51 protein-coding genes (1 of these 51 running past the window's edge) are annotated in these 57,671 nt (G+C 72.5%); 42 read left to right on the top strand and 9 right to left on the bottom strand.

All coding sequences use genetic code 11. The features are described 5' to 3' along the window. Positions 1-199: hypothetical protein (locus tag ACFYXS_RS03895; RefSeq protein WP_389243541.1), on the top strand; the 199-nt coding region annotated here is incomplete at its 5' end. A gap of 160 nt (positions 200-359) precedes the next feature. On the opposite strand, the gene ACFYXS_RS03900 is transcribed toward ACFYXS_RS03895, so the two are convergent. After that, on the bottom strand, positions 360-1,244 hold the full coding sequence (locus ACFYXS_RS03900) for an alpha/beta fold hydrolase (protein ID WP_389243543.1): 885 nt from the start codon (positions 1,242-1,244) through the stop codon (positions 360-362). 219 nt (positions 1,245-1,463) lie between these two features. Then, the gene (locus tag ACFYXS_RS03905; protein ID WP_389243545.1) at positions 1,464-1,835 is read right to left on the bottom strand and encodes a MerR family transcriptional regulator; all 372 of its coding nucleotides are present in this window, start codon (positions 1,833-1,835) and stop codon (positions 1,464-1,466) included. A gap of 169 nt (positions 1,836-2,004) precedes the next feature. On the opposite strand from ACFYXS_RS03905, the gene ACFYXS_RS03910 reads away from it, so the two are divergent. The 4 genes from ACFYXS_RS03910 (at position 2,005) to ACFYXS_RS03925 (ending at position 5,109) form a co-directional block, all read left to right on the top strand. After that, positions 2,005-2,901: an alpha/beta fold hydrolase gene (locus ACFYXS_RS03910; RefSeq protein ID WP_389243547.1), complete on the top strand. Its 897-nt coding sequence runs from the start codon at positions 2,005-2,007 to the stop codon at positions 2,899-2,901. A 137-nt stretch (positions 2,902-3,038) separates the two neighbouring features. After that, entirely contained in the window at positions 3,039-4,079 is a 1,041-nt protein-coding gene (locus tag ACFYXS_RS03915; protein ID WP_389243549.1) for a ketopantoate reductase family protein, read from the top strand. A gap of 51 nt (positions 4,080-4,130) precedes the next feature. Continuing rightward, positions 4,131-4,301, top strand: coding sequence for a hypothetical protein (locus ACFYXS_RS03920; RefSeq protein ID WP_389243551.1), 171 nt, complete (start codon positions 4,131-4,133; stop codon positions 4,299-4,301). 115 nt (positions 4,302-4,416) lie between these two features. After that, positions 4,417-5,109: a VOC family protein gene (locus tag ACFYXS_RS03925; RefSeq protein WP_389243553.1), complete on the top strand. Its 693-nt coding sequence runs from the start codon at positions 4,417-4,419 to the stop codon at positions 5,107-5,109. A 60-nt stretch (positions 5,110-5,169) separates the two neighbouring features. On the opposite strand, the gene ACFYXS_RS03930 is transcribed toward ACFYXS_RS03925, so the two are convergent. Together ACFYXS_RS03930 and ACFYXS_RS03935 are read right to left on the bottom strand one after the other, a co-directional pair. Next, the gene (locus ACFYXS_RS03930) at positions 5,170-5,550 is read right to left on the bottom strand and encodes a hypothetical protein (protein ID WP_389243555.1); all 381 of its coding nucleotides are present in this window, start codon (positions 5,548-5,550) and stop codon (positions 5,170-5,172) included. A 223-nt stretch (positions 5,551-5,773) separates the two neighbouring features. After that, positions 5,774-9,226 carry a phosphodiester glycosidase family protein gene (locus ACFYXS_RS03935; RefSeq protein ID WP_389243557.1) on the bottom strand — a complete coding sequence of 1,151 codons (3,453 nt, stop codon included), beginning with the start codon at positions 9,224-9,226 and terminating at the stop codon, positions 5,774-5,776. Positions 9,227-10,172: 946 nt separating this feature from the next. Here ACFYXS_RS03935 and ACFYXS_RS03940 point away from each other — a divergent pair. The 26 genes from ACFYXS_RS03940 to ACFYXS_RS04065 all read left to right on the top strand — a co-directional run bounded on the left by ACFYXS_RS03940 (position 10,173) and on the right by ACFYXS_RS04065 (position 41,414). Further along, entirely contained in the window at positions 10,173-10,796 is a 624-nt protein-coding gene (locus tag ACFYXS_RS03940; RefSeq protein WP_389243559.1) for a LuxR C-terminal-related transcriptional regulator, read from the top strand. Between the two features lie 8 nt (positions 10,797-10,804). After that, the gene (locus tag ACFYXS_RS03945; protein ID WP_389243561.1) at positions 10,805-11,554 is read left to right on the top strand and encodes an enoyl-CoA hydratase/isomerase family protein; all 750 of its coding nucleotides are present in this window, start codon (positions 10,805-10,807) and stop codon (positions 11,552-11,554) included. Between the two features lie 958 nt (positions 11,555-12,512). Continuing rightward, complete coding sequence (locus ACFYXS_RS03950; RefSeq protein ID WP_389243563.1) at positions 12,513-13,805, top strand: beta-ketoacyl-[acyl-carrier-protein] synthase family protein; 1,293 nt, start codon at positions 12,513-12,515, stop codon at positions 13,803-13,805. After that, a complete protein-coding gene (locus ACFYXS_RS03955; RefSeq protein ID WP_389243565.1) occupies positions 13,802-15,565 on the top strand; it encodes a CoA-transferase in 1,764 nt (587 codons plus the stop codon). Before ACFYXS_RS03950 ends, ACFYXS_RS03955 begins: the two co-directional genes overlap by 4 nt. After that, positions 15,562-16,590, top strand: a complete 1,029-nt coding sequence (locus tag ACFYXS_RS03960; RefSeq protein WP_389243568.1) for a ketoacyl-ACP synthase III — start codon at positions 15,562-15,564, stop codon at positions 16,588-16,590. Before ACFYXS_RS03955 ends, ACFYXS_RS03960 begins: the two co-directional genes overlap by 4 nt. A 54-nt stretch (positions 16,591-16,644) precedes the next feature. Further along, positions 16,645-17,625 carry a ketoacyl-ACP synthase III gene (locus ACFYXS_RS03965; protein WP_389243570.1) on the top strand — a complete coding sequence of 327 codons (981 nt, stop codon included), beginning with the start codon at positions 16,645-16,647 and terminating at the stop codon, positions 17,623-17,625. Next, the gene (locus ACFYXS_RS03970; protein WP_389243572.1) at positions 17,618-18,514 is read left to right on the top strand and encodes an SDR family NAD(P)-dependent oxidoreductase; all 897 of its coding nucleotides are present in this window, start codon (positions 17,618-17,620) and stop codon (positions 18,512-18,514) included. The genes ACFYXS_RS03965 and ACFYXS_RS03970 overlap by 8 nt, the downstream gene beginning before the upstream one ends. Next, on the top strand, positions 18,511-19,335 hold the full coding sequence (locus tag ACFYXS_RS03975) for an SDR family NAD(P)-dependent oxidoreductase (protein WP_389243574.1): 825 nt from the start codon (positions 18,511-18,513) through the stop codon (positions 19,333-19,335). The genes ACFYXS_RS03970 and ACFYXS_RS03975 overlap by 4 nt, the downstream gene beginning before the upstream one ends. Then, positions 19,332-20,705 (top strand): beta-ketoacyl synthase N-terminal-like domain-containing protein, encoded by a 1,374-nt coding sequence (locus ACFYXS_RS03980; RefSeq protein ID WP_389243577.1) that lies wholly within the window; start codon positions 19,332-19,334, stop codon positions 20,703-20,705. The genes ACFYXS_RS03975 and ACFYXS_RS03980 overlap by 4 nt, the downstream gene beginning before the upstream one ends. Next, on the top strand, positions 20,695-21,984 hold the full coding sequence (locus ACFYXS_RS03985; RefSeq protein ID WP_389243579.1) for a beta-ketoacyl synthase: 1,290 nt from the start codon (positions 20,695-20,697) through the stop codon (positions 21,982-21,984). Before ACFYXS_RS03980 ends, ACFYXS_RS03985 begins: the two co-directional genes overlap by 11 nt. Next, a complete protein-coding gene (locus tag ACFYXS_RS03990) occupies positions 21,981-23,495 on the top strand; it encodes an SDR family NAD(P)-dependent oxidoreductase (RefSeq protein WP_389243581.1) in 1,515 nt (504 codons plus the stop codon). Before ACFYXS_RS03985 ends, ACFYXS_RS03990 begins: the two co-directional genes overlap by 4 nt. Then, on the top strand, positions 23,492-24,313 hold the full coding sequence (locus tag ACFYXS_RS03995; protein WP_389243583.1) for an SDR family oxidoreductase: 822 nt from the start codon (positions 23,492-23,494) through the stop codon (positions 24,311-24,313). The genes ACFYXS_RS03990 and ACFYXS_RS03995 overlap by 4 nt, the downstream gene beginning before the upstream one ends. Then, positions 24,310-25,191, top strand: a complete 882-nt coding sequence (locus ACFYXS_RS04000; RefSeq protein WP_389243585.1) for an enoyl-CoA hydratase-related protein — start codon at positions 24,310-24,312, stop codon at positions 25,189-25,191. The genes ACFYXS_RS03995 and ACFYXS_RS04000 overlap by 4 nt, the downstream gene beginning before the upstream one ends. A gap of 53 nt (positions 25,192-25,244) precedes the next feature. Beyond that, the gene (locus ACFYXS_RS04005; RefSeq protein ID WP_389243587.1) at positions 25,245-26,249 is read left to right on the top strand and encodes an amidohydrolase family protein; all 1,005 of its coding nucleotides are present in this window, start codon (positions 25,245-25,247) and stop codon (positions 26,247-26,249) included. Positions 26,250-26,689: 440 nt separating this feature from the next. Beyond that, a complete protein-coding gene (locus ACFYXS_RS04010; RefSeq protein WP_389243589.1) occupies positions 26,690-27,142 on the top strand; it encodes a MarR family winged helix-turn-helix transcriptional regulator in 453 nt (150 codons plus the stop codon). Positions 27,143-27,225: 83 nt separating this feature from the next. Beyond that, the gene (locus ACFYXS_RS04015) at positions 27,226-28,611 is read left to right on the top strand and encodes an MFS transporter (protein ID WP_389244676.1); all 1,386 of its coding nucleotides are present in this window, start codon (positions 27,226-27,228) and stop codon (positions 28,609-28,611) included. Positions 28,612-28,618: 7 nt separating this feature from the next. Then, on the top strand, positions 28,619-29,203 hold the full coding sequence (locus tag ACFYXS_RS04020; RefSeq protein ID WP_389243591.1) for a hydrolase: 585 nt from the start codon (positions 28,619-28,621) through the stop codon (positions 29,201-29,203). A 154-nt stretch (positions 29,204-29,357) separates the two neighbouring features. After that, complete coding sequence (locus tag ACFYXS_RS04025; RefSeq protein WP_319659350.1) at positions 29,358-29,558, top strand: cold shock domain-containing protein; 201 nt, start codon at positions 29,358-29,360, stop codon at positions 29,556-29,558. A gap of 206 nt (positions 29,559-29,764) precedes the next feature. Further along, positions 29,765-32,719, top strand: a complete 2,955-nt coding sequence (locus ACFYXS_RS04030) for a M14 family zinc carboxypeptidase (RefSeq protein WP_389243594.1) — start codon at positions 29,765-29,767, stop codon at positions 32,717-32,719. A gap of 468 nt (positions 32,720-33,187) precedes the next feature. After that, positions 33,188-34,219, top strand: coding sequence for a LacI family DNA-binding transcriptional regulator (locus ACFYXS_RS04035; protein WP_389243597.1), 1,032 nt, complete (start codon positions 33,188-33,190; stop codon positions 34,217-34,219). Positions 34,220-34,335: 116 nt separating this feature from the next. Next, complete coding sequence (locus ACFYXS_RS04040; protein ID WP_389243599.1) at positions 34,336-35,607, top strand: extracellular solute-binding protein; 1,272 nt, start codon at positions 34,336-34,338, stop codon at positions 35,605-35,607. Positions 35,608-35,616: 9 nt separating this feature from the next. Then, on the top strand, positions 35,617-36,579 hold the full coding sequence (locus ACFYXS_RS04045) for a carbohydrate ABC transporter permease (RefSeq protein WP_389243601.1): 963 nt from the start codon (positions 35,617-35,619) through the stop codon (positions 36,577-36,579). A 1-nt stretch (position 36,580) separates the two neighbouring features. Further along, entirely contained in the window at positions 36,581-37,486 is a 906-nt protein-coding gene (locus tag ACFYXS_RS04050) for a carbohydrate ABC transporter permease (protein WP_389243603.1), read from the top strand. A 78-nt stretch (positions 37,487-37,564) separates the two neighbouring features. Continuing rightward, positions 37,565-38,581, top strand: coding sequence for a glycosidase (locus ACFYXS_RS04055; protein ID WP_389244678.1), 1,017 nt, complete (start codon positions 37,565-37,567; stop codon positions 38,579-38,581). Beyond that, on the top strand, positions 38,578-39,786 hold the full coding sequence (locus ACFYXS_RS04060; protein ID WP_389243605.1) for a Gfo/Idh/MocA family oxidoreductase: 1,209 nt from the start codon (positions 38,578-38,580) through the stop codon (positions 39,784-39,786). Before ACFYXS_RS04055 ends, ACFYXS_RS04060 begins: the two co-directional genes overlap by 4 nt. Then, positions 39,783-41,414, top strand: a complete 1,632-nt coding sequence (locus tag ACFYXS_RS04065) for a glycoside hydrolase family 13 protein (RefSeq protein WP_389243607.1) — start codon at positions 39,783-39,785, stop codon at positions 41,412-41,414. The genes ACFYXS_RS04060 and ACFYXS_RS04065 overlap by 4 nt, the downstream gene beginning before the upstream one ends. A gap of 163 nt (positions 41,415-41,577) precedes the next feature. On the opposite strand, the gene ACFYXS_RS04070 is transcribed toward ACFYXS_RS04065, so the two are convergent. Continuing rightward, entirely contained in the window at positions 41,578-42,549 is a 972-nt protein-coding gene (locus tag ACFYXS_RS04070) for an ArsR/SmtB family transcription factor (protein WP_389243609.1), read from the bottom strand. A gap of 74 nt (positions 42,550-42,623) precedes the next feature. Between ACFYXS_RS04070 and ACFYXS_RS04075 the strand changes: the two genes are divergently transcribed. From ACFYXS_RS04075 to ACFYXS_RS04105, 7 genes are all read left to right on the top strand, one after another. Beyond that, positions 42,624-43,799, top strand: a complete 1,176-nt coding sequence (locus ACFYXS_RS04075; protein ID WP_389243611.1) for an MFS transporter — start codon at positions 42,624-42,626, stop codon at positions 43,797-43,799. A gap of 317 nt (positions 43,800-44,116) precedes the next feature. Next, complete coding sequence (locus ACFYXS_RS04080) at positions 44,117-45,679, top strand: hypothetical protein (RefSeq protein WP_389243613.1); 1,563 nt, start codon at positions 44,117-44,119, stop codon at positions 45,677-45,679. Positions 45,680-45,839: 160 nt separating this feature from the next. Further along, the gene (locus ACFYXS_RS04085; RefSeq protein ID WP_389243615.1) at positions 45,840-47,156 is read left to right on the top strand and encodes a hypothetical protein; all 1,317 of its coding nucleotides are present in this window, start codon (positions 45,840-45,842) and stop codon (positions 47,154-47,156) included. 59 nt (positions 47,157-47,215) lie between these two features. Beyond that, on the top strand, positions 47,216-48,478 hold the full coding sequence (locus tag ACFYXS_RS04090) for an AAA family ATPase (protein ID WP_389243617.1): 1,263 nt from the start codon (positions 47,216-47,218) through the stop codon (positions 48,476-48,478). Then, positions 48,475-49,737, top strand: a complete 1,263-nt coding sequence (locus ACFYXS_RS04095; RefSeq protein WP_389243620.1) for a VWA-like domain-containing protein — start codon at positions 48,475-48,477, stop codon at positions 49,735-49,737. Before ACFYXS_RS04090 ends, ACFYXS_RS04095 begins: the two co-directional genes overlap by 4 nt. Positions 49,738-50,034: 297 nt before the next feature. After that, on the top strand, positions 50,035-50,718 hold the full coding sequence (locus ACFYXS_RS04100) for a hemerythrin domain-containing protein (RefSeq protein ID WP_389243622.1): 684 nt from the start codon (positions 50,035-50,037) through the stop codon (positions 50,716-50,718). Continuing rightward, a complete protein-coding gene (locus tag ACFYXS_RS04105; protein ID WP_389243624.1) occupies positions 50,715-51,299 on the top strand; it encodes a TetR/AcrR family transcriptional regulator in 585 nt (194 codons plus the stop codon). The genes ACFYXS_RS04100 and ACFYXS_RS04105 overlap by 4 nt, the downstream gene beginning before the upstream one ends. Positions 51,300-51,356: 57 nt before the next feature. Here the strand turns inward: ACFYXS_RS04105 and ACFYXS_RS04110 are convergent, their stop codons facing one another. Further along, positions 51,357-53,093, bottom strand: a complete 1,737-nt coding sequence (locus ACFYXS_RS04110; RefSeq protein ID WP_389243626.1) for an MFS transporter — start codon at positions 53,091-53,093, stop codon at positions 51,357-51,359. Between the two features lie 475 nt (positions 53,094-53,568). Between ACFYXS_RS04110 and ACFYXS_RS04115 the strand changes: the two genes are divergently transcribed. Beyond that, positions 53,569-54,567 (top strand): SDR family NAD(P)-dependent oxidoreductase, encoded by a 999-nt coding sequence (locus ACFYXS_RS04115; protein WP_389243628.1) that lies wholly within the window; start codon positions 53,569-53,571, stop codon positions 54,565-54,567. Positions 54,568-54,729: 162 nt separating this feature from the next. Continuing rightward, complete coding sequence (locus ACFYXS_RS04120; RefSeq protein ID WP_389243630.1) at positions 54,730-55,356, top strand: TetR/AcrR family transcriptional regulator; 627 nt, start codon at positions 54,730-54,732, stop codon at positions 55,354-55,356. Here ACFYXS_RS04120 and ACFYXS_RS04125 read toward each other — a convergent pair. Next, the gene (locus tag ACFYXS_RS04125) at positions 55,329-55,577 is read right to left on the bottom strand and encodes an SCO5918 family protein (RefSeq protein WP_389243632.1); all 249 of its coding nucleotides are present in this window, start codon (positions 55,575-55,577) and stop codon (positions 55,329-55,331) included. The genes ACFYXS_RS04120 and ACFYXS_RS04125 overlap by 28 nt on opposite strands. 304 nt (positions 55,578-55,881) lie before the next feature. On the opposite strand from ACFYXS_RS04125, the gene ACFYXS_RS04130 reads away from it, so the two are divergent. After that, a complete protein-coding gene (locus tag ACFYXS_RS04130) occupies positions 55,882-56,085 on the top strand; it encodes a cold-shock protein (RefSeq protein WP_037915390.1) in 204 nt (67 codons plus the stop codon). Between the two features lie 147 nt (positions 56,086-56,232). Further along, positions 56,233-56,604, top strand: coding sequence for a ClpX C4-type zinc finger protein (locus ACFYXS_RS04135; protein WP_389243635.1), 372 nt, complete (start codon positions 56,233-56,235; stop codon positions 56,602-56,604). Positions 56,605-56,626: 22 nt separating this feature from the next. Here ACFYXS_RS04135 and ACFYXS_RS04140 read toward each other — a convergent pair whose 3' ends face one another. After that, positions 56,627-57,049 carry a hypothetical protein gene (locus ACFYXS_RS04140; RefSeq protein ID WP_389243637.1) on the bottom strand — a complete coding sequence of 141 codons (423 nt, stop codon included), beginning with the start codon at positions 57,047-57,049 and terminating at the stop codon, positions 56,627-56,629. A gap of 174 nt (positions 57,050-57,223) precedes the next feature. After that, positions 57,224-57,671 carry the 3' portion of a ferritin-like domain-containing protein gene (locus ACFYXS_RS04145; protein WP_389243639.1) on the bottom strand. Its footprint extends 788 nt past the window's final position, so only the last 448 of its 1,236 coding nucleotides appear in the window; the start codon falls outside the window, past its right edge; the stop codon is at positions 57,224-57,226.

Here is a 57,671-nt window from a genome sequence, read left to right on the forward strand (position 1 = left end):
CCGGTGGCCGTTTGTCTATGCGGGCACCAACCCGTACGCCGGAGCAAACCCCCGGATCAGGTCCACCCCGCTACACCACTTCCAAGGACGCAACCGCCGACGGGTTGCCTTCGGCCTGCCCCAATTCCTTACCGCGGAGATCGCCTACCTGGTGGCGACCAGCACCTCATGGGCCGACCCGAACTGCCTGTTCTGGTGAGCCGTTACGGTCGGCATCGCCTGGCGCACCCGCGCGGAGCCGCTCACGGGCACGCCCTCGGGCACATGATGATCGCCGCGACGAGTGTCATCAGATGTGTCCTGGGTTCCACCGTGCGGCGGGCGCACCCTCGACGGGGCAGTCCACGGTCGAGACACGCTCAGGCGCGGCGTCCCAGCGAGTCGGCGAGGAGCGGGCCGACGACTTCGGGCGCTTCCACCTGGGGGAAGTGGCCGACGGCCGGAGCCTTGTCCAGTACGGTCAGCGCCGCGTGGGGTACGACTTCGCGGATACGGGGAATCACGTGTGCGCCGCTGACGGGGTCGGCCGGTCCCCAGATGAAGCGCTGTTCGCCCTCGTAGGTGCGCAGTGTCCCGGTCCAGCGGGTGCCGTTCTCCCTGCGTTCCCGCATGTAGTTCAGAAGCGACGGCAGGATCCTCAAGCCGTCGCGGGAACGTGCTCCGAGCCACATGTCGTGCAGCAGGTCAGCCGGCAGAGGCCGTTCGCCGATGAGGCGGTTGACGGCCGCGGTGAACTTTTCCTCGTCCACATGGCGCGCTACCTCTTCACCGCCTGGGCTGGAGAGGAGTTTCTGTTCGAGGATCGGATGGTGCAGGTCCGGCCAGATGCCTCCGTTGAGCCACGTCATGGAAGTCACCCTGGCGGGTTCCCGGGCCAGCAGTTCCTGCGCGACGGACACCCCGTAGTCGTGGGCGACCAGGGCAGTCGCCTCACGGCCGGTGAGCCGCCAGACGGCTTCGACGAGGTCGGCCTGCTCGAAAACCGAATAGTCATGGGAAGCCGGTTTGTCGCTCTCACCGAGACCGAGGAAGTCTGCGGTCGTCACACGGCACCCGGCAGCCACGAGGCAAGGCACGACGGCGGCCCAGTCGTGCGAGGAAGTGGGGAACCCGTGCAGCAGCGTCACGGGATGGCCGGATACGGGACCGTCCTGCCGTACGAAGATCACATGCGGGAATCCGGGGAGGGGCCGGCGACTGCCCCCGGCGGTCCACTCCTCGCGGGATGGAAAAGTGTCGGTCATGCTCGTTCCCGAATTCTGGCTGGAATTCCCGTTCACTCCGGGGAAGGTCTGCTGCCCCCGGCGAAGACCGGCCGGTCGCATCCCGGGACGGCGGGGACGGCGGGGACGGTGACCGGGGAGCAGCAACGCACCGATGCGGAACGCACCACGTCCTCGACGGCTGCCTCACCGGAACCGGGCTCACCTCCGCACCGCCATGACGACATCACAGATTGAGCATCACAAGGCAGTGAGTTTCTCGGCGGCTTCAACCGCGCGACAGTGTTCGATCTGTTGTTTGATGAGTTTCTTCGTGCCTCTCAGTGAAGCGATTCTGGCGTCAATTATTTCGAGTTTGTCCTGCAGGCTGGCCTGAGCTCTCGCGTGATCCACGGGGCCGTCCGAGAGCTCTTTGGTGAAGTCGAGGATCTCGCGCAGTGAGTAGCCGATGGATTTTCCGGACGAGATCAGATCCGCCATCTCGAGGTCTTGTTCGGAATATATTCTGTAGCCGTTTCCCTTTCGGTTCCGTGAGAAGAATCCGAGCTTCTCGTAGAACCGGATCGTGTCGGTCGACACTCCGGCCTTCCTGGCAAATTCTCCGATCAGCATCGGATTCCCATTCCCTTCACGTGGGCGCTTTCGCTCACAGATCGTAGCGGGTGGGCGTACCGCCCACCGGGTGCCGTCGTGGCGCTTCCGCCTTACGTGGATCGCTCGCTTGACTTTGGAGCGTACTCCAATGTTTAGCCTGAGCCCCATCGACCTTCTGGAGGCTGAGATGACGACCACTGCCGTGAGCCGCCCGGCACCCGAGAGCGCCGTGGACGGGCTGGATGGCTTCACCCACCAGTACGCGGACGTGAACGGGACGCGCATTCACTACGTGATCGGCGGGGAGGGACCCGCCGTCGTACTTGTTCACGGTTTTCCCTTCACCTGGGCGGTGTGGCGCGAAGTGATGCCACTGCTGGCCTCGCGGGGATACACGGTCCTGGCGTCGGATCTACGCGGTATGGGAGCCTCGGATCCCGCCGAGACCGGGACTTTCGCCAAGGCCAACGTTGCAGAAGACATACGCCAGATCGTGCAGCGCCTCGAACTCGGGCCGATCAACCTCGTGGGAATGGACGTCGGCGGCATGGTGGCCTATGCCTACGCGTCACGTCATCCGGGCGAGGTGCGCCGACTGGTGCTGTCCGAGACCCTGATCCCGGGATTCGGTCTCGAGGAGATGATGAATCCCGCCACGGGCGGGGCCTGGACCTTCGGATTCCATGCACAGGTCGACCTCGCCACATTCCTCACGCAAGGCAAAGAGGAAGCGTTCCTGAGTCCCTATTATCGCCTGACCTCGGTACGTACCGACGCCGAGGCTTTCGGCGCCACCCACTACCTGCCGTACTACACGGGCCCGCTCGGTATCCGCGGCGGCTTCCAGCACTACAGCTGGATGATCGACGACGGCAAGGCCAACCGCGCGGACTTCACGGCCAAGCTCCCCATGCCGGTCCTGGCACTGAACGGCGACCACGGCTACTTCCGGGAGCAACTGCTCGCAGGGGTGCGGCAGGTCGCCGAGCAGGTGGAGTCCGATGTCATCCCGGACGCCTCGCATGCCTACGGGTTCGACAACCCGGAGGCCACCGGCGAGCGGTTCGACCGGTTCTTCGGCTGAGCGCGGAACCCCGGGAGGATCCCCGGTGCCTCGGGGAGGTTCGCCACGGTCGACGGCATCCGGCAGGTCCTGCTGCACATCGGGGCCGTGTTGCAGATGAAGAAGATCAGCAGAACACCATCGCAAGGGAAGAGTACGTGAGCACTCAACGCAAGCCCCGCATCCTCATCATCGGTGCCGGATCCATGGGTGTCGTCGCCGGCTACCACCTCGGTCTCGGGGGAGCCGACATCACCTTCCTCATCCGTCCACATCGGAGGGCGGACCTGGATCGCCCCCAGATCCTCTACAGCCACGACGACAACCAGCTCAGGGAGTTCACGGGATTCTCGTACATCACCAGCCCGTCGGAGGTGACGGGCGCCGGCTACGACTACATCCTCGTGACCCTCGACGGCGCCGCGCTACAGAGCGATTCGGCTCGGTCCATGGTGGTACAGCTCGGCGAAGCAGTGCACGGCACGGACACCAAGATCGTCCTCGGAACGGTCTTCTTCGGCCTGCGCAATTGGTTCCTTCGGATCACCGGTCTGCCCAGTAACCAGGTAACCAGCGCTTACGCCCAAATACACAGCTACCCGACGCACGCGTTGACCCTGCCCGGGGATTCCTCCACCGATCCCGAGCTGCTGGCTCAGGCGGACATCGCCTACGCCGACCGCTTCGGTCCCGGCATGATCGTCGACGACAGTGCGCCGGAGGTGGCGAACTCCTTCACGGAGATCTACAACGCCAGCGGTGTCTCCAGCTGCATTGTCGCTCCCGCAGGGCAACTGGCGGTGAACTCCAACCCCATGCTCGCCGTGCTCGCCGCCTGTGAACTCGTGGACTGGGTCCCCCTGAAGGACCTCCACCAGCACACGGAGGTGTGGGACCTCGCCCTCGCCGCGGTGAGGGAAATCCAAGCGCTGGGCTACCACGGCGAACTGGGCCGACAGGCAGCGGCAGAGACGACCGACGCCACGCTGACCGCATCCCTCGCGGCATGGGAGAACGCGATGCTCCCGCTCGACCTCCAGGCATTCAACCGCTACCACCACGGCGGCAAGGTCAACGCACAGGACCAAGCCCACCTGATGGCCTGTATCGCGGCCGGCGAAGCCGAAGGGAAGCCAATGGCCGCCTTGCGTGAGCTGGTCCAGCGCACGAAGGACCGGCACACGGTCACGGGACGCTGACCCTTTACAGGGCGTCAAGCCCGATCTTCCTTGGTTGGTGATCGCTCGACCGTGGCACTGATCGCAGTGCGGCCGCAGCGTTGCAGCACGGTCGAGGGCGGTCTCCAGGAGACCGCCCTCGACCGCACTGGGACCGGCCCCATCCCAGCCGCCGCGGGCGGGGACGCGGGTGGCATCGTTCCGCGTCCCGGCGTCCAGCACACGACGCCCGTCAACGTGTAGGCGGCCGTCACCTGCCCCGACACCGTCCACCGCGGAGCCGCCCGGTGGTCCCGCGCGACGTGGCGAACCCGGCCGGTGCGGCCCCCGGTGCCTCGCCGGCTGCGAGGATGCCCGCATGGAGCGGAAACTGAGCCGGCAGGAAGCCTCGGACGCTGTCAACGACCTCGGGTGGCGGTACGTGTTGGGCACGTTGCAGACGTCGGTCCCCGCCGGGTCGATGGCCCGCGGGGCCGGGCTGGCGGCGGAGGCCGTCGCGGTGTGCGGCGACGACGCCGACCTTCATCTGCGGGTCGACGTCCGCCCCGGGCGGGTGCTGCTCGCCCTGCAGTCGACGGCGCATGCGGCGGTCACCCCGCGGGACGTCGACCTCGCACGCCGCATCACCGCCGCGCTGCGTGCGGCCGGATTCGCGACGGGTCCCGACGTCGGTGCGGGGGCACCGCGATCGGTGCAGCTCCTGGAGATCGCGATCGACGCGCTGGACATCGCCGGGATCCGGCCGTTCTGGAAGGCGGTGCTCGGCTACACCGACGAGGCGGGGGCCGACGGTCCCGAGGATGCGCTGGTCGACCCGGTCGGGCAGGGGCCGGCCGTCTGGTTCCAGCAGATGGACGCGCCGCGCCCGCAGCGCAATCGCATCCACCTCGACATCAGCCTTCCGCACGACGAGGCGGCCCGGCGGATCGAGGCGGCGCTGGCGGCCGGGGGCCGGCTCGTGTCCGCGGGCCGCGCCCCGTCCTTCTGGGTGCTGGCCGACACGGAGGGCAACGAGGCCTGCGTGACGACCTGGCAGGGCCGGGACGGGTAGAGGCGTGCTTCGGGCGCCTGGCTCCGGCGCGCGCTGGCGGCGCCGGAGCCGGGCGGGCGGTCAGTACGCGGCGACTCCGTGCACGTCAGTGCTGGTGAACAGGAGCCAGAACCGGGTGCCGTCGTTCACATCGGTGGCGGCCAGCCCCCAGGTGTTGGCGTAGACGGTGCGCCAGTCGTTGCAGTAGTAGCCGCCGCTGGAGGGCGCGAAACATGTCTGTACATCGATGGTGCGGGTGATCTTGACGTTGATGTCATTGCAGTTGGACGTGGTGTACGTGGAGCCGCCGGACGGCCAGTGGCCGTTGTCGTCGGTACCGTTGATGGCCTTGGCGCTGCCGTAGCACGACGTGGCAGCCGCGGACGCCGAAGGTGCCGGGGCGAGGAACAGCCCGGCCAGTGCGGTCGTCGCCGCCGCGAGCGCGATCATCCTGCGTCTCATCAAATGACCCTCCCCTGTGGGCGCAGAGAGCTCTGCGCGGTTGACGCCGGATCAGCTTGGCGGAGCCGGGTACGGCGGACAACGCGGTTCAGGCCAAGGTCGAGACCAATATGTGACGGGTGCATGACAGTGTGGACTTCGGGATCACACGGCACCGCCCGCCGCTCTCGCGCCGTTGAGCGGGGCGAGAGCGGCGGGCGGCAGAGCGTCGCCGGGACGGGGATCAGCGGCGGCCCACCGTGATGGTGCGCTCGGTGGTCATGCCGTTGACGGTGACGCGGAGCACCGCGGTGCCGGCGCGGAGCGCGGTGAGGTCGCCGGTGGCCGGGTCGTAGGAGACGACCGCGGAGCCGCCCTCGGTGCGGCCGGCGATCTCGACACGGGAGCCGGTCCACGAGGCACTGACGGGCCAGGCGACCGGGACGACACGCGTGCCGTCCTGTGTGATCGTCGCCGACGCCTCGGCCCGGTCGCCGACCGTGAGCGTGCCCGGCGCGGTGAGGTCCACCGCGTCCGTGCGGACGTGCACCTCGGCGCGCAGCCAGGCGTCGGAGTCACGCGTGGGGACGGCGAACGCGTCCGGGACCTTCCCCTTCGTCGGGTCGATGCCCAGCATCGTCCAGCCGGTGAAGCCGCCGTTGTCGGGCGTGCTGGCCGGGTTCTTCCCGGAGTTGCCGTTGACCAGGTAGGAGACGCCGTCGATCGAGGACGCGGAGAACGCGCCCACGTGACCGCCGACGAACGCGGCGGACTTGTGCCCGTCGGCCCGGAAGTCGGCGAGCCACTGCTCGACGAGCGCGGCCTCCTTGCGGTCGCCGAGCTGGCTGGCCTTGTCCGGCAGCGGGTCCTCGGTGGGGTGGTGCTCGAACACCACGACGCCGCTGACGGAGCTGTCCGTGGCCGCGGCCGCGAGCTGGTCGTGCAGCAGCTGGAGCTGGGCGAAGCCGCCGCCCCGCAGGGTGCCGCTGGAGGAGTCCAGGGTGATGAAGCGGGTGCCCTCGGAGTCGAAGACCGACGTGGTGTCGCCGAACTCCGCCTTGAAGTTGACGGGCGTTCCGGGGCCCATGACCTCGTGGTTGCCGGGGACGTAGTGCCACGGGATCGTGCCGCCGGTGCGGGCGTCGAACTCGTCGAGGAGGGTGCGGGCCAGCTTGAAGTCGGCCGGCGAGCCCTCGTCGACGAAGTCGCCGTCGATGACCAGCATGTCGGGCTTGGCCTGGGCGATCTCGGCCAGCGTCCGGCGGGCCGCCTCCACCAGCGGGCTGTTGGGGTCACGCGCGACGAACTGGGCGTCGGACATGACGGCGACGCGCAGCGGACGGCCGTCGACGGTGCCGTTGGTCACCACCACGGGGTCGGCGACCTTCGGCTGCACGGGCAGCTCCACGTCCGGGGCGACCTTGACCCGCAGGTCGCTGACGGTCACCTTGCCGGTGTACGAGCGGGCGGCGCTGGTCTCCAGCAGCCGGACCCGCTGGAAGGTGATCGGGTAGGGGGTGCCGACGGGCACCGGGAACTCGACCTTGCGCCAGCCGGTCCAGGTGATCAAGGGGCCGTCGAGGTTGGCGGTCACGCCCGCGCCCGTGCGGTACTGCAGCCGCGGCCACTCGCCGTTGCCGTCGCCGTTGATCCACATGGTGACGGCCTGCGGCTGGCCGGGCAGCTGGATCTGCTGCGGCGGCACGGCGTACTGGCCGCGGGTGGCGGTCGACTTGGTGAAGTCGTACGTGAGGGCCAGGCCGGGCGCGCCGTCGTGGCCGTCGGCCGGGGTGACCGAGCCACCGGGGGCGCGGTCGTTCGCCGAGGTCCAGGCGGCCGCGTCGGACAGGTCCGCGAAGGTCTTCTCCGCCAGGCCGACGGTGACGGCCACGTCGGTGGTCATCTTCCCGACCGTCAGGTGCAGGGTGGTGGAGGCGCCGTCGGCCAGGCCGCGCACGGTGAAGGTCGCGTCGCTCGCGGGCGTCAGCGAGACCACGCCGTCGCCGCCGGTGACCTTGATGTCGGAGGCCTCGATCGGGGCGGAGTCGCCCAGGGCGTCGTAGCCGGTGATCGTCAGGCGGGACGAGTCGTCCAGACCGTCGAGCGCCACGAGGCTGCTGCTCGGGGTGATCCGCACGGCGGGCGCGAGCACGGTCAGCTTCGTCGTGCCGCTCACGCCGTGGCTGGCGGTGGCCTCGATCTCGCTGGTGCCGGAGTGCTTGCCGGTGACGACGGCGATGTTGTCGTCGCCGCCCTTGACCGCGGCGAGGGAGTCGTCCCGCCAGTGCACGCGCGGCGTGGCCGCGGGCGCGTACGTCTCGTCGTGCGCCAGGGCCTTGAGGGTGCGGTGCAGGTCGGGGAAGACCTTGTCGGAACCGTCCGCCGTCATGGCGGGCAGGACGCGGAAGCCGCGGGCCTCACCGGAACCGGGGGCGGCGAACAGGCCGAGGCCGTTGGCGACCTGGCGCTCCGAGCCGTCCGAGGGGCTGTTGATCAGGCCCGTCACGCTCTCGCCGGGCAGCCGGGCGGCCATGGTGGTGGAGCCGCCGCCGTCCATGTTGAGGGCGTTGACGGCACCGAGGCCCTTCATGAAGGCGCCGAGCTCGTTGAGGTCCATGCCGCGGCTGTTGGTCTGCTTGCCGTCGATCGCGACCAGGTACATGGTGCGGCCGTCGGCGGAGAAGCCCACGCTGGTGCGCGAGGTGGCGGTGACGGTGTCGCCGTCGGTGTAGTGCTTCACCGCGCCGTCCGCGACCAGGACCTGGCCGCCGCCGACGGCGACCGCCACGTCGCCGAAGTCGGCGCGCGGGTGGTAGGCGACGTTCACGGAGTCACCGGGCACGAGGCCGGCCAGCGCGTCGGCGCCCGCCTCACGGCCGAGCAGCACGCTGGTGCCGGCCGGTATGGGGCCACTGCTGACGGAGGTGTGCACCTCGGTGACCTTGCCGTCGCGCAGCCAGACCTCGGCGACCCGGCTCGCGCCGCTCACGGGCTTGGTGCGCGGGGACGGGCCCCACTGGTCGGTGAACAGACCGATGCCGCCGGCCACCAGGACCGGGGAGTTGACGCTGGCCAGCTTCAGGTGCTGGGTACCGCCGACCGTGACCTCGCCCTCCAGGAACACCTGGGCGAGCCGGCCGAGACCGTCGGCGCCGATGGCGACCGTCTGGCTGCGGCCCTCGGTCGGCGAGTTGATCAGGCCGCCGTCCCGCGAGACGGCGCCGCCGACCGGGGCCTCGGTGTCGTTCATGTCGAAGTAGTCGCCGTTGATCGCGGCAACCGCGCCCGTGTGCTTGGCCTGCTCGGTCACCGGGGCCTTGCCCGTGACGGTGCCCGAGGAGATGTAGTCCACCTTGACCCGGTCGTCGGCGAGGTCCGCGACGAGCACCTGCCCGCGCACCCATCCGTCCGCCTCGAAGCGGTCGAAACGGGTGAGGTTCAGCCCGGGCGCGATCGGCGTGCGGTCCTCGCGCGTGACGATGGACTGGCCAGGGGTGCTCGGGATCAGTCCCTGAACGGAACCGGCGGGCTTCGGCGCGTCGACGGACGCCGACATCAGGTGCTCGGGGGTGAGCGCCTGGGCGGTCGTCATCATCCCGGCGCCGATGCTGAGCGCCGTGGCCAAGGCCAGGACGACGGCACCGCGCCGGGCCGCGGCACGCGGCCGCGCGACGACGGAGTCAAGAGGGAGGGGCACTGGCTGACTTCTTTCCGTGCTGATGGTCAGGGTCAGGCCTCAGTCGATGTGCCCTCGGTGTCGTGGCGCCCCGCCCTGGGTGATCATCGGGGATGCGGGATGTGAACATCCTGTGACGCGTCCTGCTTCGGCGGTGGTCGTTGGTGTACGGCCCGACTCCCCGGGGCGGGGCGGCCCCATGGCCGGGCATGGTGCGGCGGGATCGGTGTGCGGCGGTACGGAAAAGGTGACATCACATGACATGGTGCTTGCCGGTGTCGTCCGCGGATGTACGGGGGTTGTTGCGCCGGCTCCCGTGGCCGCGCATGTCTGGTTCCGGCGACTACGGCATCAATTCAGCCGAATGCCGTGGGTGTTCGCGGGTTTTCCAACGTTGTACCCGTGCCGCCCAGCGGTATTCGATATCGCGGACATGCCGTATTCCGGCCATTCCGCGGCGCGGCTCCGGATCCCGGCCGGCGGGTATTCGTGCCAGTGATTGCTGGCCGTGAACTCCCGCCGAGGGATGCGGAAGTCGCGACCGTATACAGCAGAGGCGGGGTGATGTGGCCAGGTCCCGGCGCTTCGAGCGCGTCCGGCGGGCGTGTTCCCGACCACACGATCGGCTCCGGTTAATAGTTACCGAGCCGTCGGGTGGGAAAGGTCATCGAAGCTTAACGCGGGCGCTCCGGGCCGTCGCCGGGTCCTCCGGGAAGATGAATACCGGCAGCAACGTGGCTGTTGTGCCGGGGGTTTTCGCCCTGCGTGGCGAGGATTCCCGAGAGCGCGTTTCGCCGGCCGTGACGGGACGGGTCCCCGTGCACGGCGGGCGTGCCCCGGGCTGCCCTGGAACGGAGGAGAGGCGTCGCTCCCGCACGCGTGGCCACGGTGTACGCCGGATCGAGGACGTAGCCAGTGACAACGAGCCGGATGTGGTCCGGCAGCACCGGAGGGTGGGGACCCTGGTATGGCGCAAGCGGTTGGACTGACCCTGTTCGTCCTGCATTCTTCTCCTCTGATCAGGAAAGCGCTCCTGGACCTCTTCCAAGACGACGCGGGCATCACCGTGCTCGGGGATTTACCGGCCTTCCGGACCGCGCACGACCTCCCTCCGGGCCGTCCCGACGTGATGCTGGTGGAGCACGAGCAGTGGCCCAGGTGGCGGGACACCCTGATGCGCCGGAGCGGGACCCGGGTGGTGCTCTACAGCCGGGACAACACGCCACGCCTCGTCGTGGAGTGCATCCGCAGCGGGGTCGCCGGCTTTGTGCACGAGTCGTGCCCGCCGGAGGTCATCGTCAAGGCGCTCCACGACGTCTTCGGCGGCGGCACCTTCTGGTACCTGGGGGACGAGGACCGGCCCGGCCCCGAGCGGTCCGGGCCCGGCGGGGACGCGCCGCGATCGAGGTGGCAGCTGAGCGGCCGGGAGGAGCAGGTGCTCGCGCTGCTGCTGCGCAGGCGCTCCAACGAGGAGATCGCCGACGAACTCGTCCTCACCCGCCAGACGGTGAAGAACTACGCCAGCCGGGTCTTCCGCAAGGTGGGCGTCTCGGGGCGCAAGGAACTGTTCCAGTTGATCGAGGCAGGGTGACGGGGGACATGTCGGAAGCCGCGGAACTGCTGATCGAGGACGACGGCGCGGTCGTCACCGTCACGTTCAACCGGCCCCGGGTGCGCAACGCGCTGTCGACGGGGCTGCTGGCCGAACTGGCGAACGTCCTGGGCGGCTTCGCCGCTGCCCCGGCGGATCGTGCGCCGCGCGCGCTGCTGCTGACCGGCGCGGCCGGCACGTTCTCCAGCGGCGCCGACACGCGGGAGCCGGACTGGCGTGACCTGTCACGGCGGGCGGTGCGGCGCCGCCACTTCCGCTCGGTGCTCCAGTCATTGCACCAGGCGCCGTTCCCGTTGATCGCCGCCGTGGAGGGCTACGCCCTGGGCGGTGGCCTGGAGTTCGCGCTCGCGTGCGATCTCGTGGTGACCGGCGAAGGCGCGCAGTTCGGCCTGCCGGAACTCGAGGTCGGCGCGGTGCCCGGCGGCGGCGCGGTGCACTCGCTGATCCGCAGGGCCGGACGCGGCACGGCGGCGCGCCTCCTCCTGGTGCCCGGCCTGCGGGTCACCGGCGCCGAACTGGGCCGGCTCGGGGCCGTGGAGTTCGTCGTCCCCGACGGCACCGCGGTGGCGGCCGGACGTGACCTGGCCACCCGCATCGCGGGCCAGCGCGCGGACCTCCTGACCGCGGGCGTGCGCCTGCTCCGTGACTCCGGACACCTGGACCGTACGTCCGCGCTCGCGACCGAGGACGGCCACTGGTGGGCGGCGGCGATCGCCCAGCCGGCGGCCGACGACTGACCCGGCTCATCGGATCCCCTCGGCGTCGTGCCGCCGGGCGGCGGGCGTGCGCTGCCGCGGGATGCCGATGACCGGACCGTGCGGGCCGCGCCGGCGACCGGGCCCGCCACGGAGGGTGCGGCGGCGGTCGCCCAGCCGGCGGCCGGCGGGTGCCCCGTTGCCCCGGGCCTGCGCGGGCGCCGCGCCCGTCCGACCGGATGGCGGCGCCGCTGCGCCAGGGACCGCTCTCCGGGCCCTGGCCCGCACAGCGGGCGGCCGTGCGCTGACCGCCTCACCCGTTCCTTCGTGGACGCCGGGCTGCGGGTGTGCGCCGCCACGGAATTCCGGTGGTCGGACTGCGCGGTCGCGTTCGCGACGGGGGCATCGGCAACCGGTGGCGGGCGGCCGGCCCTCTGGCCCTGTGCCTGTGCGGGTGCTGCAGCCGTCCGTGCGGGTGCGGTGCCGTCGCGGTGGGGAGGGCACCGCGGGTGCCGTGCCGTCGGCCGTCGGGCGTTCGGTTGCAGCGGGAGTGGGGGCACGTGAACCGTGCGTCCGCGCCGGCGACGGAGGGCCGCCACTGCTGGGCGGCAGGGGGCGTCCGGCCCGAGGCCGACGGCTGGGCTCCTCGCCCCGTGCTCGCGCAGGTGCCGAGCGTGTCCGTCCGGGGCGGGCGCCGTCGCGGCGGGGACGGGACGAGGGCGTGACCCGCATCCGGACCCCCGGTCGGCGCCGCCCCCAGCAAGCCGGCGCATGAGGCGTCGCCGCGTCCGCGGTCCCGCCGTGTCCCGCGGACGGCATGCGCGTGCACCGCTGATGCCCCCGGAGGGGCGCGCGGACTCGCCGTGACACGGAGGTGGCGGCCCGGTGCCCCCCGGGTGGCGGGCTTCGCCCGATGGGTACCCGGGGTCATGGGTGAGGGGGACCTGAGAGTACCCGGCGGCAATTCCGCCGCCGTCGGGGCCGGCCATAGCTTCGTCGCATGGACAGCAGGACAGCTTCCGTCCCCGACCCTTCCGACTCCGTCGTACTGACCGGCATCGGGTGTGCGCTGCCCGGTACGCCGGACGCCGAGGTCTTCTGGAGCCACATCGAGACCGGTACCTCCCAGGTGACCGGGCTGGACCGGCCCGAGTTCGCCGCCGCGGGCCTGCCCGTCCACGCCGCCGCGCAGCTGGGGCCGTTCGACCACCTGACGCGGCTGCCGGGGCTGCCCGAGGCGCACGCCGCCAAGTACAACCGCGAGATCCTCGCGACGATGGCCGCCGTCCGCGACGCGCTGGACGACGCCGGGCTGGCGCGCGGCGAGGTCGCCCCCGAGCGGCTGAGCATCGTCCAGTCGTCCTCCCGCGGCCCCCTCTCCTGGTGGCGCGAGGCGATGCACGCCGAGCCCGGCACGGACCCGTACCAGGGCAAGGGCACCGGCATGTTCCGCGGGCTGGCCGGCTGCCCGGCCACGCTGGCGGCCATCGACGTCGGGGCGCGCGGCCTGGTCACCACGATCAGCAGCGCCTGCGTGGGCGGCCACCACGCGATCGGCCTCGCCCTGCGCGAACTGCGCTCCGGCGCCGCCGACGTGGTGCTGGCCGGCGGCCACGAGTTCCCCATCGTCCCTGAGGTCGCCCGCTGCTACCGGGCGCTGGGCGACGGCGTGCTCTCGCCGGAGAGCGAGGACCCGGCCACCGCCGTTCGGCCGTACGACCGCGACCGGCGCGGTTTCGCCCTGGGCGAGGGCGCGATGACGCTCTGCCTGGAGCGGGAGTCCTCGGCCCGCGAGCGCGGGGCCCGGATCTACGCCCGCGTCCTCGGCCACCGCGCGCTGAACGAGGCGCACCACGCGACGAGCATGGACCTGGTCGGCGACGTCACGGCGTCGGTCGTCTCCGGGCTGCTCGACGAGGTCGGGCGCAAGCCCGAGGAACTGGGCTACGTCTGCGGCCACGGCACCGCCACCCGCTACAACGACATCGCCGAGAGCCGGGCGCTGCGCCGGCTGCTGCCCCGGCACGCCGACGAGGACCTGCCGCCGCACGGGTCCAACAAGCCCGTCTACGGCCACACCTTCGGCATGGCGGGGATCATCAACGTCGCGGCGACATCGCTGATGCTCCGTCACCAGCGGCTGGCGCGCACCGCGAACCACACGACGCCTGACCCCGAGTGCGCGTACGACCATGTCGCCGAGGGCCCGCGGGACGCCGAGTTCGACCTCGCGGTGTCCCTGTCGTTCGCCTTCGGCAGCCAGACGTCCGTGATCGCCCTGGAGCGGGTGTGACCGCGGCCGGGCCGTACCTGGCGGCCGACCCCGACGACCTGGTGCGGCGCTTCGTCCGGGAGGGCGCGCACGTGCACGCCGCCGCGACCATGTCCCGGCCCAACGCCCTGCTGAACGCGGTCTGCCGGGTCTTCGCGGGCAGCGGCAGCCTCACCGTGAGCACCACCGCCGTGCACTCCAACGCGCACGCGCTCGCGCTGTCCGGCGCGGTACGCAAGGTGATCACCGGCTTCGTCGGCGACACGTATCCGTCGCCCCGGCCCAACCGGCTCTACCGGGACCTGGCCGCGGGCGAGCCCTTCGAGATCGAGCTGTGGTCGCTGCTCGGCTACACGCAGCGCCTGATGGCCGCCGCGCTCGGGCAGCCGTTCGCCACGACCGGTTCGCAACTGGCGCAGACCGACCTGCGGCACGGCAAGGAGGGCGTCCTGCACGTGGTGGCCCACCCGGAGGACCCGGACCGCACGGTGACCCTGCTGAGCCCGCTGCGGCCGGACCTCACCCTCTTCCACGGGGTCTGCGCCGACCGGCACGGCAACGTTGTCGCCGTTCCTCCGCTGGGAGAGGGCGCCTGGGCCGCGTACGCCGCGACCGAGGGCGTCCTGGCCTCGGTCGAGGCGATCGTGGACGACGAGGTGGTGGCCGCTATGCCGGACCGGGTGGTGATCCCGGCCCGCCGGGTGCTCGGTCTGTGCGAGGCACCGCTCGGCGCACACCCGCAGTCCCTGCGCACCGGCGGCCTGGCGGGCGTGAGCGGCTACCTGGACGACTACGCCTTCCTGACCGACATCGTGAACGCCTGCAAGGCCCCCGCCACGGCGGCCGACTGGTACGACACCTGGGTGGGCGGCGTCAGCGGCCACGAGGAGTACCTGGAACGGCTCGGCGCCGGCCGCCGCGGCTCCCTCGCGTACCCGCCCACCGCGGCGACGACGCCGGCAGCGGAGGGGCGCGCCACGGCGCCGGAGGCCGCCACACCTCCCACCGAGCAGGAGCAGTTGATCGTGCTCGCCGCCCGCGCGGTCGCCGACCTGGTCGAGGAGCGCGGCTACGACACGCTGCTCGCCGGGATCGGCACCTCGCACATGGCGGCATGGCTGGCCGTCCGCCTGCTCGCCGACCGGGGCATCACCGTCGACGCGGTCGCCGAACTCGGCCTGCAGCAGATGGCCCCCGAGCCGGGCGACGTCTTCCTCTTCAGCCAGCGGCACGCCGAACGGTCCCGGATGCTCGCCGGGGTGGCCGAGACCCTGGGCGCCGCCGTCGCCGCCAACCCCCGCTGCCTGGGCGTACTGTCGGCCGCCGAACTCGACGCCGACGGCAACATCAACACCACCCTGCTGCCGGACGGCCGGTGGATCACCGGCTCCGGCGGCGCCAACGACATCGCCTCGACGGTGGACTGCGTCGTCGTCGCGGCCGCCTCACCGCGACGGTACGTACCCCGGCTCGCCCACCTCACCAGTCCCGGCGAGCGGGTGCGCGACGTGGTCAGCCAGTTCGGCCGCTTCAGCCGGCCCGGCCCCGGCACCCCCTTCCGGCTGACCACCTGGCTGCCGCCGGTGCCCGGCCGCGGGGCCGCGGAGCCGCCGGACACACCCGCCCGCGCGGTCCTCGAACTGACCGGCTGGTCCTTCCCCGGACCCGAGGACCCCACGGCCGCCGGCGGCGTCGGCGACCGCCTCGTGGACGAGAAGGCCGTCACCACCGAAGAACTCACGCTGCTGCGCAGCATGGACCCGGAAGGCCACTACCGATGACCGCCATCGAGCACGACTCCGTACTCCGCCGTCCGCTGCCGCCGACGGCCATCGCGCCCGTCCGGCTGGCCGGCATCGGTCACTACTTCCCCGGCGAGCCCATCACCAACGAGCACTTCGAGCGGATCGACGCCCTCGGCATCGACGACGCGTGGATCCGCGAGAACACCGGGGTGGTCAGCCGCCACTGGCCGGGCGACGAGAAGGAGCGCGCGGTCGAGATGGCCGCGCTGGCCGTCGACGCCGCGCTGGCCGACGCCGGTCTGGAACCCGACGACATCGACCTGGTCATCGGCACCACCTCCACCACCCGGCCGCGGACCAACCCGTCCAGCGCGACCAACAACTACATGGACATCTCGCTGCCGTTGCAGCGCCAGGCCGGCCTGCGGCACGCCACCTGCTTCGACGTGACCTCCGTCGCCTGCGCCGGCTTCATGTACGGCACCGCCGTGGCCGCCTCGATGCTGCCCGCGCTCGGCATGCGCAACGCCCTGGTGGTCTGCGCCGAGAACCCGCGCCCGATCCTCAACTTCGACTACCGCTACTCGGTGCTGTTCGGCGCGGGCTCCGCGGCCGCCGTCTGGTCCGCCGACACCCAGGCGCCGGGTCTGCTGGACGTCGCGCTGCACGCGGACGGCTCGTACTTCGACGCGTTCGACATCGACGACAACGACAAGATGGTCATGCGCGGCCGTCAGGTCGGCGAGGTCGGGCCGCAACTGCTGTCGCAGGTCGGCCGGGAGATCCTGGAGCGCAACGGTCTCACGGTCGCCGACGTGGACTGGTTCGTGCCCCACCAGGGCAACCTGAACATGATCAACCAGGTGTGCGCCACGCTGGACATCCCGCGCGAGAAGGTGCTCACCAACATCCAGCACCGGGGCAACACCTCCAGTGTGTCCATCCCGAGCTGCCTCTCCGAGAACGTCCGCGCCGGGAAGATCCGCTCGGGCGACCTGATCGTCACCATCGGCATCGGCCGCGGCTACAGCTGGGGCGCCATGCTGCTGCGCCACCCGTGAGCGCTCGGTCAGGCGTGACCGGCTGAGACATCCGATCCCCCCGAAGGACGAGGCATGGACGACGAGATCCCCCTGTGGCGCGGCAGCGGCCTGCGCCTGGCCGGGTACGGGCACTACTACCCGCGCCACCGCGTGGAGAACGCGATGGACGACGCGGACGGGGGCGGCGGCAACGCGGTGGACGCGGCCGTCATCGGCCGCCTCGACGTGCGCGGCCGGCACGTCGCCGACGACGAGGAGACGCCGCCGTACATGGGGGTGCGGGCCGCCCAGGACGCTCTGGAACAGGCCGGCAAGGATGCCGGCGAGGTCGACCTGCTGGTCTTCAGCAACTGGACCGACCGGCAGTTCGTGCCCGAGTGGGGCCCGGAGGCGGCGCGGCTGCTCGGTGCCCGGCGCGCCCTGGCCTTCGACGTGTGCGCGGCCTGCGTCGGCTTCGTCCACGGGGTGCAGACCGCGTCGGCGATGCTCGCCACGCATCCGCACTGGCGCACCGCCGTGGTGATGTCCAGCGAGCGCTTCTCGCGCCGGGTGCGCCCGGGCAGCAAGGGCGAGCTCATCGTGGGTGACGCGGCCGGCGCCGCCGTACTGACGCGGGACACCGCCGCCGGCGGCGACGGAGGCCTGTGGGACTCGATGGTGATCAGTGACGGATCGGCCCGGGAGACGGTCACGGTCTACCCGCCGAACGGATGGATCAAGAGCCAGGCCGATCTGATCAAGGTCGCCGCCGACTCGCACGCCGACCTCGCGGAGCGCGTGCTGGCACGGTCGGGCATCACGATGGACGAGATCGACTGGGTGGTCCCGCACCCGGGCACCGGCCAGCTGCACACCGCGGTCCGCGAGCGGCTCGGCATACCCGAGGAGCGGTTCGTCACCAACTACGAGACGCGCGCCAACACCGGCAGCGCCTCGGTGCCGATCGTGCTGTCGGAGATGTCCCGCGACGGGCGGCTGCGCCCGGGCGACCTGTGCTACACCCCGGCCGTCGGCTCGGGCTGGTACTACGGAGGTCTGCTCTTCCGTGTCTGACACGAACCGCATCGGCCGAGGCGCCCGCGGTACCGCCCTGGTGACCGGCGGCAGCCGCGGACTCGGTGCCGCCGTCGCCCGCCGCCTGGCGGCCGAGGGCCGGCACACCGTGATCTGCGGACGCGACCGGGACAGCCTGGAGTTGTGCGTGAAGCAGGCCGCGCGGGACGGCCTGACCCTGCACGCCGTACCCGCCGACGTCACCGACGAGGCGTCGGTGGCCGCCCTGTTCGCCCGGCTCGCCGAGGACGCGCCGCCGCTCGCCCTGTGCGTCAACAACGCGGGACACAACTTCTCCCGCCGGCTGGTCAGCGTCCGGGACGGCGGGGACGGTACGCCCCTGCTGTCACCGCACCCGCTGGCCGACTTCGAGGACACGGTGCGGCTGCTGCTGACCGGCACCTTCCTCGTCGGCCGCCACGCGGCCCAGGCGATGCTGGCCGCCGGGACGCAGGGCGTCGTGGTCAACATCTCCTCGACCGTCCGGCACGGCGCCTACGGGCAGTCGGCGTACTGCGCGGCCAAGGCGGGCGTGGAGTCCCTGACCAGGACCTGGGCCGTCGAACTGGGGGAGTACGGCATCCGCGTGGTCGCCGTGGCACCGGGCGTGCTCGACGGCGAGGCGCTGCGCCGCCGCACCGCGGCCAGCCCCCGGCACGCCGCGTACATGGACGACCTGCTCCGCCACGTGCCGCTGGGCCGCTGGTGCGACGAGCAGGACGTGGCAGACGCCGTCGTCTTCGCCGCGGACAACCCCTCGCTCACCGGCACGGTGCTGGAGGTCGACGGCGGCGGACTGCCCGCCCGGGTCCCGCCCCCCGCGACCGCCGCCCGGCAGCCCGCAGCCACGCCCACGACGCACCCGACGACGGTGGAGGACACAGCATGATCAGCGGCTTCGCACCCACCCTGCTGGCGGGCCGGACGACCCTGGTGACCGGCGCCAGCAGCGGCATCGGCGCCGTCCTGGCGGCGGCGCTCGCCGCCCACGGCTCCCAGGTCGCGCTCCTGGCCCGCAGCGAGAAGCAACTGCGCCTGCTGGCGGAGGACATCGAGGCCGCCGGCGGCCGGGCCGTGGCCGTGCCCGCCGATCTCACCGACGCCGAGGGCGTACGGTCCGCGGTCCGGGCGGCGGAGGAAGCCCTCGGCCCGATCGACCAGTTGGTGCACTGCGCGGGCGAGGCCCGCAACCAGGCGTTCCTGTGCGACCAGGACGAGGCGCAGTGGACGGCCACCCTCGACAGCAACCTCGTGGGCGCCTTCCGCGTCGCCCGCGCGGTCGTGCCGGGGATGATGGAGCGCCGCAGGGGCGGCGTCGTCATGGTCTCGTCCGTCGCGGGCAAGCGCGGACTGCCCGCCAACACCTCCTACTGCGCGGCGAAGTTCGGCCTGAACGGGATGACGCAGGCGCTCGCCGCCGAGCTCGGCGCCTTCGGGATCCGCGTCAACGCGGTGTGCCCGGGCCTCACCGACAGCCCGGCCGCCACCGACGGCGACCGCTACGGCGACGCCTTCATGGCCGCCGTCGCCAAGCACCACGGACCGCCCGACCTGACCTGGGAGCGGTACCTGCGGCGCGCCGTCGGCAGCACCATCCTGCGCCGCCTGGTCCGCCCCGAGGAGGTCGCCACCCAGGTGCTGTTCATGCTCTCCGACCTGTCCGGCGGCATGACCGGGCAGGCGGTCAACGTGGACGCGGGCGCGCTGTGAACGACACGTACCGCACGACGGAGGCCGGACGCCTGTCCGGCCCGCCCGCCCGGCCCTTCGCGCCGGGCCCGCGCGACACCCTCGTCACCGGCTGGGGCTTCTGCCTGCCCGGCGCGGGGGAGGAGCCGGTGCGCACCGGCAAGCAGGTCTGGGAGACCGCGTCCACGGGCACCAGCCACGTGGAACGAGACGGCTTCCACCACGGCGTCGTCCGCGGCGCCCGGGAGGCGTTCACCGAACTCCTGCCGGAGATGCCCACCCGCTACCTGCGCAGCTACGCCGATGTCCACCTGTACGGGCTGGTCTCGCTCGCCGAGGCCTGCGCGGACGCCGGACTCGACCACCGCGCGGGGGACCTGCGGCACGCCGCCGTGCTGACCGCCCGGGCCGGTGTCGACAGCAACTACGACAGCTACCGCGCCTGGCACGACGCGGACCCCGCGACGATCGGTCCGGCCGACGCCAAGTCGCTCTTCGTCCGCCTGGTCGTGGCCGGCACCTCCAGCGACGTCGGGCCGGTGCAGGCCGCGCTGCTCGCCAGCACCGGGGCGTCCTTCACGGTCAGCTGCGGCTGCGCCTCCTCGTCGGTGCTGCTCGGCCTGGCCCGCATGATGATCGCCGACGGCTCGGCCGACCTGGTCGTGGTCACCGGGGTCGACCGCTTCGACACCGAACGGGTCCTGCACGGGCACCGGTTGCGCGAGGTCGTCGAGCGCGAGGGGGTCACCGTACGGCACAACAGCGATCCGCCGGCCGACCCCCGCCACGACCGCCCGATGCGCCCCTACGACGCGGCCGGGGACTGCATGAACTACGGCGACGGCTCGGTGACCCTGGTCCTGGAGAGCCGGGAGCACGCCGCGGCCCGCGGCGCCCGGGCACACGGGGCGCTGCTCGGACAGGCCACCACCCGCGGCGGCCTCGGCAGCGCCGTCGCCATCGACACCGAGGGCATCGGGCTCGCCGAGGCGGCCCGCCGCAGCCTGGGCGACCACACCTCGCTCGACCAGGTGCCGTACGTCAACGGAGGCGGCGAGGGCGACCCGTTGTTCACCCGCATCGAGGCCAACGCGGTGCGCCGGCTGTGGGGCGACCGCTCCCACGAGGTGCTGCTCAGCTCCCAGGAGGCCTGCTTCGGGCACAGCGGCGCGCCGCTGGGGAACCTGGGCGCGGCGCTGACGCTGATGATGATGCGCGAGAGCCAGGTCTGCCCGACGGCCAACTGCCGCACCCCGTCACCGGTGTGCACCTTCGACCCGGTGCCGGGCACCCTTGCCCGGCCGCTGAGCTTCTCCCGGGCGCTCAGCTTCAACTACCAGGTGGGCGGGGTCAACAGCGCCCTGCTGCTGGGCGGTGCCGATGTCTGCTGAACCGCTGCCGCCGCCCCTGCTGCGGCTGGCCGGTGCCGGGATGGTCCTGCCCGGCCCGTACGGCACCGCCTGCACCGACCTCGGCACCTTCTGGGACCTGATCCGCGACGGCGTCAGCTGCCTGTCGCCCTACGCGCACCCCGAGTTGCCGCTGCGGCTGGCCGGAACCGTGAACGGCTGGAACCCGCTGACGGAGCTGCCGCTGCCGGAGCGGACCCTGCGCCGCTCCTCCCGGGCCGGGCTGCTCGCCACCGCCGCGGTGCGCCAGGCGCTGGCCCACGCCGGCCTCACCGCCTCGGACCTCGACCCGGACCGCACGGCACTCGTCGCCGCGTCATTGCAGTTCGCGTTCCCCGAGTCCGAGCGCTACTACGCGACCGCGCAGGCCAAGGGCATGCCCGCGATCGGCATGGACTACTGGCTGACCGGCACCCCGCCCAGCGTCGTCGGCACGGTGGCCTCCGCGCTCCAACTGCCCTGCCAGACGCTGAGCGTGGCCGGCTCGTGCAATGTGGCGCTGCGGGCGCTCCAGGTCACCCAGCAGATGTTCCGCTGCGGCGACATCGACAGAGCCGTCGTGGTGGGGGTCGACCAGACCGTCGACCCGGTCTTCGTCGCCGGGACCGCCCACACCGGGCGCAGCGGCTACCGCGCCTCCTCGCTGTCCGACGACCCCTCCGACGTGCGGCCGCACGACGAGACGCAGACCGGCAACGCCACCGGCGAGGGCGCGGTCGCCGTCGTCCTGGAGAACCCCGCGGCCACCGGCGCACGACCGGGACTGCTGCACCGGGCGCACCTGCGCAGCTCCCGCAGCAACGGCCCGTCCACGGTGGCCACCGGCCCCCCGGACAACGTGGTGCGCGACATCCGCGCCGTGCTCGCCTCGGCCGGCCGCACGCCCGGCGACGTGGCCTTCGTCAACGACTACGCCGACGGCAACCGGTTCGTCGAGGACCACCTGTGCCAGGCGCTGACCTGGGCGCGGGAGGCGACGGACTACCGCGGCGAGCTCGTACTGACCAACCAGGAAGCGGTGTTCGGGCACGTGGCCGGGACCGGTGGCCTGGTGAAGCTGCTCGGCAGCCTGCTCATGCTGCACCACGGCCGGATCGCGCCCAGCGCCAACACCGTCGTCCCCTACCGGCACCTGCCGGGCACCCCCGTGCTCGCCGGCGGGCGGCCGACCACCGGCGACAGCGCCCTCGTGCTGTCCTCCGGGGCCGGCGGCGACGCGACGAGCATGCTCCTGGAACACGAAGGCGGCGACCTGCCATGACCGACGTCCACAGCACGGCCGGACTGCCCGCCACGGCCGCCGCGGGGCACGACGCTCCGCGTGCGCCGTTCGGCGCCCGTGTCGTCCTCGACGCCTCCGGCGCCGGCCCCGCCGCGGCCGGCGCGCTGTCCGGCGCCCTGGCCGCCCTCGGGTACGCGCCCGAGGCACCGTACGAACACCCCGGCCCGCCCGGTGCCTACTGCGCGCTGCTGATCGGCGAGGAGGCCTATGGCGCGGACGCCGCGCGCGGCCTCGACCGGGCCCGCGTGCTGGCCGCCGCCGACGCGATGGCCACCGCGGGCCGGGGGCGGCTGGTGCTCGTCACCGACGCCGGCAGCGGCACCCACACCGGCACCGACCCCGAGCGGCACGCCCGGCTCGCCGCCGACCTGGCCTGGTGGCAGCACCTGGCCACCGGCATGGCCCGGCACGGCGTCGCCGCCAACACCGTCCGCACCGGCTACGCCCCGGCCCTCGGCCACGCGCTGCCGGCCCCGGCCGAGGCCGGGCTGCTGCGCTACCTCGTGCAGCGCCGGGCCACCACCGCCGCCGACGTGGCCGGCACCGTGGGCTTCCTGCTGTCCGCCGGCTGCTCCTACCTGATCGGCGAGACGGTGCCCGTCGACGGCGGCGCGGGCCTCGGCCAGATCCCCGCGCTGGCCGACGGAACGGCGGCCCCCGCCCCGGCGCGGCCGTCCCCGGCGACGCCCGTGTCCGGACCCGGCACGGCCGGCCGCCGCGTGCTCGTCACCGGCGCGAGCAGCGGCATCGGCCGCGCCGCCGCGCTGCACCTTGCCGAACGCGGCGCCGACCTCGTGCTGGCCGCGCGCCGCACCGAGGCGCTGGACGACGTGGCGTCGCGGATCACCGCGCTGGGCCGGCGGGCCTGGACGCTGCGGTGCGACCTGGCCGATCCCCTCGACGCCGCCACGCTGGGGGAGCGCGCCTGGGAGGCCGCGGGCGGGGTGTCCGGACTGCTGTACGCGGCCGGGCACCTCGGCTTCAGCCCGCCCGGCGGTGACCCGGCCTCCGCCGGGCGCACGTTCGCGGTCAACCTGCACAGCTACATCGCCGTCGCCGAGGACCTGACGAGCCGTTGGCGCCAGGACGGCGTGCCCGGGTCGCTGGTCGCGGTGGCCTCGGTCAGCTCGACGCTCAGCCCGGTGGCGGGTCTGGACTACTACGGCGCCAGCAAGGCCGCGATGGTCCAGTACACGCGCTGCCTGGCGGTGTCGGTGGCCCGCCACGGCATCCGGGCCAACTGCGTCGCCCCGGGCATCATCGAGACACCGATGGGCGACGCCGCCGGTCCCGCCCACCGGCGCGGCTGGATCAGCCGGATCCCGGCCGGACGGGTCGGCCTGCCGCAGGAGGTCGCCGCGGTCTGCGGCCATCTCCTCGACCCCTCGGCCGCCCGGGTCACCGGCGCGGTCCTGCGGGTCGACGGCGGCTTCGGACTCGGCGACATCGCCCCCCTGCGACCCGGCCACACGCCCAAGGAGCCCGCGTGAACGACCCGTTGAGCACCGCCACGTACCCGGCGGTCGCCCTCGTCGCGGGCGCGTCGTCCGGGATCGGCGCGGCCGTGGCCGAGCGGGTCGCCGCGCGCGGTACCGCCGTGGCACTCGTGGGGCGCCGCGCCGCGGAACTGGACGAGGTCGCCGCCCGCGTCCGCGCCGCGGGCGGCGTCGCCCTGCCGCTGGCGATGGACCTGGCCGAGCCCGGCGCCGCGGAACGGGCCGTGACCGGGGCCGAGCGGGCCCTCGGCCCGGTCGACCTGCTCGTGTGCAGCGCGGGAACCGTCCGGCTGGCGCCCATCCACGAGAGCGAGGAGCGGCACTGGCAACGGCAGTTGCAGGTGAACCTCACCGTGCCGTTCCTGCTCGCACGTCACGTGCTGCCCGGCATGCGCGAGCGCGGCTACGGATGGGTGGTCACCATCGGCTCGGGCGCGGGTGCGGAGGTCATCCCCGGCACCGGCGGATACGGCGTCAGCAAGCACGCCCTCAACCGGTTGACCGAGCTCATCCACGAGGAGAACCGGGACCACGGCATCCGCGCGGTCACCATCGCCCCGGGCTGGGTCGCCACCCGGCTCGCCGCCCGCCCCGCCGACCTCGGCGTGTCCGACGACGACGTCCTCACCCCCGACGACATCGCCGACACCGTGGACTGGCTGCTGCAACGCCCCGCACGGGCCAGCGTCGGACCGGTCATCCGCGTCGAGCCCACCGCGAGCCGGGCCGCCACCCGGCACGCCATGACCGACCACATCAACGGCACCCCCGCGCCGACCCTCGCCCACCCGGTCAGGGAGACCACCCCATGAGCCCGCACACCCCCCTGCCCGCACGCGAATGGGCGGGCGCGGCCACCCAGACGTTCGCCGCCTTCGCCGACCGGGTCGACGGCGACGGCGACGTCCCACTGCGCGCCGGGCAGTCCGGTGGCGTCGCCACCCTCACCCTGGACCGGCCGCACCGTCGCAACAGCCTGACCGCGGGTCTCTCCCGGCACCTGCTGCTCGGGCTGCTGTGCGCCGGCGACGACCCGAGCGTGCGTGTCGTGGTCCTCACCGGCAACGGCGGGGCCTTCTGCGCCGGCGACGACGTCGACAGCGTCCGGCGCTGGCGGCTCGGCGACCGGGCCGACGCCCCCTTCGACCCGCTCACCTCCGACGCGCACTACCTGCGCGTGTGCGAGGCGATGCTCCACCTGCCCAAGCCGGTCGTCGTCGCGCTGACCGGCGCCGCGGCGGGAGCGGGCGCCGAGATCGCCTGCGCGGCGGACTACCGGCTGGCGGACTCCAACGCGGCGATCGGCAGTTGCCTGGCGGGGGTCGGCCACGTCGGCAATATCGTGCTGATGTCCCGGCTCACCGGACCGGCCCGGGCCACCGAGATCTACCTGACCGGACGGATGGTCGCGGGCGAGGAGGCCGTGCGCCTGGGCCTGTTCGACCGGCTGTGCGCGCCCGGCGAGCTCGACGCCGAACTCGCCGTGCTCACCGCGTCGTTCGCGGCCCTGCCCACCGCCTCCGTCGGCCTGTTCAAGGAGTTGCGCGAACGCAGCTGGGGCCAGCCGGTGGAGTACGGGCTGCGCCTGCAGGACGCGTACCACCTGCGGACCCACGCCACCGTCGCCGACGCCGCCGAGGGCCTGGCCGCCTTCACCGAGAAGCGGCGGCCCCGCTTCACCGGCGCCTGACCCCTCCCGTCCGACGGGCGGAACGCCAGGCCGCCCCCACCCCTCGGAGCGACGTGAACACGCCCGCAACACCCCCCGCCGACGCCGTCCGGGGCGGCCGGCCGCCCGTCGTGGACGCCTGCTCGCTGGTGTACGACGACATCGGATGGCGGCTGTACCTCGCCCGCCTGGCACACAACGCCCCCGAGTACCTGGACGTCTTCTCCGGCTCCTTCTGCCGCTCCTTCGGCGCGTCGCACCAGGACTACCGCGACGCGCTCGCACGCCGCTGGCAGGACGCGGTGGACGTGCTGCTGCCGCCCGGCCGGCCGCCGTTCGACCTCGGCGCCCACCTCGCGGCGCAGCAACGGCAAGGTGTCGTCGCCGAGTTCGCCATGGGCTCGCAGGAGGTGCGCCCGGACGGGCGCACCGTCAACGCATGGCTGCTCGACACCACCGCCGCCGTTCGCGACCGCGTCCACGTCTGGGCCGGCATCGGCCTGCGCGGCCCGGCAGCGGCACTGACAGAGCTGGAGCGGGCCGCCGCCGGGGGAGCGCGGGGGCTCTGCGTCATCCCGTTCCTGGACGGCACCGACCCCCTGGATCCGCTCTACGCCCCGGTGTTCGACGCCGCCGCCGCGCTGCGCCTGCCGGTGTGGCTCCACACGGGCCACCACTTCGCCGCCCGGTACCCCACCGGCCTCGGCAGCTGGCGGACCGTCGAGACCCTCGCCTCCCGTCACCCGGACCTGCTGCTCGTCGCGGGCCACGCCGGCTGGCCCGACGTCCAGGACATGCTCCTCACCGCCGCCCGCCACCCGGGCGTGCACCTGGAGTTCTCCTCCCACCGCCCGCGCCGCATGCCCACCCCGGGCTCCGGCTGGGCCCCGCTCCTGCACCACGCCACCACCCTGGCCCGCCACCGTGTCCTGTTCGGCACGTCCACCTGGGTCAACCCGGTCCCCGTCGCGGTCCTCGCCGACGAACTCACCGCGCTCGGGCTCCCCTCCGACGTCACGGCGGCATGGCTCCACGGCAACGCCCGAGCGCTGCTCGCCCGCAGCGGTGGTGAGAGCTGACGCCTCGAACGCAATCGCGCTCAGGCGGACCGGCAGTACAGGCGGTGGCCCGCCCGCCGGTGCCGCGAGCGAGCCCGGCCACATCACCCAGGATCGGGACCGGCTCGCCTCGGTGATCCGGGCCGGCCCCGCGACGGCGAGCGCGTCCGTGAGAGCCGTGGACACCGCGAGCAGCAGGGCGCCTTCTCCGTCGTCGGGGCCGGCGACGACTTCGGGTTCACCGGCGGCGACGAGATCCTCGAAGCTGCGCCCGGTGAAGACGCCCTCCCACTCGATCAGTGCCTCGTCCGGGTCGAAGGTGCCGAACTCCAGAGTCTCGAAGACCCCTTCGGGGCCGCGATCCACGACCGTGGCGGCCGCCTCCGGATCACACTCCGAACGACACCTGAAACTGCACAGCCAGAGTTGCACAGTCCAGGCTGTCGATATACGGTCGGGGCATGTCCGATGCCGCCGAGCCCCGCGTCTCCGACCTCGCCACTCAGGCGGCCGAGGACGTCTGGGTCGTGATCGGGCGGCTGCGCCGCAAGATCAAGACGCTGGACGGCGAGGGCGATCTCTCGCCCGGCGAGGCTTCCGTGCTGGCGCACCTGGTCAAGCACGGCCCCGCCTCGGCCAGTGCCCTGGCCGCCGTCGAGAACGTCCGGCCGCAGTCCATGGCGAAGTACGTCCACGCCCTGGAAGAGGCCGGCCTCGTGGAGCGGCGCCCCGATCCCGACGACGGACGCCGCCTGCTGGTGAGCCCGACCCCGCTGGGCCTTGAGCGGCGCCAGGGCGACCGGCGGGCCCGGCAGGCCTGGCTGGCGCGGGAGCTCCAGGAGCGCGGGACCGCGGAGCAACTGCGCGCCGTGGTCACGGCGATGGCGCTGCTGGACGAAGTGGCGCAGTCGTGAGCCGTGCTCTGCGGATCCCGCTGCGGTCACGGCCGCCACGCACCCGTGAGCGTGGCGGCTTCGACCGCCGGCTGATCGCGCCGATGATCCTCGGATCGGTGCTGAACCCCGTCAACTCCTCCATGCTCGCGGTCGCGCTGATCCCCATCGGCCGGGCCTTCGACGTGCCGCCCTCGCGGACCGGGTGGCTGGTCTCCGGCCTCTACCTGGCCACGGCGGTCGGGCAGCCGGTCATGGGACGGCTCGTCGACATGTTCGGGCCCCGGAGGCTGTACCTGACCGGCACGGCACTCGTCGGCGTCGCCGGGGTCCTGGGCGTGCTCGCCCCCAGCCTCGGAGTACTCATCGTCTCGCGGGTGCTGCTGGGACTCGGCACCTCCGCCGCGTACCCGGCGTCGATGCACCTGCTGCGGACGGAGTCCGACCGCACGGGTATGAAGAGCCCCGCCGGGATCCTGTCCGCGCTGTCGATCTCCAACCAGGTGATCGCGGTGATCGGGCCCACGCTCGGCGGCCTGCTGATCGGCGCGGGCGGCTGGCAGCTGATCTTCGGGGTGAACGTGCCGCTGGCGGCCGCGTGCCTCGTGCTCGGCGCGCTGCGCCTGCCCGCGGCGACCGCGCCCGCGTCCGGCCGCGCGCCGGACCGGGACGTCGACCTGCCGGGCATCGGGCTGTTCACGGTGATGCTCACCGCCTTCATGTTCTTCCTGATGAACCCCGGTCCCGGGCAGTGGTACCTGGTGGTGGCCGGCACCATGGCCGCGGCGGCGTTCGGCCGCCGCGAACTGCGCACCGGCAGGCCCTTCATCGACCTGCGCGTGCTGCGCGGCAACGCCCCCCTCCTGGCGACGTACGGGCGCCAGCTGCTCTCCGCGACCACGTCGTACGCCTTCCTGTACGGCTACAGCCAGTGGCTCCAGGAGGGCCGCTCGCTCAGCGCCTCCACGGCCGGGCTGCTGATGCTCCCCATGTCGGTGGCGGCCATCGCCGTCACGGTGGCCACCGGACGGCGTGCCGTCATCCGCGGCAAGCTGGTCGCGGGTGCGCTGTCCCAGCTCGCGGCCTGTGCCGCCCTGTTGCTGCTCGGACCCGTGACCCCGCTGTGGGTCCTGGTCCTCGTCGGCGTCGTCGTCGGCATACCGCAGGGCCTGCTCGGCCTGGCGAACCAGAACGCGCTCTACGCGCAGGCCGACCCGGCCCGGATGGGCTCGTCCGCCGGGCTCCTGCGCACCTTCATGTACCTCGGCGCCCTCTTCGCCTCGGCCGCCGCGGCGACGTTCTACCGGCACGGCGCGACCACCGCGGGACTCCACGGACTCGGCCTGCTGCTGCTCGCCGTGGCCGCGGCGCTCCTGCTGGCCTCCCTGGCGGACCGCTCGCTGCGACGCCCGGGTCGTACGTCCGGCTCCGCGGACCCCTCCGGCCACCGCACGGGCAACCCCAAGCCCTCATCCCTGAAAGGCAGCTGACCCCACCATGCCCCTCACCACCCTCGACCCGAAGACCGCCCTGGTCGTCATCGACCTGCAGCACGGCATCATGGCCGCGACGGGCGCCCCGTACACCACCGGCGAGGTTCTGTCCCGCACCGTCGAACTCGCCGACGCGTTCCGGAAGCAGGAGCTGCCGGTCGTGCTGGTCCGCGTCACCTTCGCCGCCGACGGCTCCGACGCGGCGCCCGGCCGCACGGACGCCCCGCGAGGCGCCGGCGCCCTGCCCGCCGGATGGGACATCGTTGTCGACGAACTCGCCGGCCACCCCGGGGACATCACGGTGACCAAGCGCAACTGGTCGGCGTTCTACGGTACCGACCTCGATCTCCAGCTGCGCCGGCGCGGCGTCACGCAGATCGTGCTCACCGGTGTCTCCACCAGCATCGGCGTGGAGTCCACCGCCCGCGCGGCCCACGAGCACGGCTACCACGTCACCCTGGTCACCGACGCCATGACCGACACCGACCCCGAGGCGCACCGCGGAAGCGTCGAGCGCGTCTTCCCGCGCCTCGGCGAGACGACGACCACCGTGGACGTCCTCGACCATCTGGCCAAGTCCCGCGCCTGAACCGGCCGGTGGAGCGCAGCCCGTGCGATTGCGCGGCGCCGTCGGGGGATAGACGCCCGCTTCCTCGGGTAGGCAGGCTCGGGGGCCCGCAGCCGCGGGGGCCCGTCGGCGCACCTGGGTGCGCTACCGCATCGGCACATGAGGGATGGACACGGTGGCATCTGGAGTCGTGAAGTGGTTCAACGCCGAAAAGGGCTTCGGCTTCATCGCACAGGACGGGGGGCCGGACGTGTTCGCCCACTACTCCAACATCGTCGGTAACGGCTACCGCGAGCTCCAGGAAGGCGAGCAGGTCACCTTCGAGGTGACGCAGGGCCAGAAGGGCCCGCAGGCGGAGAACATCGTCCGCGGCTGATCCGCCTGCCGCTCGCAGGCCGTGTTCGTACGAGCGGGGCCGCCCTCCTCAGGGAGGACGGCCCCGCTCGTCGTGCTTCCGGCGGACGTGGCACGCCGGTGCCGGCGGGGTCGCGGCGACGGCAGTGCCCCTTGAGACACCCTTGACTGGCGCGTGAACTTCTTATGGTATTGGCGTCCTTGTCGAGACCCATGTGAAGGAGAGTCGTGAGACCCAGAGTCTTAACGACCGTCATCGCCGGCGCTCTCATCCTCTGCAGTGCGGCCGTCGCGCCCGTCGCCCAGGCCCGGGGCACGATCCCGGCCGGCAGCGACGCGGACGAGGTCAAGGTGTTCCGCGCGGAAGTCACCAAGAACCAGATCCCGTTGCTGCTCGAAGCGGGGCAGGACGGCCACGAACTGAGCGAGCAGGCGCCCGCGAGCGGCACCGCCACGGTCGAGGTCTACCTCACCGACCGGCAGGCCGCGCAGCTCGAGGGGAAGGGCGTGCACCTCACCGAGCACGCCCTCGCCGCCAAGTCCGAGGCACGCGTGGAGAGCGCCGCCGAGGGCGTGTTCCGGCCGTACAGCGGCCCCGGCGGCATCAAGGAGGAGATCCTGGCCGCGGGCCAGGCGAACCCCGGTCTGACCAAGGTCGTCTCCATCGGCAAGACGGTGCGCGGCCAGGACATCCTGGCGCTCAAGCTCACCAAGGACGCGAAGAAGTCGAAGGACGGCTCGAAGCCCTCCGTGCTGTACATGTCCAACCAGCACGCGCGTGAGTGGATCACGCCGGAGATGACCCGCCGGCTGATGCACTACTACCTGGACCACTACGTGACCGACACGCGCATCAAGAAGCTCGTCGACTCCACCGAGCTGTGGTTCGTCGTCTCGGCCAACCCCGACGGCTACGACTACACGTTCCAGGACCCGGGCAAGCGCCTGTGGCGCAAGAACCTGCGGGACGTCAACAACGACGGCGTGATATCCGCCGGCGACGGTGTCGACCTCAACCGCAACTTCGCCTACAAGTGGGGCTACGACGACGAGGGTTCCTCGCCGAGCCCGGCGAACGAGACCTACCGCGGCGCGAGCCCGGCCTCCGAGCCCGAGACGCGGGCGCTGGACGCCTTCGAGAAGCACGTCGACTTCACCTACGGCATCAACTACCACTCCGCCGCCGAACTGCTCCTGTACGGCGTCGGCTGGCAGGTGGCGACCGACACTCCCGACGACGTCCTGTACCGGTCGCTCGCCGGAACGCCGGACAACTCCGCGATCCCCGGCTACCACCCGCAGGTGTCCTCGGAGCTGTACACGACGAACGGCGAGGCCGACGGCCACGCCGCCAACGTCAACGACATGGCGATGTTCACGCCCGAGATGTCGACCTGCCAGACCGCTTCCAACAGCGATCCGGACGACCAGTGGCGGGCGGCGGACTGTCAGTCCGTCTTCAACTTCCCGGACGACGAGAAGCTGATCCAGCAGGAGTTCGAGAAGAACATCCCCTTCGCGCTCTCCGTCGCGGAGACCGCTTCCCACCCGGACACCCCGTCCTCCTCGGTGGGCCTGGACGCCGCCGACTTCACCCCGGCGACCTTCACCACGTCGTACTCCCGCGGCTCCGACCAGGAGGTCTCGGTCGTCGTGCGCGAGGCGCTGCGCGACAAGGAGCTCAACTACCGCGTCAACGGCGGCCGTACCCAGGGTGAGGCGCTGCACTCCTGGAACGGCGGCGAGACCTACGGCGGCGAGGACAACCTCTACTTCGACGAGTACCGCGCGAAGGTGAGGGACGGCGACCCGGGCGACACGGTCGAGGTGTGGTACACCGGCGAGACCAAGAGCGGCAAGCAGGTCTCCAGCACGCACTTCACCTACACCGTGGCCGACCGGCCCAAGGCGGACGTGCTGGTCGTCGCCGAGGAGGGCGCCGCGGCCACGCAGACCCAGGTCTACGTCGACGCCCTCAAGGCCAACGGCCAGAAGGCGGCGGTCTGGGACGTCGCCACGCAGGGCGTGCCCGACGCGCTCGGTGTCCTCGGGCACTTCCGCACGGTGGTGCACTACACGGGCGCGGCCGCGCCCCGCAATGCCACCCAGCTGCAGCTGCGCGCTTTCCTCAATGAGCGCGGCAAGGTGATCGAGGCGGGCGAGCAGGCCGGCGGCTCGGTCGACCTCGGCGGCGGCAACCTGTCCAACGACTTCAGCCAGTACTACCTGGGCGCCTACGCGCGCACGTCGACGGCCGGGGCCACCGCCTTCACCGGATCCGGGGTGCTGGGCGGCTTCAGCGGCTCCCTCGGCGCCGCGCCGGGCAATCCGCTGGACCGGGCGGGCACGTACCGCGTCACCTCGGACAACCTCGCGCCCGAGGACTATCCGCAGTTCACGAGCGCGGGCGCGGGCCGGTTCGACGGGACCGCTCCTCCGAACGCGCCGTACGCGGGCTCGTTCATGGCGGCAGCCGTCCACGCCGACGACGCGTACAACCGGCTCACCCGCACCATCGACCTGACCGGGGTGACCGCGTCCCAGGCGCCCACGTTCCGTACCCGTCTGCTGTGGAACACCGAGCCGGGTTACGACAACGCGCTGCTGGAGATCCACACCGTCGGCGCGGACGACTGGACCACGCTCCCGGAGGCGGGCGGTGCCACCGGCACCGACGTGCCCGCGGAGTGCGAGGCCGGCTTCTACATAGACGAGCACCCGTGGCTGAAGCACTACCTGACCCCGGGGACCGACGGCTGCACCGCGACCGGCACCACCGGCCAGTGGAACAGCTTCACCGGCGCCTCCGCGGGCTGGCAGCAGGTGAACTTCGACCTCAGCGCCTACGCGGGCAAGTCGGTCGAGGTCTCGCTCAGCTACGTCACCGACCCGGGTTCCGGCGGCCAGGGCCTCCAGGTCGACGAGGCCTCGCTCGTCGTCGGCGGCGCGGTCACCGAGACCGAGGGCTTCGAGACCTCGTTCGGCCCGTGGACCGTCGCCGGGCCGCCCCCGGGCAGTCCGGTCCTCGTCCACGACTGGGCGCGCACGGGTGCGCTGTTCCAGACGTACGGAGCGGTCACCACGGAGGACACCGTGCTGCTGGGCTTCGGCCTGGAGCACCTCCCCTCGGCGGCGGACCGCGCGGCACTGCTCGGCAAGGCACTCGGCGCGCTGCGCAGGTGAGACGCACCACACACTGATCGTCCGGCGGGCGGTCCGCACCCCTTCGCGGGGGCGGGCCGCCCGTCCTTTTTGTCCGCTTAGTCATGTTCTGGTTGATGCGGACGTCGGGTGGGCACCGCCGATGCGCTGGTGACGCTGCGTCATGCCCGTCGGGCCGCGGGGTGGTCGATGTCCTAGAGAATATTTAGGACATTTCAGCCTATACACCATGTACCGACGTGCGCTTCCAAACACTTTCTTGACACCGGGCGCCATCGCGGTCAAGGTTCCTGACATCGCTCGTTTAAACCGGTTCAAACGCCAAGTGAAGCAAGCGCTTCGCCGTGATTGCACTGTTATGCGAGCGGCAGAACGTGCTGCTTCCGGCGTCGAAGGTGCCGCCGGACGGCGTGCCTCGACGCGCGCCGCCCGACGGAGCCCGCGGTGCCGAGGTGGCTCCCGTCCGCAGCCGTCCCCGGAGAGTTCGCCATGGCCAGACGCCCCACCATCGCCGATGTCGCCGCACTGGCCGGCGTGTCCAGGGCCACGGTCTCGTTCGTCCTCAACGACCGGCCCGGTGTGGCGGCCGCGACCCAGCAGCGGGTCCGCGCGGCCGTCGAGAAGCTGGGCTGGACGCCGAGCCGCAGCGCCCGCGCCCTGTCGACGGGCCGGGCCCGCGCGGTGGGACTGGTACTGACCCGCGAGCCGGACCTGATCGGCACCGACCCCTTCTTCCCCGCCTTCATGGCGGGCATCGAGTCGGTCATAGCCGAGTCCGGCGACGGACTGATGCTGCACGTCTGCCGGCCCGAGCGCGAAATGGACACCTACCGCCGCCTGGTGGACGACCAGCGCGTGGACGGGGTGTTCCTCACCGACCTCCGCGTGGCCGACCCCCGGCCGGCCCTGCTGCGGGAACTCGGGCTGCCCGGCGTGGCCGTGGGCGCCGACGGCGGCATCGAGGGCCTGGCCACGGTGAACCTGGACGACCGTCCCGTGGTCGCCGGTGCCGTACGCCACCTGGTCCAGTTCGGCCACCGGCACATCGCCTACGTCGCCGGCCCCGAGGAGTACCTGCACGCCCAGCGGCGTCTGCGGGCCTGCCTGGACGCGGTCGCCGAGGCGGGCCTGCCGCCGTGCCCCGTGCTGCCCGGCGGCTTCACCGCCGAGGGCGGCGCGCTGGCGACGCAAGCGCTGATCGCACGCCCCGACCGGCCCACCGCCATCGTGTACGCCAACGACCTGTCGGCGACCGCGGGCATGGCGGTCGCGCAGGAGGCCGGCCTGCGGCTGCCCGACGACCTGTCCGTGGTCGGCTTCGACGACGTGCCGCTGGCCTCCTGGACCCGCCCCTCGCTCACCACCGGCCGTGCCGACGCGGCCCGTTGGGGCCGTGCCGCCGCGCTCGCCCTGATCGAGACGATCGAGACCGGCGCGACCCCGTACGTGGAACTGGAACCCGCCGCGCTCATGCTGCGCGACTCCACGGGCCCCGCGCCCAGCGCGAGATCGCATCCCTGACCGCGCCCCGCGCGCCCACCGACGTTTTTTCGCTCTCTTGGAAGGCCGTCCCCGTGGCCGGACGACGCCCTGGAACGGCCGTTTCATCCGCATTTGAGAAGATGGAGCACACCGCAATGAAGAAGATCCTCCTCGGAGTACTCTCCGCCGTGGCCCTGACCGTGCCGCTCGCCGCGTGCGGCAGCGGCGGCTCCGGCTCCGCCGGCGGTGACGACGCCCACGGGCCGATCACCGTCTGGTACTCCAACAACGCCCAGGAAGTCGCCTGGGGCAAGAGCATGGTCGCCGACTGGAACGCCGCCCATCCCCAGGAGAAGGTGAAGGCGCAGGAGATACCGGCGGGCAAGAGCTCCGAGGAGGTCATCGGCGCGGCCATCACGGCGGGCAACGCCCCGTGCCTGATCCTGAACACCGCCCCCGCCGCGGTTCCCGGCTTCCAGAAGCAGGGCGGCCTGGTGGCCCTCGACGACTTCCCGGGCGGCGAGAAGTACCTCCAGGAGCGGACCGGCGAGCGGCTCTCCCAGTACGCCTCGCCCGACGGCAAGCACTACCAGATGCCCTGGAAGAGCAACCCCGTCATGATCTTCTACAACAAGCAGCTGTTCAAGAAGGCCGGCCTGGACCCCGAGCACCCCAAGCTCGCCACCTACCAGGACTTCCTGAACACCTCGCGCACCCTGGTCAAGGGCGGTGTGCACGCCGCCATCTGGCCCGCGCCCACCTCCGAGTTCTACCAGTCCTGGTTCGACTTCTACCCGCTGTTCGCGGCCCAGACCGGCAAGCAGCTCGTCGAGGACGGCAAGGCCCAGTTCAACTCGCCCGACGGCGTCAAGGCCGCCGAGTTCTGGAAGACCATGTACGCCGGCCACCTGGCGCCCAACGAGCAGTACAACGGCGACTCCTTCGCCGACGGCAAGGCGGCCATGGCGATCGTCGGCCCGTGGGCGGTCTCCGTGTACGGCGACAAGGTCGAGTGGGGCGCCGTTCCGGTCCCCACCGCCACCGGCACGGCCGCCAAGGGCACCTTCAGCGACGAGAAGTCGATCGGCATGTTCACCGCCTGCCAGAACAAGGGCACGGCCTGGGACGTCCTGAAGTTCGCCACCAGCAAGGAGCAGGACGGCAAGCTGCTGGAGGCCACCGGCCAGATGCCGATGCGTCAGGGCCTCGCGGCCGCGTACCCCGCGTACTTCGGCTCGCACCCCGAGTACAAGACCTTCGCCGAGCAGGCGGACCACACCGTCGAGGCTCCGAACGTCCCGAACTCCGTCGAGATCTGGCAGACCTTCCGCGACGCGTACACCAAGTCCGTCATCTTCGGGAAGGGCGATGTGAGCAGCGCCCTGAACGAGGCTGCGGGCAAGGTCGACGGCCTCGCGAAGCAGTGAGCCGACGCCATGTCCTCCACGCAGCATGACCTCGTCCGCCCCGGGCCGCTCCGGCCCGGGGCCCGCCCCCGGGCCGGCCGCGGGCCGCGCTCCGGCGGGCTGCGGTTCGCCGGCCGGCACCCGATCGGCGTCGCCTTCGTCTCCCCGTACGTGCTCTACCTGGCCGCGATCTTCCTGTACCCGCTCGGCTTCGCGGTGTGGATGTCCTTCCACGACTACTTCTTCGCCGCGCCGGGCGCCCAGGTGGACCGCCCCTTCGTGGGGCTGGCCAACTACACCACCGTCCTGACCGACCCGGCGGTGTGGCACTCCTTCCTCAACATCGCGATCTTCCTGGTCATCAACGTGCCGTTGACGGTGGGGGCGTCGCTGGTCCTCGCCACCGCCCTCAACTCCAAGCTGCGGATGCGCTCGTTCTTCCGCACCGCCTACTACGTGCCGTACATCACCGCCAGCGTCGCGGTCGTCGGCGTGTGGCTGTTCCTGTTCAACTCCAACGGACTGGTGAACCAGGCGCTCGGGCCGCTGGCCCCCAGTCCGTCGTGGCTGGTCAACTCGCACCTGGCGATGCCGACGATCGCGGTGTTCGTCGCCTGGAAGCAACTGGGCTTCTTCATCGTGCTCTACCTGTCGGCGCTGCAGAACGTGCCCGGCGAGCTCTACGAGTCGGCCGCGCTCGACGGCGCGGGCAAGGTGCGGATGTTCTGGTCCATCACCGTCCCGGCGGTGCGCACCGCGACCCTGCTGGTGCTGGTCATGGCGACGGTCACGGGCGCGAACCTGTTCACCGAGCCGTATCTGCTGACCAGCGGCGGCGGCCCGGACGGCGCCACCACCTCGCCCGTCCTGCTGATGTACCAGCGCGGTCTGCAGCAGGGCCACCCGGACGAGGCCGCGGCGATCGGCGTGATCCTGGTGGTGCTGATCACCGCCATCTCCCTGATCTACCGCCGCGTGCTGGAGAGGGACTGACATGGCCGACGCCCACGCCCACGCCCCCGCGCTCGTGCGCCCTCCGGCGCACCACACGCCGCACACGCACACGCACACCCGCGCCCGTCGCATCCTGTCGCGCCTGGCGCTCCTCATCGGGGCGTTCGCCTTCCTCTTCCCCTTCTACTACATGCTCATCGGCTCCCTCCAGCGTGAGCCCGACAGCAGCCCCGCCGGGGCGTTCCCCCGCCCGGGGAACCTGTCCCTGCACAACTACTCCGAGATCAACTCGGCGATCTCGCTGGGCCGCTCCCTGATCAACTCCGGGATCTTCACCGGCGGCGTCATCATCTGCACCACCGTCTTCGGCCTGCTGGCGGGATACGCCCTGGCCCGGCTGCAGTTCCGGGGCAAGGGGACCACCTTCGCCATGGTGCTGCTGGTGCAGGTCGTCCCGTTCCAGCTGCTGATGATCCCGCTGTACGTGCTGATCGTGCGGGACTACGGCCTGGCGGACTCCTACCTCGGCATGATCCTGCCGTTCGCCATCAACACCAGCGCGGTGTTCATCTTCCGGCAGTTCTTCCTGCAACTGCCGCAGGCGATGTTCGAGGCCGCCCGCATCGACGGCGCGAGCGAACTGCAGATCCTGCTCCGCATCGCGATCCCGCTGTGCAAGCCGGCGATCGCCTCGGTGGTGCTGCTCAGCTTCACCGGGCCGTGGAACGAGTTCCTGTGGCCGTTCCTGGTCACCAAGGAGCAGAGCATGCAGCCGCTGGCGGTGTCGCTGGCCAACTACATCAGCACCGTCTCCTCCGCCGCCGCCAACCCGTTCGGCGCGATCCTGGCCGGCGCCTGCGTGCTGGCCGCGCCCGCGGTCGCCCTCTACCTCGTCTTCCAGAGCCGCTTCACCTCCACCGACATCGATTCCGCCACGAAGGGCTGAACCCCTGTGAACGACCGCACCACCGGCACCACCGGCTCCACCTCCGTCCCCTACCGCCTCACCCGCGTCGGCGTCGTGATGTCCCCGCTGCCCGGCGAGGCCGACGAGGCCGAGGGCGTGCTCAACCCCGCCTCCGGCCGCACCCCCGACGGCACCCTGCACCTGCTGCCCCGCCTCGTCGCGGAGGGCAACATCTCCCGCGTCGGCCTCGCCGAGGTCGTGCTCGAGGACGGCGTGCCCACCGGCGTCGAGCGCCGCGGCGTCGTGCTCGCCCCCGACGCGGGCTGGGAGCGCGGCAAGAACAACGCGGGCGTCGAGGACCCCCGCACCACCTGGATCGAGGCCCTCGGTCTGCACGTGATGTCCTACGTCGCCTACGGCCCGCTCGGCCCCAAGCCGGCGCTGGCCGTCTCGAAGGACCTGGTCACCTGGGAGCGGCTCGGCCCGATCCAGTTCGCCTACCAGGCCGACCTCGACACCGACCTCAACCTGTTCCCGAACAAGGACGTCGTGCACTTCCCCGAGCCCGTGCCGGGCCCGAACGGCGAGCCCAGCTTCGCCATGCTGCACCGCCCGATGTGGGACCTGGGCTGGTTCCGGCCCGGCGAGGGCGTGCACCTGCCCGCAGGTGTGACCGACGAGCGCCCCGGCATCTGGATCTCCTACGTGCCCGTCGCCGAGGTCGAGAAGGACCTCAGCGCCCTGGCCCGCCCCCGCGACCACCGCCTGGTGGCGCTCTCCGAGCACCCCTGGGAGGAGCTGAAGATCGGCGCCGGCCCGGCCCCGATCCGTGTCGAGGAGGGCTGGCTGCTCATCCACCACGGCGTGTCCGGCAGCATCGACGACCCGTTCGCCCAGCAGCAGAAGGTCAGCTACGCCGCGGGCGCGATGATCCTCGACCCGCAGGACCCGGCGCGCATCCTGGCCCGCACCGACGAGCCGCTGATGGCGCCGGAGACCGAGGAGGAGCGCTCCGGCACGGTGCCCAACGTGGTCTTCCCGACCGCCATCGAGGAGATCGACGGCGTCCGCTACGTGTTCTACGGCATGGCCGACGCCCACATCGGCGTCGCCCGTCTGGACCGCGTGCAGTGACCGCCCTCGGTGTCGGCCTGGCCGGCTGCGGCGCCTTCGGCGCCTACCTGCTGGACGCGATCGCCGGCCTTACGGACGTACGGATCGTGGCGTGCGCCGACCCCGACCGCGATCGTGCCGCCGCCCTCGCGCGGCGGCACGGAGCCGCCGTCTGCCCCGACGCGGACGCGCTCGCGGCGTTCCCCGGGGTGGACGTGGTGGCACTGGCCACCCCGCCCGCCACGCACGCCGACCTCGCGGTCGGCGCCCTGCGCGCGGGACGGCACGTCTTCAGCGAGAAGCCGATGGCCACCACCCTCGACGACGCGCTGCGCGTGGAGGCGGAGGCCGGTCGTTCGGCCGGTGTGCTCGTCGTCGACCACGTCCTTCGCTACAACCCCGTTCTGCGCATGCTGGAGCGGCTGCGCGAGGAAGGGCTGCTGGACCCGCTGGTGCGGTTCGCCTTCGAGAACGACGCCGCCGACGAGGCCCTGGACCCGGGCCACTGGTTCTGGGACCCCGCGCACAGCGGCGGCATCCACATCGAGCACGGCGTGCACTTCTTCGACGCCGCCCGCGCCCTCATGGGCAGCGACCCCGTCGCCGTCCAGGGCACGGCCGTCCGCAGGGACGGTGACGGCCCCGTCGACATCGTGGTCGCCACCGCCACGCACCCCGGCGGCGCCGTGGCCACCCACACCCACTCCTTCACCCACGCCCACCGCGCCGAACGCCAGTTGATGCGCCTGGACTACGGCTTCGCCGAGGCGCGCGTCACCGGCTGGATCCCGACCTACGCCACGATCACCGCGTGGACGGACGAGGACGGCGCCCGCCGCTGGGAGCAACTGCCCGGCCGCGCCGCCGACCTGCTGGCCGTCCCCGGCCTGCGGCCGCACGGCGAGGAGCGGATCGCCGTCTTCGTCGAGCGCGACGCGGGCTCCGCGGAACCCGCCCGGGGCCGCGGCGTGGTGCGCTCCGTGCCGCACCGGGTGACCTGCGTGGTCGACCTGGGCGGCGAGGCCCGCAAGCAGCATGTGTACACCGAGAGCGTGCGCGCGGCCTTCGCCGACCTGGTGCGCTGCGCGACCGAGGGCGGCACCCCGGTGGCGGACGCCGCGTCCGGCCGGTCCGCGGTCGCCGTCGCGGAGGCGGCCACGCGGTCCGCGGAGACCGGCCGCACCGTTCCCGTTCCCGCCCCGCCGACCTTCGGGAGGACCCTGTGAGCACCCCGGAACCGGAGTCCGGCACGCCCTGGTGGCGGGACGCGGTCTGCTACGAGGTCTACCCGCGCTCCTTCGCCGACGGCAACGGCGACGGCGTCGGCGACCTGCCCGGCGTGACCGCCCGCCTGGACCACCTGGGCCGGCTCGGCGTGGACGCGGTGTGGATCACCCCGTTCTACCCCTCCCCGCTGGCCGACGGCGGCTACGACATCGCCGACCACACCGCCGTCGCCCCCGACCTCGGCACCGAGGCCGACTTCGACGCGTTCGTGGCCCGCGCGCACGACCTGGGCCTGCGCGTCCTCATCGACCTGGTGCCCAACCACACCTCCGACGCGCACCCCTGGTTCCGCGAGGCGCTGGCCTCCGCGCCGGGCTCCGCGGCCAGGAGCCGCTACCTCTTCCGCCCCGGGCGCGGCGCCAACGGCGAACTGCCGCCCAACGACTGGCAGTCCGCGTTCGGCGGCCCCGCGTGGACCCGCGTCCCCGCACCGGGCGGCGGCCCGGGGGAGTGGTACCTTCACCTGCACGCGCCCGAGCAGCCCGACCTCGACTGGCGGCACCCCGAGGTCGTCGCCGACTTCGAGCGGATCCTGCGGCACTGGCTCGACCGGGGCGTGGACGGCTTCCGCGTGGACGTCGCCCACACCCTCTTCAAGGCCCCCGGACTGCCCGACGCCGGACCCGGCCAGCACCAGGACATCCTGCGCAACCACCTGATGCCGTACTACGACCAGGAGGAACTGCACCCGCTGTTCCGCACCTGGCGCCGCCTCCTGGACACCCACCCGGCGCCGCCCGGCGCGGTCCCGCCCGGACAGCGCGTGATGGTCGCCGAGGCCGCCGTCTTCGACCCCGCCCGGCTGGCCCGCTACGTCAGCCCCGGCGAGATGCAGCAGGCCTTCAACTTCGCCTTCCTCGAATGCCCTTGGGACGGGACGGAGATGCGCGGGGTCGTCGAGCGCTCGGTGGCGTCCATGCGCGCCGTCGGTGCCCCGGTCACCTGGGTCGCCTCCAGCCACGACGCCATCCGGCCCGTCACCCGGTACGGCGGCGGCGCCCTCGGGCTGCGCCGTGCCCGGGCCGCTGCGCTGCTGATGCTCGCGCTGCCCGGAGCCGCCTACCTCTACCAGGGCGAGGAGCTGGGCCTGCCCCAGGCCCATGTCCCCGACGACCGGCTCCGCGACCCGCTCTGGGAGCGGTCCGGCCACCGCGAACGCGGCCGCGACGGCTGCCGCGTCCCCCTGCCCTGGGAGGGGACGGCGGCGCCCTACGGGTTCAGCACCGCCACCGCGGACGACTGCTGGTTCCCGCAGCCCGGCGACTGGGCGGACCTCACCGTCGAGGCCCAGGAGGACGACCCCGCCTCGATGCTCGCCCTCTACCGCTCCGCGCTGCGCCTGCGGCACGCCGCGCCCGCCCCGGCGGACGCGGCCCCCGTGACCGAGGGCCCGGCGGACGGCTCATGGCTCGCCTTCGACCGCGGCCCCGGACTGCGCTGCCTGACCAACTTCGGCCCCGACCCCGTTCCCCTCGCGGCCGGGGACGAGATCCTGCTGGCCAGCACCCCGCTGGAGGGCCGTGCGGTGCCCGCGGACACCACGGTCTGGCTGCGCCGGTCCTCCTGACGAGCGGCGGCGGTCAGGCGGTGCGGCCGAGCGGGGCGGGCGTGTGCGGGTGCAGCCGCTCGGCGCGGTCGCGTCGGGTGTACATGTCCCAGTAGCGGCAGCGGCCGGACCGGCGACCCCGGCCGCTCCGGGACGACGCCGCAGGGCGCTTCACGCGGCCCGCTCAGCCGTCCTGCTGGGCCATGACGAGGGCGTCGCCGGTCTCCGTCCGGTAGTACAGCACGGACCGCCCGGCGCGCCGTCGCCGCACCAGACCGGCGTCGAGCAGCACCTTCAGATGGCGCCCCACCGACCCCAGGCCCTGACCGGTGAGGGCGACCAGTTGCGTCGTGCTCTTCGGGGTGCCGAGGAGCACCAGAACCGCGGCCCGCGCGGGCCCGAGCAGTGCGCCCAGCGCCTCGGGAACCCGCGGCCGTCCCACCTCCGCGAGGGCCCCGGAGCACGGGTACACCACCGCGTACCGCCGGGGTTCGTCCCACGACACCCAGCCGGCGACCGGGGTCACGGGCACGAACATCAGGCTGGCCCCCGACACGTCGCGCGGCGGGTAGTCCCGCGTGTTGATCTGCAGGCGGCCGTTGCCGAGCCAGCGCATGCCCGGACGGATCTCGTCCAGCGCCCCGGCCCAGCCGCCGCGGCTCAACTGCGCGGTGCGCGCGACGATGTCCGCCTCGATGACGCGCCGGCGCCGCCGCCAGTCCGGCAGGACCGCGGACGTCCACACCCACGCGACGATCTCCGCGGCGCGCTCCGGCAGATCCGGCCGGCGCAGCGACGGGGGGAGCGGGCCACCCGCCGACACCGCCAGATGCGCGAGGGCGAGGTCCGGCGGCGTGTCCCGGATCCGGGACAGTTCCTCCTCGAAACCGGGGTCGCCCTCACCGGCGGGCGTGGGCGTCAGGAAGTCGGCGTTCCAGGCGCGTCCCAGCGCGGTGCGCACGAGCAGTGCGGTCACCGGGTCGCCGGCCAGCCGCTCCCGGTACGCGGGCAGATGGGCGTCCAGCCATGCCCGTTCGCCGGGGTGCGCGGCGGTACCCCGGTCGAGGAGCTGCAGGCTCGCGACGGCCTCCGCGAGGGGCGAGACGACGAAGCGGCTGCCCACCAGCGTCTCGGTGTTCACCAGCCACCAGCCCACCCCGTACCCCCTGTCGTTTCGCGTCCGCGCGAAACATTAAACGCCCCGGGCCGCCCCCACCGAGACTCCGTTTCATGCGCACCTACCAAGAGCTCTTCCGCACACCGGAGTTCACGCCGCTGTTCCTCATCGCCACCGTCCAGGTGGCGGCGCAGACGGTGGGCGGACTGGCCCTGAGCACCCTGGTCTACGACGCGACCGGCTCGCCGCTGCTGTCCGCCGTCGCCATGTTCGGCCCGTCCCTCGCCCAGGTGGTCGGGGCGACCACGCTGCTGTCCGCGGCGGACCGCCTGCCGCCTAGGGCCGCGTTGAGCGCGGTGTCCCTGTTCTTCGCCCTCGGCACCGGAGCCCTGGCCGTCCCCGGTCTGCCCCTGTGGGCCGTCTTCGCCGTCCTGTGCGCCGAGGGCCTGGTGGCCTCCTTGGGCGGCGGGGTCCGCTACGGCCTGCTCCACCAGATCCTCCCCAAGAGCGGCTTCCTGCTGGGCCGTTCCGTACTCAACATGTCGACCGGCAGCATGCAGATCTGCGGCTTCGCCGTCGGCGGCCTCCTGCTCTCCGCCCTGTCACCGCGCGGTGTCCTGATCGTCGGCGCCGCCCTGTACCTCGCCGCCGCGGCCGCCGCCCGGTTCGGCCTCGCCACCAGACCGCCGCGCGCGGTCGGGCGCCCGTCGCCCGCGGAGACCTGGCGGACGAACGTCCTGCTCTGGTCGGCCGGGCCCCGCCGCACCGTGTACCTCGCCCTTTGGGTGCCCAACGGCCTGATCGTCGGCTGCGAGTCGCTCTTCGTGCCGTACGCGCCCGCTCACGCCGGGGCGCTGCTGGCCTCCGCCGCCTGCGGCATGCTCGTGGGCGACACGCTGGCCGGCCGGTTCCTCCCGCCACGATGGCGCGAGCGGGCGGGCGCCGTGCTCCGGCTCCTCCTCGCCGCCCCCTACCTGCTCTTCGCCCTGCACCCCGCGCTGCCCCTCGCCGCCGCCGTTGTCGCTCTCGCCTCGGTCGGCTACGCCGCGAGCCTGGTGCTCCAGGAACGCCTGATGGCGCTCACCCCGGACGAACTCAGCGGCCACGCCCTCGGCCTGCACTCCTCCGGCATGCTCGCCTGGCAGGGCCTCGGCGCCGTCATCGCCGGCACCGTCGCCCAGCACACCTCCCCGGCCACCGCGATGACCGCCCTGGCCGTCACCTCCGTCACGGTCACCCTCCTGCTCGCCCCCGGCCTCCGCCCGGCGCTGGCTCCCGTCGTGACGTGATGCACGGCAAGCGGACGTGCCCGGGCGATCGGTCCACGACGGGTTTCGGCTTGACGGTCCGATGGGGAACGGTGCCGCCACCACCGCCCGTGCCGTGTGTCGGCTTCGCTGCCCACGCTGCCCGTGCTTATATCGCGAAAGCAAAAATAACGACGACGGAATTCACGCGACACACCCATCGTCATCGCTCCTGGTGGCGCGTGCGGAAGACCGTATCGGCGCCGTGAATCCCGTATGGCGACGGCGTCCTCACCTCGTCCTCACCTTTCCTTTCGATCCCTGACCACTCGGACGCCGATCCCACGGGGGCTGCTTTCATGGAAGACGGCAACGAAAATGCGCCTGCCGGACGGCCGCGCGGGAATGTGACCAGGCGACGCATTCTCCAGGGGACAGCGGGCGCCGGTGCCGCTCTGGCATCCGCCGGCATCTACGAGATGATCGACACTTTCGCGAAACCACCGTCCCGGCCCGTTGCCGCCGACACTCCGCCGCTCCAGGAGCAGTACATCCTGCAGAACGAGCCGGTGGTCATGGTCGACGGATCGGGTGTGGAGAGCCGCAAGGGCACGATCGCGGTCCGGGTGCCGGCCCTGCACAATCACGTCATCACCGCAAAGCTGACCGTACCGGCGAACGCCAAGGCGTTGCGGGAGGCGCAGCACCACCTCGAGTCCGTCCTCCTGGATGTGGAACGCCAATTCCCGCCCACGCCCGCAGGGGTGGCCACCACGGTGGCCTGGGGACTTCCCTACTTCCACCACTACATCCCCACCCTGGGCAAGGCGTCGGGCTTCTTCAAGGCGGGAACACGCTACCCGGCCTATCTGCCGGTCGATGTGACGACCTCCAAGAAGGAGGGCCATACCGTATACGCCCTCCAGGAGGCCAGGACGTTCCCCAGCGACCAGCCCCCGCCAGGCTTCGGGCCGGTCCGCCTGGAACAGAATGACGTGGCCGTGCTGCTCCGCAGTGACTCGCTCGCCAATATCAAGGCAGCCCAGAACGCCATCTTCGGGCCTGGAAGCAACCGGGCGGGCAGCCTGTTCAAGGTGACGAGTATCCGCCGGGGCTTTTCCGGGGGCGGTTTCTACGGGCAGCAGGGCCTGCCGAGCAAGCTGGCGCTGGCGGCCGACATCCCCGGTGCGCAGTCGATCCCTCGGCAGGCGCAGGGCTTCCTCGGCTTCGCCACCACCCTGGACTCGAACATGGGACCCGGGGTCATCGCCAATCTGGAGACCTTGCCCGGCCTCACCGATCAGTGGCCCCATGGTTACTTCAAACAGGGGACCACCATGCATCTCTCGCACCTGTTCCAGGATCTGGTGACCTGGTACGAGAAGAACTTCCCCCAGTACGCGGATCGCGTCCAGGCGATGCTCCATCCCGGCCTCTCACCCGCGCCCGCGCCGGGTACGCTCGCCCTCCAGCCGCCGGGCCAGAGCGAGGCCCAAGTGGCGCAAGGCGTACGACGGTACCGCGCCTACGGCCACACCGGGAGCATGTCGGAGGTGGACAGCACCACGTCGGCGATGACCGGCAACTACGGGAAGGCCTACCCCTCGGGGACCACCATCCCCGTGCGCGGCGATTTCGACACGCTGGACAATCCGTTCCACTACACCTCCGATCCGGCGGCGGACCACTACAGCAAGACGCCGGCGGCCGGGTTGCACTTCATCCAGTTCCAGCCGACGACGGAGATCTTCAATATCGTCCGGCTCTCGATGGACGGCCACTACCCCGACAGGACGCTTCCCGTCGCACCGCGCAGCCCCCACGCCGGCATCAACTCGGTTCTGCACACGACCCACCGGCAGAACTATCTGGTACCACCACGTCGCCATCGCTCCTTCCCACTCGCCGAGTTCCTTGTGTGACGCCGGCCGCGGCGCGCCCGCCGAACTGCCGGGGATCCACCGGCCGCCGCAACAGAGGCGAAAACACCTGGCACGAACGTGCGACGGGCGCTACGCTCCCCGCGATGACGACTTACGCCTCGTACAGATCGGGGGTCCCGTCCGCGCAAGGTGAGTGCTGATGCTCACTCAGAACGCGTACGGGGATTCCCGGCTTTCCTTGTGGCTGCGCGTACGGGAGTACGCCGTGCCGCCCTCGATGATCGAGACCGCGACCTTCCGCCGCCGTGCGGGGGACTGGGCGGGCGCGTGCGCCGCCGCGGGTGTCGACGTCGATCTCCATCTGCGTGCGCTGGCGCGCACGCACGGTACGCAGCTCGCGGCCCGCGTCCGGGCGGATCTGCGCCATCTGGCTCCCGATCTCCTGCGCTGGCACATGCCGAGGGTCGCGCCCGACGGGCTGTTGCGGCCGGGGCTGACGATCGCCCTGGCCCGGTACCAGGACGGCGGACGTTCCGTGCACCTCGTGGTGCGGACGCCTCCGGCCTGGGCCGATGCCGGTCAGCGCATCAGCCTCGCGCTGTGGGACGGAACGCGGGGCGCGGCGGGTGCCCACCCCCACCCCCGTCCGCACCGCCGGTTCCGTCTCGACCTGCACCGGCACCTGTGGGACGCCCGCAGGGCGGACGAGTTGCGCACCCGGTCGGGCGCCGGCGGACCACCCGCCGACGACCCGCCTCCTCCGGACCCGCGCTGGGCCGTCGGCCGATGGCCCGCCGAGGCGGGGATCGTGCTCCGTGCCGAAGGGCGGCACAGCGGCACCGTCCTGGTCCGACTGGGCGCGCGGGACCGGTTGCTGGTGAACGTGGCCGACCCGGCCGCGACCGGGGACGGCGGCGCCCACCGGCTGCCGGTGCTGCCCGACGCGGCGACCTGGGTGCCACCGGACCTGGAGCTGCTGCGCGCCGGCGCGATCACGGCCGGCCGGCTGCACCCGCTGGTCGCCGCGGCCCTCGTACCGGGTCACGCGCCTCCCGCCACCCGCCGACCCCCGCACCCGGCAGGGCAACCGCGCATCGTGGAGTGCCGCGGTGCCCTGCACCGGATCGGCCAGGTCGACGGGGTCCTCGTCCCGCTGGACCACGGCCCGGACGAGATCCGCAGGGAGGAACTGCTGGCCGCGCTGACCGGCACCCCCCTGCCCTGCCTCCAGGCGATCGACGAGGCGCACCGCCGGCCGGACTGCCTCCCCGGCGTCCGCGAACGCCTGGACCACGGCGACACCGCCGGTGCTCTGGCGGTCGTCGAGGGCCTGCTCGGCCCCGAGGCGGTGCTCCGGGACGGCCCGCTGCGGGACGAACTGGAGACGGCCGCCGAACGGCGCATCGTCCACGGGCTGTTCCGGGCGGGCCTCGCCGACCCCGGACCCCGCCGCGCCCCGGACCGGCGCCCTTCCCGTGACCGTCGCTCCCGCCCCCGGGCCGCGACCTTCCGCTGACCCGGCCCACGGACTGCCCGCCCTCCCGCCACCCTTCACGAATCCAAAGGTGATCACGCATGCCCGCCACCGCTCTGCTGCCCGCGCCCGACCTGCCCGCCGACCCCGACAGCCCCGCCCAGCTCGACGTCGCCGGCGCGCTGCTGGACCTGCTGCGCGACACGACCACGGAACCGCGGCCCGATCCGCAACTGGAGGCGCTGACCCTGGCCGTGGCCGCCGACCTCCCCGTACTGCTCTGGGGCGAGCCCGGCATCGGCAAGAGCGCGGCCCTGACACAGCTCGCCGCCGCCCTGGACCTCCCGTTGACCACGGTGATCGCCAGCGTGCACGAACCGTCCGACTTCTCGGGCCTGCCCGTCGTCGGCGACGATCCCGCCGTGCACGGTGTCCCGATGGCCCCGCCGGACTGGGCCGTACGACTGGTGCGGGCCGGGCGGGGACTGCTGTTCCTCGACGAGTTGTCCACCGCGCCGCCCGCCGTGCAGGCCGCCTTGCTCCGCCTCGTGCTGGAGCGGCGGATCGGCGCGCTCCAACTGCCGCCGGACGTACGGATCGTGGCCGCCGCGAATCCGCGGTCCTCGGCGGCGGACGGCTGGGAACTCAGTCCGCCCCTGGCCAACCGGTTCGTCCACCTCCAGTGGACCCACGACCCCGAGGTCGTGGTCCGCGGCCTCGGCGGGACGTGGCCCCGGGCGGCCCTGCCGCGGCTGGACCCGCGACGGCTGCCCGAGGCCGTGGACCTCGCCCGCCGCGCGGTGTGCGGGCTGCTGGCCGCCCGCCCCGGTCTCGTGCACAAGCTGCCCACCAACGAGGCGCGTCGCGGCGGCGCCTGGCCGTCCCCCCGCAGCTGGGAGATGACCCTGCACCTCACCGCCTTCGCGGCCGCGGCGGGATCCTCCCGGGACGTGCTGTCCCTCCTGGTCAGGGGAACGGTGGGGGACGGCCCCGGCCTGGAGCTGCTGGCGAGCCTGGACCGGATGGACCTCCCCGACCCCGAGGACCTGCTCGCCGATCCCGCGGCCGCCGTCCTGCCCGAACGGGGCGACCTGCGGCAGGCCGTGCTCGACGGCGTGGTGGACGCCGTCCGCAGGCGCCCGGAGAAGTCCCGCTGGGACGCGGCGTGGGCGCTGCTGGTCCTGGCGCTGGAGACCGGGGCCCCGGACCTGGTGGTCGTCCCCGCGACCACCCTCGCCTCGCTGCGCCGGCAGGACTGGGACGTGCCCGCCGCCATCGAACGACTCGCCGGAACGGTGACGTTGTCCCGCCGGGCCGACCAGGCGGCCGCCCGCGCCGCGCAGGCCGCGAAGGCGGGCCGATGAGGCATGACGCACCGGCACCAGCGGCCGCCGCCCGGACCGCCCTGGACCGCGAAAAGCTCTTCGCCGCCCGGCTGCAGGCCGCCCGGGCCCGGCCCTACCTGGCGACAGCGCTGTTCGCCCTGCACACCGTGGAGTCGCCGCGGGTGCCGACGATGGCCGTCGACCGGCACTGGCGGTGCTACGTCTCGCCCGCGTTCGTCGACAGGACGCCGGTGGAGGAACTGGCCGGCGTGTGGGTGCACGAGATCTCCCATCTGCTGCGCGACCACCACGGGCGCAGTGACCGCTTCGCGAGGGAACACGGCCTGACCGGCCCGGGCGAACGGCTGCGGATGAACATCGCCGCCGACTGCGAGATCAACGACGACATCTACGGCGACGGCCTGGTCCGGCCCGAAGGCGCCGTCGTGCCCGCGTCGTTGGGCCTGCCCCAGGGCCGGCTCATGGAGGACTACCTGCGCCGGTTCGGACTCGTCCCGCTCACTCACAGCATCGCCTGGCTGGACTGCGGCAGCGGCGCCGACGGCCTCGACCGTGCCTGGGACCTGGGCCCCGAGGGGGCGGACGGCCTCAGCGAACAGGAACGGGACGCGGTACGGTTCCGGGTCGCGCAGGGCATCGCCGGCCGGCCGGGAAGCGCCCCGAAGGGGTGGCAGCGGTGGGCGGAGGAGGCCTTCCACCCGCCGCAGCCGTGGCGGGAGTTGCTGGGTGCCGCCGTCCGCTCGGCGGCCTCCGGCCCCGGCACGGGGGAGGACTACACCTACGGCCGCCCGTCCCGCCGCTCCGCCGGTGTGCCCGGAGTCGTCCTGCCGAGCCTGCGGCGCAGGCCGCCACGGGTCTGCGTCGTCATCGACACCTCGGCCTCGGTCAGCGACACCGAACTCGGCAGCGCCCTCCTCGAAGTCGCCGCCATCTCCCGTGCTGTCGGCGGCCGTCGCGACATGGTCACCGTCGTGCCGTGCGACGCGTCGGCCCGCGTCGTCCACCCGTTGTGCCGCGGCGAGGGCATTCCACTGGTGGGCGGTGGCGGCACGGACCTGCGGACCGGTTTCGCCACGGCGCTCCGCACACGGCCCCGCCCCGACGTCGTCGTGGTCCTGACGGACGGTCAGACCCCGTGGCCGGAGGCGGCCCCGGCCTGCCGCACGGTGGTGGGCCTGTTCCCCCGGCAGTTCTCGTCCTCCGACGACCACGAGAACAACCCCTTCTACGTGCCGGACAAGCCCCCGGACTGGGCACGCGTGGTGGAGATCGGGTAGTCCCGCCGCCGCGTGCGCCGGGCGGTGCGGGGAGGTCGGGACTTCTTCCCATGCCTGCCGGCCGGCGCAAGATACGGAATCCTCCCGATGCCCGCGGGACCTCGTTTTGACAGCATCGGTCCCCGAAGGTGATCGGTAGCCCACGGGGCCGGGCGGCCGCGCCGAGGCAGCACGCGAGAGGCGGGTCGTGACGACCGTACGGAGCGGCGCCCGGGCGCGCAGCCGCTGTCCCGCCGGCCGGGCCCGTCCGACGGCCCGCGGTCGTCGAGGGATCCACAAGGTGAGAACGGGGTTCGAGTGAATCTGGCGTTGAACGGGCCGATGGCCGATGTGCGGGACATGTACATGGCCCACACCATGATGCGGCGGGAGTTCCGGCTGCTTCCGCAGCTCGTGCGGGACGTCGCGGCGGGGGACACCGAGCGCGCCGAGGTCGTCGCGGCCCACGCCGGCAAGGTGTGCCTGATCCTGCACCTCCACCACGAGGGCGAGGACGCGGTCGTGTGGCCGCGCCTCCTCGAGCGGGGCGGGGACGAGACGGCGGCGATCGTGCCCACGATGGAGCGGCAGCACCAGGTGATCGAGGGTGCCCTCCACGAGGCGACGGAGCTCCTCACGGCCTGGCGTTCGACGGCTCAGGGCGGCGACGCGCTCGCCGACGCCCTCGACCGGCTGCTCACCGCGCTGCTGGAGCACATGGCCCTGGAGGAGAAGGAGATCCTGCCCCTGGCGGAGAAGTACATCACCGCCGCGGAGTGGAAGCTCCTCGGGGAGCACGGCATGGCGGGCAGCCCCAAGAAGGACCTGCCGCTCGCCTTCGGCATGGTGATGTACGAGGGCGACCCCGAGGTGGTCAAGGCGGTGCTCGCGCACGCCCCCCTCGCGGCCCGCGTGATCATGCCGATCGTCGGGCCCCGGCTGTACGCGAGCCACGCCAGGCGCGTGTACGGCACGTCGACCCCGCCGCGCGTGGGAACGTGACCGGCGTCCCGGCGCGGCCCTGGCCGCTGCGTGAACGGGCGGACGCCGCGCGCAACCGCGCCGCGATCCTCGAAGCGGCGGCCGGGCTGTTCGCCGAACGCGGGATGGACGGCGTGACCATGGACCAGGTGGCGGCCGCCGCGGGGGTCGGGAAGGGCACCGTGTTCCGCCGCTTCGGCGACAGGGCCGGACTGGCCGCCGCGCTGCTGGCGGAGCGGGAGCACGACCTGCGGGAGGCGGTCGTACACGGGCCGCCACCGCTGGGCCCCGGGGCGCCGGTCGGCGACCGCCTCGCCGCGTTCGTCGACGCCTACTTCGATCACCTGATGCGGCATCTCGCCCTGGTGCGCGCGTACGAGACCGCGGCCGCCGGCTCGCGCCACCAGGCCGACGCCCACCGCTTCTGGCACCGCCACCTGGTGCGCCTGCTCGACGGCGCGGCCGACCCGGAGGCCTCCGCGCACGTCCTGCTGGCCAACCTGTCCGCCGTGCACATCACCGCCCTGCTGCCCGAAGTGGGCGAGGACCGGATGCGCCGCTGCCTGTCACATCTGGCGCGCGCGGCACTGGGCCCCGGGTGACACGGAAGGCGGCCGGGTGCCCGGGGCGCACCGGCCGCCTCTGCTCCGTGCTCGGACTCAGGCGCTGACCGTCTCGCCGGGCAGCGACAGGTCCAGGTCGACCAGTCGTTCGTGTCCGGGGTGGGTCGCCGAGGAAGCCAGCGGGCCGTGCCCGGCGGCGCGTGCGGCGAGGACGTAGTGGCCCTCGGCCGGGACGGTGAGCGTGTACGTCCCGTCCTCGCCGGATATCGTCGCGCCCGCCTGACGGCCGCGGCGGTCGATGAGCGTGACCTTGGCACGGGCGACGGGTGCGCCACCCGCTGCCAGCACCCGGCCGCGGAAGCCCCGCAGGACCTCCTCGGCGTTCGCCAGGTTGACCTCCTCCTCGCTGCTGGCCCGCAGCTGGAGCGTGGCCGCCCGCCGCCCCGGCAGACCCAGGGCGAGGAGCACGCCGATGGCGACCGCGGCGGTGGCGATGACGAAGGACACGCGGAAGCCGTGCATGGTCGGGATGGTGAGGCCGTTCGCGTGGTTCGCGGTGTTGGCGAGCACCATGCCGATCACGGCACTCGACACCGACGTGCCGATCGACCGCATCAGGGTGTTGAGGCCGTTGGCGGCGCCGGTCTCGGAGGCCGGGACGGCGCTGACGATCAGCGCGGGCAGCGAGGAGTACGCGAGGCCGATACCGGCACCCAGGACCACCGCGATGATCACGGTCTGCCAGGGCTTGTCCATCAGCCCGAGGCCGCCGCCGTAGCCGAGCGCGATGATCAGCATGCCGAGGATCAAGGTGACCTTCGGGCCGAAGCGGGCGGAGAGCCGGGCGTAGACGGGGGCCGTCAGCATCATCGTCAGGCCCAGGGGTGCCACGCACAGACCCGCGACGACCATCGACTGGCCGAGGCCGTAGCCGGTGGAGGCCGGCAGCTGGAGCAGCTGGGGGAGGACCAGCGAGACCACGTAGAAGCTGACGCCGACCATGATCGAGGCGAGGTTGGTGAGCAGCACTTCGCGGCGCGCGGTGGTGCGCAGGTCGACCAGCGGTGCCTTCAGCCGCAGCTCCATCAGGCCCCACAGCAGCAGGATGGCGACGGCCGCGCCGAACAGGCCGAGCGTGGTTCCGGAGGACCAGCCCCAGTCGCTGCCCTTGGTGATTGGCAGCAGGAGCAGCACCAGGCCGATCGTCAGGCCGATCGCGCCGGGCAGGTCGAAGGTGCCCTTCGCGCGCATCGGGGACTCGGGCACGACGATCAGGGTGAGCGCGATGGCGAGTACGCCCAGCGCGGCGGCGGCGTAGAAGAGGGCGTGCCAGTCGGTGTGCTGCGCGATCAGGGCCGCGCCGGGCAGCGCGAGGCCGCCACCGACACCGATTGAGGAGCTCATCAGGGCCATCGCCGAGCCGAGCCGCTCGCGGGGCAGCATGTCGCGCATCAGGCCGATGCCGAGCGGGATCGCGCCCATGGCGAAGCCCTGCAGCGTACGGCCCACGATCATGGTGAGCAGTTCGCTGGTGACGGCGCTGATCACGGCGCCGACCACCATGATCGAGAGACTGGTGATCAGCAGGCGGCGCTTGCCGTAGAGGTCGCCGAGGCGGCCCATGATCGGGGTGGCCACGGCACCGGAGAGCAGGGTCGAGGTCAGGACCCAGGTGGCGTTGGTGGGAGCGGTGTTCAGCAGCTGCGGCAGGTCTTTGATGACGGGGACCAGCAGCGTCTGCATGACCGCGACAACGATGCCTGCGAAGGCGAGAACGGGGACGACGGCCGCGGTGGTTCTCCGCGTGGGCTGGTCGGTCGTCGTGAGCGTCATTGAGTGGGGCCTCCGGGCCGGGAAGAGGAGGTGGCGTCGTTCGACACACCACATCCCCTGCCAACCCGTATGTCGAGGCAACTATTCCGGCACCTCGGACGAAAATGCGGCCGGCGGCCCGGAGGGCTTCCTGGACGCTACCCGGAGGGCTTCCCGAGCGGGGCGGGCGAGGGGCCCGCGGGGCTGTTGGCCCCCGCCACCGTGCCGTGGCGGGGGCCTACCCATGGCGTGAGGACTGTGGCGGGTTCCGCACCACGGCCCTCCGCACGCGTTCAGCCTGTCCCGGCTCCGTCGCGGCCGCGCGCCGAACGCGTCCTCCCCGGTGACACGCGGGCGGTCGCGCGTCCGGAGCAGCGCTCCGCGTACCAATCCAACCGTCCGGTTGTTTTTCGGTCGAGAAGCGGGCTATGGTTTCAACCAACCGGTTGGATTCAACTTTCCCACCCGGCCCGTACCGAAGATCGCTGGAGTTCTCGTGTCCTCTTCTTCTCCCTCTTCTCCTTCCTCCTCCGCGGTGCCTTCCCCCGGCATTCCCTTCGGTGCCCACTCCACGGCGGCGGAGGTCGTCCACGGCGTGGACCTGACCGGCAAGCGCGCCCTCGTCACCGGCGGCAACTCGGGCATCGGACGGGAAACCGCGCTGGCGCTCGCCGGCGCCGGCGCGGAGGTGACCCTGGCCGTACGCGACCCCCGGGGCGGTGAGAGCGCCGCCGGCCGCATCCGCAGGGAGACCGGCAGCCGCGACGTCCGCGTCGCCGCCCTGGACCTGGCCGATCCCGCCGGAGCCCGCGCCTTGGGGGAGAGCTGGAGCGGACCCCTGCACATCCTCGTCAACAACGCGGGCATCATGGCGCTGCCCGAGCTCGGCCGCACCGCGCGGGGCTGGGAGCGGCAGTACGCCGTCAACGTCCTCGGCCACGCCGCCCTCACGCTCGGGCTGCACGAGGCCCTGCGGGCGGCGGACGGCGCCCGCGTGGTCACGGTCAGTTCCTCCGCCCACCTCATGGCCCCCGTCGACTTCGACGACGTCCACTTCGCCCACCGCCCCTACGAGGCGTGGACGGCCTATGGGCAGTCCAAAACGGCCGGGATCCTGTTCACCGTGGCCCTGGCCCGCCGGTGGGCGGGCGACGGGATCACCGCCAACGCGCTGCACCCCGGCGGCATCATGACCAACCTCCAGCGCCACCTCAGCGACGACCAGCTCCGGTTCGTCGGCGCGACCGACGAAGCCGGACGGAAACTCCAGGTGCCGCCGGGCTGGAAGACCCCGCAGCAGGGCGCCGCCACCTCCGTCCTGCTGGCGGCCTCCCCGCTCGTGGACGGCGTGACGGGCCGCTACTTCGAGGACTGCCAGGTCGCCGCTCCCCAGCCCGACCCGGCACCGGGCAAGAGCGGTGTCGCCGCCTGGGCGATCGACGAGAGCGCGGCCGATCGTCTGTGGGACGACGTCACGAAGGAACTCGGCTTCTGAGCCCCAGGCCGGGACGGGAGCGCGCGGGCGTCGGGCTCCGGCCCCTCGTCCGCGATGCCCACGAGGTCGTCCGCACCGCGCCGTTGGGCCGGCATAGCGCGGGGGAACGACCCCTGCTTCGGCCGGTGTTTTGCCCGGGCGCGGATATTTTAGGCTGTCTTCATGGTCTACGACTCTGCCGCAACGCGTGCGCGCCTCATTGATGCCGCCTATGGCGAATTCGTCGCGCACGGGCTGGCCGGCGCGCGGGTCGACCGGATCGCCAAGGCCGCCCCGGCCAACAAGCAGGCGATCTACGCCTACTTCGGTTCCAAGGACGAGCTCTTCGATACCGTGCTGGACGCCCGGCTGCGCGTCCTGGCCGACGTCGTCCCCTTCACGCCCGACGACCTCGCCGCGTACGCCGGAGCGCTGTTCGACGCCCTCACCGACGATCCGGACCTGATCCGGCTGACCCAGTGGAAGGCACTCGAGCGGCCTCAGGCGTCACTCGCGGAACGGGAGAACCATCTGGCCAAGGCGCAGGCCGTCGCCGACGCCCGGGGCGCCGACCTCGAAGCCGGTATGGACGCGTTGATGGTCGCCCTGGCCGCCGCGCAGTCCTGGCTCTTCACGCCCCACGGGATCCGCAATCCCAGCGGCGGTGACGAAACGGCCCGGCGCGACCGGCACCGGGCAGCGGTCGTGGCCGCGGTCGCCGCGATGACCGACCGGCTTCTGCCCCTCCCCGGACGACCCTGCCGGGGTGACGGTCCGCGCGCTCAGACGTCGGCGGAGGGTGCGGGGTGACAGGTGAACCCGAGGCGCTTCATGGCCCGGGTGACCTCCGCGGCGGTGAAGTCCCGCCGGTCCTGGCGGGTGATCACCGCACCCACCTGCTTGACGGGGTAGGAGCGCTGACCGATGAGGACGCACTCGCCGGCGGCAGGCTCGGGGGCGATCCCGCTCATGGCCCGCTGCACCTCGCTCGCGGTGAGGTCGAAGGGGTAACCGGCGATGATGCAGCGCACTGGGTCTCCACACGGTGGACGGATCAGCTGGCACTGTCAGCCTTGCACAAGACGGGGCCCAGAACGACAGGGCGGGGACGTGAACCGGCATGAACCTTCCTCCGCGCGCCTCCCACCCGGGCCATGAATTCTGTGTTAGGTTGGATACGTTGCAGTTTTGGTACCCATGAACTTTATGTGCGCCTGACGGGATGTGACCCACAGGTGCATTTTTGTTTTTCCGGTCCTTCCGGAGGGTCATTGCGGCGACAGAAGTCCGCACAGTGCGGACTTGGTGTACTGCTCCCGAAGGAGATGTTTCATCATGGCAACTGGCACCGTGAAGTGGTTCAACGCGGAAAAGGGTTTCGGCTTCATCGAGCAGGACGGTGGCGGCGCTGACGTCTTCGCCCACTACTCGAACATCGCGACCCAGGGCTTCCGTGAGCTGCAGGAGGGCCAGAAGGTGAGCTTCGACGTCACGCAGGGCCAGAAGGGCCCGCAGGCGGAGAACATCGTTCCCGCCTGACGCCGACGGCATCGCGGTCCGGGGCCGGCACCTTCACGGGTGCCGGCCCCGGACCGTTGTCGTACCCCGTGCGCGCGGCTGAGACCTTGTCAGGTTCGCCCTGACGGCCTAGGGTTCAGGAAAATCCTGACCGTTCGGGGGCGCACCGTGACACTGTCCGAGACTCTGCCGGAACTCACCCGCTGCTCCTTCTGCGGCAAGCCGAACACCGAGGTCGACAAGCTGGTCGCCGGCCCCGGTGTGTACATCTGCAACGAGTGCGTGGCCCTGTCCGCCTCGATCATCGACGGCAGCCTCGGCAGCCCCGCGGGGCGGCCCGTGTCCGTGTGGGAGTCGATGACGGACCAGGAGATGCTCGGTCACATCCCGCGCGTCGCCGCGCACATCGACGCGGCCGAGGCGGACCTCACCGCCTGGGTGCGGGAACTGCGCCGACGCGGCGTCACCTGGAGCAGGATCGGCGAGACCCTCGGGACCACCCGCCAGTCCGCGTGGGAGCGGTTCTCCGGCGAGGAATGAGCGCGAGCGACGGACGACCGCCTCAGCGGAAGTCCCCGGGCGTGTAGGCGTCCGTCCAGTGCGCATAGGCCGCACGGTCCGACGAGGAGAAGGACGCGTTCAGGATCCGGTACTGCCGGTAGAAGCGGCGGCCCTGGTCGATCCGTACGCCCCGCACCTGCAGATCGGAGTCCGGCAGCACGCGGACGTGGCCTTCCGCGCAGTTGGGCTCGCAGGTGTTGATCCTCAGAGTGCCCCGGCCGGCCGCCTCCGCCGAGCCCCAATGGGACCAGCGCAGACCCTCCAAGGCGACCGTGTTCGTCGCCTCGAACGTCGACGGCATGGCCGACGGCCGCTGGGTCACGTCGTCCAGCAGCATCGGCGGATCCGCGCCCGCCGCGGCGGCCGCCGGGACGAGGGCGGCGGTGAGGGCGAGCAGGAGGCACGACAGGGGACGACGCGGCATGGTGCTGCCTCCTCGACCGGCGAACGACCGGCGAACATCCGCGCGGCAGCCGCCTGATGGCGGGCCGCGCAGTGCAACGGCGAGGTGTCCGCGCCCGATGGGACGGCTGGGCTCGAAGGGCCTTTTGTCCCATCGTAGGACGCACGGTCGCCTCGTGCCCGCGCGCGGCCGCCGTCACATGAAGTTGCGGGTGTGCAGGGCCGACAGGGCGGTGGCCTCGTTGTCGGGGAAGCCCAGCCGGGACAGCCGGTGACGCCGCGCTTCGTCCATGTCCGACTGGAGGCGCTGCACCGCCCGCCAGCCGCGGGCGATCGCCGCCGGGGCCCATGAACCGGCCGCCAGGAGCACGAGGGCGTCGAAGACGTCCTGGTTCAGACCGGCGGAGGCCGCCAGTGCGTCGTGCCGGCGCTCCACCGCGGCCCGCAGCAGCCCGCGCAGCTGCGGGTCCACGCTCGCACGGTGCTCCAGGTGCCCCAGGCCGAAGGCCACGTGCCGCGCCTCGTCCTGGCGCACGAGGCGGCTGATCCGCCGGGTCACCGGGTCGGGGCCGTGCCGTTCGAGGAAGGCCAGCAGGCTGAGGAAGCTGCCCTCGCCCAGTACCGACAGCAGGAAGGAGGCGATG

The organism is Streptomyces sp. NPDC002574 (assembly GCF_042889545.1).
Lineage (GTDB): Bacteria > Actinomycetota > Actinomycetes > Streptomycetales > Streptomycetaceae > Actinacidiphila.

Coding starts and splice junctions, on each gene's coding strand:
- ACFYXS_RS04140 (WP_389243637.1), bottom strand. CDS start 57,049: ATGCCGCGTCGTCCCCTGTCGTGCCTCCTGCTCGCCCTCACCGCCGCC.
- ACFYXS_RS03930 (WP_389243555.1), bottom strand. CDS start 5,550: ATGAGACGCAGGATGATCGCGCTCGCGGCGGCGACGACCGCACTGGCC.
- ACFYXS_RS04130 (WP_037915390.1), top strand. CDS start 55,882: ATGGCAACTGGCACCGTGAAGTGGTTCAACGCGGAAAAGGGTTTCGGC.
- ACFYXS_RS03990 (WP_389243581.1), top strand. CDS start 21,981: ATGACCGACGTCCACAGCACGGCCGGACTGCCCGCCACGGCCGCCGCG.
- ACFYXS_RS04035 (WP_389243597.1), top strand. CDS start 33,188: ATGGCCAGACGCCCCACCATCGCCGATGTCGCCGCACTGGCCGGCGTG.
- ACFYXS_RS04010 (WP_389243589.1), top strand. CDS start 26,690: ATGTCCGATGCCGCCGAGCCCCGCGTCTCCGACCTCGCCACTCAGGCG.
- ACFYXS_RS04110 (WP_389243626.1), bottom strand. CDS start 53,093: ATGACGCTCACGACGACCGACCAGCCCACGCGGAGAACCACCGCGGCC.
- ACFYXS_RS03945 (WP_389243561.1), top strand. CDS start 10,805: ATGTCGGAAGCCGCGGAACTGCTGATCGAGGACGACGGCGCGGTCGTC.
- ACFYXS_RS03965 (WP_389243570.1), top strand. CDS start 16,645: ATGGACGACGAGATCCCCCTGTGGCGCGGCAGCGGCCTGCGCCTGGCC.
- ACFYXS_RS03925 (WP_389243553.1), top strand. CDS start 4,417: ATGGAGCGGAAACTGAGCCGGCAGGAAGCCTCGGACGCTGTCAACGAC.
- ACFYXS_RS04090 (WP_389243617.1), top strand. CDS start 47,216: ATGCCCGCCACCGCTCTGCTGCCCGCGCCCGACCTGCCCGCCGACCCC.
- ACFYXS_RS04080 (WP_389243613.1), top strand. CDS start 44,117: ATGGAAGACGGCAACGAAAATGCGCCTGCCGGACGGCCGCGCGGGAAT.
- ACFYXS_RS03950 (WP_389243563.1), top strand. CDS start 12,513: ATGGACAGCAGGACAGCTTCCGTCCCCGACCCTTCCGACTCCGTCGTA.
- ACFYXS_RS04015 (WP_389244676.1), top strand. CDS start 27,226: ATGATCCTCGGATCGGTGCTGAACCCCGTCAACTCCTCCATGCTCGCG.
- ACFYXS_RS04120 (WP_389243630.1), top strand. CDS start 54,730: ATGGTCTACGACTCTGCCGCAACGCGTGCGCGCCTCATTGATGCCGCC.
- ACFYXS_RS04075 (WP_389243611.1), top strand. CDS start 42,624: ATGCGCACCTACCAAGAGCTCTTCCGCACACCGGAGTTCACGCCGCTG.
- ACFYXS_RS03940 (WP_389243559.1), top strand. CDS start 10,173: ATGGCGCAAGCGGTTGGACTGACCCTGTTCGTCCTGCATTCTTCTCCT.
- ACFYXS_RS03985 (WP_389243579.1), top strand. CDS start 20,695: ATGTCTGCTGAACCGCTGCCGCCGCCCCTGCTGCGGCTGGCCGGTGCC.
- ACFYXS_RS03900 (WP_389243543.1), bottom strand. CDS start 1,244: ATGACCGACACTTTTCCATCCCGCGAGGAGTGGACCGCCGGGGGCAGT.
- ACFYXS_RS03910 (WP_389243547.1), top strand. CDS start 2,005: ATGACGACCACTGCCGTGAGCCGCCCGGCACCCGAGAGCGCCGTGGAC.
- ACFYXS_RS04000 (WP_389243585.1), top strand. CDS start 24,310: ATGAGCCCGCACACCCCCCTGCCCGCACGCGAATGGGCGGGCGCGGCC.
- ACFYXS_RS03975 (WP_389243574.1), top strand. CDS start 18,511: ATGATCAGCGGCTTCGCACCCACCCTGCTGGCGGGCCGGACGACCCTG.
- ACFYXS_RS03905 (WP_389243545.1), bottom strand. CDS start 1,835: ATGCTGATCGGAGAATTTGCCAGGAAGGCCGGAGTGTCGACCGACACG.
- ACFYXS_RS04020 (WP_389243591.1), top strand. CDS start 28,619: ATGCCCCTCACCACCCTCGACCCGAAGACCGCCCTGGTCGTCATCGAC.
- ACFYXS_RS04040 (WP_389243599.1), top strand. CDS start 34,336: ATGAAGAAGATCCTCCTCGGAGTACTCTCCGCCGTGGCCCTGACCGTG.
- ACFYXS_RS03960 (WP_389243568.1), top strand. CDS start 15,562: ATGACCGCCATCGAGCACGACTCCGTACTCCGCCGTCCGCTGCCGCCG.
- ACFYXS_RS04050 (WP_389243603.1), top strand. CDS start 36,581: ATGGCCGACGCCCACGCCCACGCCCCCGCGCTCGTGCGCCCTCCGGCG.
- ACFYXS_RS04095 (WP_389243620.1), top strand. CDS start 48,475: ATGAGGCATGACGCACCGGCACCAGCGGCCGCCGCCCGGACCGCCCTG.
- ACFYXS_RS04085 (WP_389243615.1), top strand. CDS start 45,840: ATGCTCACTCAGAACGCGTACGGGGATTCCCGGCTTTCCTTGTGGCTG.
- ACFYXS_RS04045 (WP_389243601.1), top strand. CDS start 35,617: ATGTCCTCCACGCAGCATGACCTCGTCCGCCCCGGGCCGCTCCGGCCC.
- ACFYXS_RS04055 (WP_389244678.1), top strand. CDS start 37,565: ATGTCCCCGCTGCCCGGCGAGGCCGACGAGGCCGAGGGCGTGCTCAAC.